The sequence below is a fragment of the Blastococcus sp. SYSU DS1024 genome (assembly GCF_054050795.1).
This window is the reverse complement of record NZ_JBJHAA010000019.1, coordinates 1-57,671: the sequence shown is the minus strand read 5'-3', so window position 1 is coordinate 57,671 and position 57,671 is coordinate 1. Positions and strand designations below refer to the sequence as shown.

42 protein-coding genes, 1 tRNA gene and 2 pseudogenes are annotated in these 57,671 nt (G+C 71.6%); 21 read left to right on the top strand and 24 right to left on the bottom strand.

The features are described from left to right. Positions 1-107: 107 nt before the first annotated feature. The 3 genes from ACI79S_RS16295 to ACI79S_RS16285 form a co-directional block, all read right to left on the bottom strand. Entirely contained in the window at positions 108-785 is a 678-nt protein-coding gene (locus tag ACI79S_RS16295; protein ID WP_456594485.1) for a DUF305 domain-containing protein, read from the bottom strand. Positions 786-875: 90 nt separating this feature from the next. Next, the gene (locus ACI79S_RS16290) at positions 876-1,313 is read right to left on the bottom strand and encodes a DUF6153 family protein (protein ID WP_456594484.1); all 438 of its coding nucleotides are present in this window, start codon (positions 1,311-1,313) and stop codon (positions 876-878) included. Positions 1,314-1,392: 79 nt separating this feature from the next. Continuing rightward, positions 1,393-3,396 carry a heavy metal translocating P-type ATPase gene (locus ACI79S_RS16285; protein WP_456594483.1) on the bottom strand — a complete coding sequence of 668 codons (2,004 nt, stop codon included), beginning with the start codon at positions 3,394-3,396 and terminating at the stop codon, positions 1,393-1,395. A 900-nt stretch (positions 3,397-4,296) separates the two neighbouring features. Between ACI79S_RS16285 and ACI79S_RS16280 the strand changes: the two genes are divergently transcribed. Then, positions 4,297-4,370: transfer RNA gene (locus ACI79S_RS16280), tRNA-Gly, on the top strand. Between the two features lie 467 nt (positions 4,371-4,837). Continuing rightward, the gene (locus ACI79S_RS16275) at positions 4,838-5,122 is read left to right on the top strand and encodes a hypothetical protein (RefSeq protein WP_456594482.1); all 285 of its coding nucleotides are present in this window, start codon (positions 4,838-4,840) and stop codon (positions 5,120-5,122) included. Here ACI79S_RS16275 and ACI79S_RS16270 read toward each other — a convergent pair. The 3 genes from ACI79S_RS16270 to ACI79S_RS16260 are packed head-to-tail and all read right to left on the bottom strand — an operon-like array spanning position 5,113 to position 7,844. After that, positions 5,113-5,532, bottom strand: a complete 420-nt coding sequence (locus ACI79S_RS16270; RefSeq protein WP_456594481.1) for a very short patch repair endonuclease — start codon at positions 5,530-5,532, stop codon at positions 5,113-5,115. The two genes, ACI79S_RS16275 and ACI79S_RS16270, sit on opposite strands and share 10 nt — an antisense overlap. Before the next feature lie 3 nt (positions 5,533-5,535). Further along, complete coding sequence (locus ACI79S_RS16265; RefSeq protein WP_456594480.1) at positions 5,536-6,696, bottom strand: DNA cytosine methyltransferase; 1,161 nt, start codon at positions 6,694-6,696, stop codon at positions 5,536-5,538. Further along, positions 6,663-7,844 carry a hypothetical protein gene (locus ACI79S_RS16260; protein ID WP_456594479.1) on the bottom strand — a complete coding sequence of 394 codons (1,182 nt, stop codon included), beginning with the start codon at positions 7,842-7,844 and terminating at the stop codon, positions 6,663-6,665. Before ACI79S_RS16260 ends, ACI79S_RS16265 begins: the two co-directional genes overlap by 34 nt. A gap of 120 nt (positions 7,845-7,964) precedes the next feature. Here ACI79S_RS16260 and ACI79S_RS16255 point away from each other — a divergent pair, with 120 nt between their 5' ends. From ACI79S_RS16255 to ACI79S_RS16235, 5 genes and pseudogenes are all read left to right on the top strand, one after another. Next, positions 7,965-8,927: a hypothetical protein gene (locus ACI79S_RS16255; protein ID WP_456594478.1), complete on the top strand. Its 963-nt coding sequence runs from the start codon at positions 7,965-7,967 to the stop codon at positions 8,925-8,927. A gap of 33 nt (positions 8,928-8,960) precedes the next feature. Continuing rightward, complete coding sequence (locus ACI79S_RS16250; RefSeq protein ID WP_104527249.1) at positions 8,961-9,206, top strand: hypothetical protein; 246 nt, start codon at positions 8,961-8,963, stop codon at positions 9,204-9,206. A 512-nt stretch (positions 9,207-9,718) separates the two neighbouring features. After that, entirely contained in the window at positions 9,719-11,347 is a 1,629-nt protein-coding gene (locus ACI79S_RS16245) for an SIR2 family protein (RefSeq protein WP_456594477.1), read from the top strand. Positions 11,348-11,932: 585 nt separating this feature from the next. Beyond that, positions 11,933-13,141 (top strand): annotated as a pseudogene (gene mobF / locus ACI79S_RS16240) (MobF family relaxase); the annotation flags it as partial. 572 nt (positions 13,142-13,713) lie between these two features. Beyond that, entirely contained in the window at positions 13,714-17,448 is a 3,735-nt protein-coding gene (locus ACI79S_RS16235; RefSeq protein ID WP_456594476.1) for an AAA family ATPase, read from the top strand. Positions 17,449-17,541: 93 nt separating this feature from the next. On the opposite strand, the gene ACI79S_RS16230 is transcribed toward ACI79S_RS16235, so the two are convergent. Next, positions 17,542-18,321, bottom strand: a complete 780-nt coding sequence (locus ACI79S_RS16230) for an abortive infection family protein (RefSeq protein WP_456594506.1) — start codon at positions 18,319-18,321, stop codon at positions 17,542-17,544. A 9-nt stretch (positions 18,322-18,330) separates the two neighbouring features. Between ACI79S_RS16230 and ACI79S_RS16225 the strand changes: the two genes are divergently transcribed. Beyond that, a protein-coding gene (locus tag ACI79S_RS16225; protein ID WP_456594475.1) for an IS3 family transposase occupies positions 18,331-19,568 on the top strand; the annotation gives its coding sequence in 2 pieces (ribosomal slippage) (positions 18,331-18,643 and positions 18,643-19,568; 1,239 coding nt in all). Between the two features lie 76 nt (positions 19,569-19,644). Here ACI79S_RS16225 and ACI79S_RS16220 read toward each other — a convergent pair. Next, complete coding sequence (locus ACI79S_RS16220; RefSeq protein ID WP_456594474.1) at positions 19,645-19,896, bottom strand: hypothetical protein; 252 nt, start codon at positions 19,894-19,896, stop codon at positions 19,645-19,647. A gap of 140 nt (positions 19,897-20,036) precedes the next feature. Between ACI79S_RS16220 and ACI79S_RS16215 the strand changes: the two genes are divergently transcribed. After that, the gene (locus ACI79S_RS16215) at positions 20,037-20,729 is read left to right on the top strand and encodes a hypothetical protein (RefSeq protein WP_456594473.1); all 693 of its coding nucleotides are present in this window, start codon (positions 20,037-20,039) and stop codon (positions 20,727-20,729) included. Between the two features lie 12 nt (positions 20,730-20,741). Here the strand turns inward: ACI79S_RS16215 and ACI79S_RS16210 are convergent, their stop codons facing one another. The 6 genes from ACI79S_RS16210 to ACI79S_RS16185 all read right to left on the bottom strand — a co-directional run bounded on the left by ACI79S_RS16210 (position 20,742) and on the right by ACI79S_RS16185 (position 28,930). After that, positions 20,742-21,611 carry an ABC transporter permease gene (locus tag ACI79S_RS16210; RefSeq protein ID WP_456594472.1) on the bottom strand — a complete coding sequence of 290 codons (870 nt, stop codon included), beginning with the start codon at positions 21,609-21,611 and terminating at the stop codon, positions 20,742-20,744. 46 nt (positions 21,612-21,657) lie between these two features. Continuing rightward, positions 21,658-22,608, bottom strand: a complete 951-nt coding sequence (locus tag ACI79S_RS16205; RefSeq protein ID WP_456594471.1) for an ABC transporter permease — start codon at positions 22,606-22,608, stop codon at positions 21,658-21,660. 82 nt (positions 22,609-22,690) lie between these two features. Beyond that, positions 22,691-24,109, bottom strand: a complete 1,419-nt coding sequence (locus ACI79S_RS16200) for an ABC transporter substrate-binding protein (protein WP_456594470.1) — start codon at positions 24,107-24,109, stop codon at positions 22,691-22,693. 188 nt (positions 24,110-24,297) lie between these two features. Further along, positions 24,298-25,368, bottom strand: coding sequence for an ABC transporter ATP-binding protein (locus ACI79S_RS16195; RefSeq protein ID WP_456594469.1), 1,071 nt, complete (start codon positions 25,366-25,368; stop codon positions 24,298-24,300). A gap of 85 nt (positions 25,369-25,453) precedes the next feature. Further along, positions 25,454-26,521, bottom strand: coding sequence for an ABC transporter ATP-binding protein (locus ACI79S_RS16190; protein WP_456594468.1), 1,068 nt, complete (start codon positions 26,519-26,521; stop codon positions 25,454-25,456). A 3-nt stretch (positions 26,522-26,524) separates the two neighbouring features. Continuing rightward, complete coding sequence (locus ACI79S_RS16185) at positions 26,525-28,930, bottom strand: CoA transferase (RefSeq protein ID WP_456594467.1); 2,406 nt, start codon at positions 28,928-28,930, stop codon at positions 26,525-26,527. 383 nt (positions 28,931-29,313) lie between these two features. Here ACI79S_RS16185 and ACI79S_RS16180 point away from each other — a divergent pair, with 383 nt between their 5' ends. Both ACI79S_RS16180 and ACI79S_RS16175 read left to right on the top strand, forming a co-directional pair. Further along, positions 29,314-29,592 (top strand): hypothetical protein, encoded by a 279-nt coding sequence (locus ACI79S_RS16180; RefSeq protein WP_456594466.1) that lies wholly within the window; start codon positions 29,314-29,316, stop codon positions 29,590-29,592. Positions 29,593-29,803: 211 nt separating this feature from the next. Then, positions 29,804-30,319, top strand: a pseudogene (locus ACI79S_RS16175) (helix-turn-helix domain-containing protein); the annotation flags it as partial. Between the two features lie 69 nt (positions 30,320-30,388). On the opposite strand, the gene ACI79S_RS16170 reads toward ACI79S_RS16175, so the two are convergent. Continuing rightward, a complete protein-coding gene (locus ACI79S_RS16170) occupies positions 30,389-31,192 on the bottom strand; it encodes a hypothetical protein (RefSeq protein WP_456594507.1) in 804 nt (267 codons plus the stop codon). Between the two features lie 281 nt (positions 31,193-31,473). On the opposite strand from ACI79S_RS16170, the gene ACI79S_RS16165 reads away from it, so the two are divergent. Beyond that, the gene (locus tag ACI79S_RS16165; protein WP_456594465.1) at positions 31,474-32,262 is read left to right on the top strand and encodes a hypothetical protein; all 789 of its coding nucleotides are present in this window, start codon (positions 31,474-31,476) and stop codon (positions 32,260-32,262) included. A 612-nt stretch (positions 32,263-32,874) separates the two neighbouring features. Here the strand turns inward: ACI79S_RS16165 and ACI79S_RS16160 are convergent. Then, positions 32,875-34,041: an MFS transporter gene (locus tag ACI79S_RS16160; protein ID WP_456594464.1), complete on the bottom strand. Its 1,167-nt coding sequence runs from the start codon at positions 34,039-34,041 to the stop codon at positions 32,875-32,877. Positions 34,042-34,286: 245 nt separating this feature from the next. On the opposite strand from ACI79S_RS16160, the gene ACI79S_RS16155 reads away from it, so the two are divergent. Next, on the top strand, positions 34,287-35,195 hold the full coding sequence (locus ACI79S_RS16155; RefSeq protein ID WP_456594463.1) for a LysR substrate-binding domain-containing protein: 909 nt from the start codon (positions 34,287-34,289) through the stop codon (positions 35,193-35,195). A gap of 13 nt (positions 35,196-35,208) precedes the next feature. Here the strand turns inward: ACI79S_RS16155 and ccrA are convergent, their stop codons facing one another. Both ccrA and ACI79S_RS16145 read right to left on the bottom strand, forming a co-directional pair. Beyond that, entirely contained in the window at positions 35,209-36,534 is a 1,326-nt protein-coding gene (gene ccrA / locus ACI79S_RS16150; protein ID WP_456594462.1) for a crotonyl-CoA carboxylase/reductase, read from the bottom strand. 23 nt (positions 36,535-36,557) lie between these two features. Further along, the gene (locus ACI79S_RS16145; RefSeq protein ID WP_456594461.1) at positions 36,558-36,839 is read right to left on the bottom strand and encodes an ArsR/SmtB family transcription factor; all 282 of its coding nucleotides are present in this window, start codon (positions 36,837-36,839) and stop codon (positions 36,558-36,560) included. Positions 36,840-37,286: 447 nt separating this feature from the next. Between ACI79S_RS16145 and ACI79S_RS16140 the strand changes: the two genes are divergently transcribed. The 3 genes from ACI79S_RS16140 to ACI79S_RS16130 all read left to right on the top strand — a co-directional run bounded on the left by ACI79S_RS16140 (position 37,287) and on the right by ACI79S_RS16130 (position 41,334). Continuing rightward, entirely contained in the window at positions 37,287-37,652 is a 366-nt protein-coding gene (locus tag ACI79S_RS16140; RefSeq protein ID WP_456594460.1) for a helix-turn-helix domain-containing protein, read from the top strand. A gap of 141 nt (positions 37,653-37,793) precedes the next feature. After that, positions 37,794-38,927, top strand: coding sequence for a tyrosine-type recombinase/integrase (locus ACI79S_RS16135; protein WP_456594459.1), 1,134 nt, complete (start codon positions 37,794-37,796; stop codon positions 38,925-38,927). Between the two features lie 1,240 nt (positions 38,928-40,167). Continuing rightward, entirely contained in the window at positions 40,168-41,334 is a 1,167-nt protein-coding gene (locus ACI79S_RS16130; protein WP_456594458.1) for a S1 family peptidase, read from the top strand. Positions 41,335-41,446: 112 nt separating this feature from the next. Here ACI79S_RS16130 and helR read toward each other — a convergent pair whose 3' ends face one another. Both helR and ACI79S_RS16120 read right to left on the bottom strand, forming a co-directional pair. Next, the gene (gene helR / locus ACI79S_RS16125; RefSeq protein WP_456594457.1) at positions 41,447-43,591 is read right to left on the bottom strand and encodes an RNA polymerase recycling motor ATPase HelR; all 2,145 of its coding nucleotides are present in this window, start codon (positions 43,589-43,591) and stop codon (positions 41,447-41,449) included. Between the two features lie 110 nt (positions 43,592-43,701). Beyond that, positions 43,702-45,750 carry a cation:proton antiporter domain-containing protein gene (locus ACI79S_RS16120; protein WP_456594456.1) on the bottom strand — a complete coding sequence of 683 codons (2,049 nt, stop codon included), beginning with the start codon at positions 45,748-45,750 and terminating at the stop codon, positions 43,702-43,704. 119 nt (positions 45,751-45,869) lie between these two features. Between ACI79S_RS16120 and ACI79S_RS16115 the strand changes: the two genes are divergently transcribed. The 4 genes from ACI79S_RS16115 to ACI79S_RS16100 all read left to right on the top strand — a co-directional run bounded on the left by ACI79S_RS16115 (position 45,870) and on the right by ACI79S_RS16100 (position 50,605). Next, the gene (locus ACI79S_RS16115) at positions 45,870-47,345 is read left to right on the top strand and encodes an MFS transporter (RefSeq protein WP_456594455.1); all 1,476 of its coding nucleotides are present in this window, start codon (positions 45,870-45,872) and stop codon (positions 47,343-47,345) included. Positions 47,346-47,436: 91 nt separating this feature from the next. Continuing rightward, positions 47,437-48,804, top strand: a complete 1,368-nt coding sequence (locus tag ACI79S_RS16110; protein WP_456594454.1) for a hypothetical protein — start codon at positions 47,437-47,439, stop codon at positions 48,802-48,804. Then, entirely contained in the window at positions 48,734-49,102 is a 369-nt protein-coding gene (locus ACI79S_RS16105) for a response regulator transcription factor (protein WP_456594453.1), read from the top strand. The genes ACI79S_RS16110 and ACI79S_RS16105 overlap by 71 nt, the downstream gene beginning before the upstream one ends. A gap of 120 nt (positions 49,103-49,222) precedes the next feature. After that, a complete protein-coding gene (locus tag ACI79S_RS16100; protein WP_456594452.1) occupies positions 49,223-50,605 on the top strand; it encodes an FAD-dependent oxidoreductase in 1,383 nt (460 codons plus the stop codon). Positions 50,606-50,723: 118 nt separating this feature from the next. On the opposite strand, the gene ACI79S_RS16095 is transcribed toward ACI79S_RS16100, so the two are convergent. The 4 genes from ACI79S_RS16095 to ACI79S_RS16080 form a co-directional block, all read right to left on the bottom strand. Continuing rightward, positions 50,724-51,086 (bottom strand): hypothetical protein, encoded by a 363-nt coding sequence (locus ACI79S_RS16095; protein ID WP_456594451.1) that lies wholly within the window; start codon positions 51,084-51,086, stop codon positions 50,724-50,726. A gap of 78 nt (positions 51,087-51,164) precedes the next feature. Continuing rightward, positions 51,165-52,148 carry a sigma-70 family RNA polymerase sigma factor gene (locus ACI79S_RS16090; RefSeq protein WP_456594450.1) on the bottom strand — a complete coding sequence of 328 codons (984 nt, stop codon included), beginning with the start codon at positions 52,146-52,148 and terminating at the stop codon, positions 51,165-51,167. 135 nt (positions 52,149-52,283) lie between these two features. After that, entirely contained in the window at positions 52,284-54,068 is a 1,785-nt protein-coding gene (locus tag ACI79S_RS16085) for a bifunctional metallophosphatase/5'-nucleotidase (protein WP_456594449.1), read from the bottom strand. A 101-nt stretch (positions 54,069-54,169) separates the two neighbouring features. Continuing rightward, positions 54,170-55,834, bottom strand: a complete 1,665-nt coding sequence (locus ACI79S_RS16080; protein WP_456594448.1) for a hypothetical protein — start codon at positions 55,832-55,834, stop codon at positions 54,170-54,172. A gap of 278 nt (positions 55,835-56,112) precedes the next feature. Between ACI79S_RS16080 and ACI79S_RS16075 the strand changes: the two genes are divergently transcribed. Beyond that, positions 56,113-57,354: a GNAT family N-acetyltransferase gene (locus ACI79S_RS16075; protein WP_456594447.1), complete on the top strand. Its 1,242-nt coding sequence runs from the start codon at positions 56,113-56,115 to the stop codon at positions 57,352-57,354. The last annotated feature ends 317 nt before the right edge of the window (positions 57,355-57,671 follow it).

Below are 57,671 nucleotides of genomic sequence, written 5' to 3'. Positions count from 1 at the left end.
GCGACGCTCACGAACCTCCCGCAGGTGCACGACGTGCACGCGGGCCGGCGGGCTCCGGGCCGCGGCGGGAGCGGGCGCACGGCTCCGCATCCCGCCGCGGCGCCGGGTCATCCGCCCAGGTCGGTGAGCAGCTGCTCCATCTCGGCGATCTCGGCGGCCTGGCTGTCGCGGATCGCCTCGGCCAGCGCCATCGCGTCGGCGTTCTCACCCTCGGCGAGCTGGGTCTCGGCCATGCGCACGGCGCCGGTGTGGTGGACGACCATCTGCTCGAGGAACAGCCGGTCGAACTCCGCACCGGTGGCCGCCATCAGCGCGTGCATGTCCTGCTCGCTCATCATGCCGCCCGCCCCGTGACCCATGCCGTCGTGACCCGTGCCGTCGTGACCCATGCCGCCGTGACCCGTGCCGTCGTGACCCATGCCGTCCATGGGCTCGACGCCCCACTGCTCGAGCCAGCCGCGCAGGATCTCGATCTCGGGCCCCTGTGCGGCTTCGATGCGCTCGGCCAGGTCCCGCACCCGCGGGTCGGCGGCCCGGTCGTCGGCCAGCTGCGCCATCGCGAGGGCCTGCTGGTGGTGCGGGATCATGCCGGCGGCGAACGAGACGTCGGCATCGTCGAAGGCGTCCTGCGTGCCGGCCGAGGGCCCCGCGGAGGGGGCGGTGCTGCCCGTCATCGAGCCGTGCCCGGCGACGTCCGTGTCGTTGCCGCAGCCGGCGAGGACGAGGGCGCCGGCGACCAGGGCTGCGGCCAGGCCGTTGCGGCGGGCGGTGGTGGTGGTGATCATGTCGTGCTCTCCTGACGAAGGTGGGATCGAAGGCGTGCGCGGACCGCCGCCGGGGCCACGTGGCCGGGGCGGGACGGTCGGGCGGTCGGCCTAGATCCGCAGCAGGCAGAGCGCGGACAGGTCCGGTGGTCGGAGTGGGAGCGACCCGGCGGCGGCGCGGGCCCGAGCCCGGGCCAGACCTCGGGGGACCACTCGCGCCGGCCGTGGGGCGAGCACCGCGAGCAGCAGGGCCAGGCCGGCGGCGAGCACCGCCAGGCAGACGGTCCACAGGTGCCCGGCCGTACCGTCCGGGGCGCCCTCGTGGCCGGCGCCGGCCAGGGCGGCGGCGGAGCTCGCGGCGGGATGGCCGGGCACGGAACCGCCTGAGGTGACGACGACGCCGCCGGGCTGGTCGGCGGGATGCGCCGCCATCCCCGCCGGGCCGGCGTGCCCGGCGTGGAGGTCGGTGCTACCGGCGAGGCACTGCACGCCGTGCAGCGCGAAGACCGCAGCCAGCAGGACCAGCGCTGTCCACCGTCGCGTCCTCACCGCACCCCCTTCCCCCGCGAGGCCAGGCGGACGCACCGGGCGCCGACCGGCGCCCGGCCGCCCGGAGCGGCCGGCATGGTCAACGGGGTCCGGCAGCGGCCGGTTCCCGATCGGCCACGGCACGCCCCGCGGACACCGCGGCGACGCTCGCCTCCGGGCGCAGGTCCAGCCGCCGCAGCAGCTGTGCGTTGGACGCCACCACGACGGTGGACAGCGACATCAGCAGCGCGCCGACCTCCATCGGCAGCACGAACCCCACCGGGGCCAGCACACCGGCGGCCAACGGCACCGCGAGCAGGTTGTAGCCCGCACCCGCCCAGAGGTTCTGCTTCATCTTGCGGTACCCGGCGCGGGAGAGACGGATCACCGAGAGCACGGCGCGGGGATCGGAGGAGGCGAGGATCACCCCGGCCGACGCGATGGCGACGTCGGTGCCCGCACCGATGGCGATGCCCACGTCGGCCTGGGCGAGGGCCGGTGCATCGTTCACGCCGTCCCCGGTGAAGGCGACGGCCCGTCCCTGTCGTTGCAGCGCGGCCACCCGCTCGGCCTTGTCCTCCGGGCGCACCCCCGCGATGACCTGGTCGACGCCCAGTTCGTCGCCGACCGCGCGGGCGACCGGCTCGGCGTCGCCGGTGATCATGACGACCTCGAGGCCGAGAGCGTGCAGCGCATCGACGGCTTCCCGCGATTCCGGACGGACCTCGTCGGCCAGTCCCAGCGCGCCGACGACCCGCCCGTCGACGAGGACGTGCAGCACCGTCATCCCCTCCTCGGCCCACGACCGGGCGGCCGGCAGCGGTGCCAGCCCGTGCTCGACCAACAGGTTCGGGCCGCCGACGGCGACGGTGCGTCCGTCGACGGTGGCGGTGACGCCGACGGCGGCGGACGCGCGGAAGTCGCCGGCCGACCGCCCGGGCAGGCCGCGCTGACGCGCCGCGGCGACGACGGCCCGGGCGAGCGGGTGCTCGCTGTCGGCCTCCGCGGCGGCTGCCAGCGCCAGCACCTCCTCCTCGGTTCCGCCGGTGGTGGCGATGCGGTTCACCGCCGGCTCACCCCTGGTCAGGGTCCCGGTCTTGTCGAACAGGACGGTGTCGATGGTCCGCATCCGCTCGAGCGCAGCGCGGTCCTTGACCAGCACGCCGCCGCGCGCGGCGCGCTCGGTGGAGATGGACACCACCAGCGGGATGGCCAGGCCCAGCGCGTGCGGGCAGGCGATCACCAGGACTGTCACCACGCGGGTCAACGCGGACTCGGGCGCGCCCAGCAGCGACCAGACGACCGCGGTGACGGCCGCCGAGGCGACGGCGAACCAGAACAGCCAGCCCGCGGCGCGGTCGGCCAGCAGCTGCGCGCGGGTGGTCGAGGACTGCGCCTCGGCGACCAGCCGCTGGATGCCGGCCAGCGCCGTGTCGTCGCCGACCGCGGTGACCCGCACCCGGATCGCGGTGTCGGTGGCGACGGTGCCGGCCACCACGTCGTCACCGGGGCCGCGGGGCACCGGCCGGGACTCCCCGGTGATCATCGACTCGTCCACGTCGGCGGTGCCGTCGACGACCCGGCCGTCGGCGGGCACCCGGCCCCCGGGCCGGACGACGACCACGTCGCCGACGCCCAGCTCGGCCGGAGGCACGGTGACCACGTGGTCGCCGACGACCTTCTCGGCCTCGTCGGGCAGCAACGCGGCGAGGGAGTCCAGCGCGGAGGAGGTCTGCGCCAGCGAGCGCATCTCCAGCCAGTGCCCGAGCAGCATGATGACGACGAGCAGCGCGAGCTCCCACCAGAAGTCCAGCTCGTGGGAGAGGACCCCCAGGGTGGCGCCCCAGGAGGCGAGGAAGGCCACGGTGATGGCCATGCTGATCAGCAGCATCATCCCGGGCTTCCGGACCCGGACCTCGCCGAGAGCCCCGGTGAGGAACGGCCGTCCGCCCCAGGCGTAGATCACCGTGCCGAGCGCCGGCGGCACCCAGGCCAGGCCGGGGACGTCGGGCAGCCGGTAGCCGACGAGGTCGGCGAACATCCCGCTGAGCAGCACCGTCGGCAGCGCGAGCGCCAGCGTGATCCAGAACAGCCGCCGGAACATCGCCACGTGGTCGGCGCCGCCGTGACCCGCGTGCCCGGCGTGCTGCCCGTGCCCGCCGGGGTGGCCGTGTGCAGCGTGGTCACCGGCCGCGGCTCCGCCGCGGTGGCCGGCGAGCACCTGGGCGTGACCGTCGGAACCGCCGTGGCTCGCGACCAGGGGGTCCTCGACCGCCGGGGCGGTGCCGGCCGGCCGGTCTGCGACGGGAATCCCCTGCCCGTGCGTCGGCCCGGATGCAGCCCCCTCCCGGGTGCGCGCGTGGTCGTGAGCGGAACGGCTCCACGGATCCGACATGACGTTCCCACCTCTCGCCTCGAGCTCCTGACGGCGACCCGGGCGCTCGCTCCTCGTTCGAGCGATGCGCTCGAGCTGCCGACGCACGAGGAAGCTATACCCCTAGGGGGTACTAGCGCCAGGGGTTGCTCGAACCCAATGCGCGCCGCATCGGCGGCCGACAGCAACTCCGAGAGCCGCGGTCACAGGGCCCAGCCGACCACCAGCCCTCGGGTGCCTCCCCTCGCGCGGGCCGGTGGGCGCTCTCCCGCCCGGCTCCGCCACGCCGACGGACCCGGCCGGGCAGGGCCGTGGTGCGCCGGCAGCTCCGTGTCGTCCGCCTCGAGGCCACCGGGCCGGCCGCGACCGGCCGGGTTCGGGCGGGCCAGAGCGCTACCGCCGGGTCGCGATCCCCGCGCCGCACCTCGGGACCCGCCCCCAGCAGCTCGTGCCGCAGCGCTGCCGACCGCGGGCCTGGAACTCCTGGGCGCGCCGGCGCTCACGAGCGCCGCCGCGCACCCCGGATCCAGCGCGCGATACCCTCGTTGCGGACCGGAACCACCGCCGACCTCGGTCGACTGGTTCTCACACGGCGAGGGATGGTCGTCAGACGTTCTCTCACGTGGTCCCGCGGGTGTAGCTCAATGGTAGAGCCCCAGCCTTCCAAGCTGGCCATGCCGGTTCGATCCCGGTCACCCGCTCCACGCACTGACCAGCTCGTATGCCCGTTTGTGCAGCTCAACCGGGCCGCACCACTCCTTCCGTGCCTTAACGATGCTGCCCCCTGTTGACCCCTGACCACCGCGTTTGGCCGCTGCTTAAGGCACGGATAAGGCACGCAGATGGCACGACCCCGACCGTCGGTAGGCCGGTCGGAAGGGTCGACCAGGCCTCCGCACTTGGGCTCCACGCCGCCCTCGTCTGCCGGGCAACGACCGCCGGGTGACTCTTCAGGCCCTCCACGATGGCCGCCGAGGTGACGACGAAGGCCCCCGCCCTCCCTACGTTCGGAGGACGGGGGCTTCATGCGTTCCGGGGTCGCTCAGCTCATCGCTCAGAGGCAGCCCGCAAGGCAGCGGACGTCAGCCGCCCGGCCGTCGCGTTGGGTTCGGCGAGGTTGTCGGAGTCTTGAGGGAAGATGCCACCAACGGCCGACTATTAGGAGACGCCCGTGGAGTACCCGGCCTACTTGCAGGAGATCGACAAGGCCGCCGATGCAACCGGCGGCAAGGTGGTCTCCCTTGCCGGTGGCTACTTCGGCGTCCAGCTCGTCGCCGACGGCCCGAACGTCGTGCTCGCCCTTGACCTCGACTCCGACCAAGGCTGGGTCGCCTGGCGCGAAGACCAGTGGGGCGAGCAATGCTGCGACTCGGCCGAGGAAGTCCTTGGTGACTGCCCGCTCGGTGAGCTGCGATCCCGTGCCCTGGAAGCCGTCGCGGCTCACGCTCATGCCTGACGGACCGCCCGCTCGATCTCGCAGGCGATGTCGTCGGGGTCCTCGTGCTCCCAGAACCGGAGGACCCGCCACCCAGCCTCGGTGAGCTTCTCGTCGGTCTCCCGGTCCCGAGCGACGTTCCGTGCGATCTTGGCCGGCCAGTAGCCGGGGTTCGCGGTCGGCATCCGAAGGTGCTCAGGGCAGCCGTGCCAGTAGCAGCCGTCCAGCAGGACAACGACGCGGACCCGGGGGAAGAGGAGGTCAGCTGTCCTCCGCAGGCCGGGCATCGGCCGACGACCGACGAAGTAGCGGAGCCCTCGGGCATGTACCCGCGAGCGGACCGCCAGCTCGAGCCGCGTGTCCCGTCCCCTGTTCGCAGCCGTCGCCCGGCCCGCTCTCGCCGAGGCGGACGGCTGCGGAGGCCGGTTCATGGGTCAGTTGCTAGCGACCTCTGCGACCCGCTCGACAACCTGCCGGGCCAGTAGCGGTGGCACGGAGTTGCCGAGCTGCGCCTGGATGCTGGATCGGGTGCCGACGAAGTCGAAGTCGTCGGGGAACGTGAACAGCCGCCGCATCTCGGGCACCCGAAGCCGCCGGTTCTCCCAGTGAAACGGCCCGACGTTGGGACCGGGCTGAGCTTGGATCGTCGGCGACGGCTTGTCCGGATCGAGCTTGAGCAGGAAGGACCAGTAGCGGCTCCGCCACTTGAACAGCGGGTCGGGGTGACCCTTCTCGGCCGTGTAGTGGAGGTAGTTGCCGCCCGGCGGGATGTCGGCGAGCAGGTGGGCGTACTGCCCCCGGAGTTGCTCCTCCGGCTCCGGCTCCGTCACCAGTCCGGCGAGGGCCTCCCCCGCCGTCACATGAGGTCGGTCAGACGACCCGGTGACTCGCCGCTCCCAGCTTCCACCGTGCTTAGCCTCGGGCAACTCCGGAAGCTTCTCGCCTTTGGGAACGCCCACGACGAAGAGCCTCGGCCGTGCCTGCGGAACCCCGAGGTCGGCTGCGTTGAGGACCTTGGCCGCGAAGTGGTAGCCAGCCTGGTCGATCTCCCTGAGCAGTCGTTCATAGGCGGGCCGCGACGCCTTGTTGTTGTAGGTCAGCGCGTAGACGTTCTCAAGAACGAACGCCCGAGGCCTCGCCTCATCGAGGATCCGCGTGTACGCCTGAAGCAAGGAGGCATCCGGGTCCAGGCCCGACCGCTTCCACTCAAGCCAGAAACCTGACTTGCTGAACGGAGTGCAAGGCGGGCCGCCGATCAGAAGGTCGGGACGCTGGCCGGCGCTCAAGCCCGCAGCATGAAGCAGCTCGCTCGTCGGCACCTTGAGGATGTCCCGGCGGATGACCTCTGACTGGAGGTGCGTGAAGTTCTTCTCCATGGTGGCCGCCGCGTCGGCGTTGTGCTCAACGGCCGCGGCGACCTCATAGCCCGCCTTCTCGGTCCCTAGATCGAGACCCCCTGCGCCAGAGAACAACGAGATAGCTACTCCACGACTCCCCACATGCCGGAGTGTGCCAGCCAGGTCCGACAAGTCCGGCTCTGGCGCACCGACGCCGACGGGCGTCACGATCCGGCAGCGGCCAGCGTCCGCGACCACGTGCCCGTCACCGGCTGCATAGGCGCAAGCCGATCGCCGAAGGCTGAATGACGGGTCAGACGCTCGGTGAGCTGGTACCGGAAGGCCCACTCGCGGGTAGGCGAGTAGAGACACGCCGCGATCACGTCGAACTGGTCGACGCGGTAGAAGCGGCTGGCCGGGTCGCCCTTCGAGGCCCGCGTCTTCTGGACCTCGACCTTGTAGTCACCGCTGGCGTACCGCTCAGGGCTGGCGTTCTTGCACTCAACCCGCAGCTCCCGGCCGTCCTTCAACGTCACGTCGAAGTCGTGGAGGGCGTCCAAGTCGAGCCGCTCGACCTTGCCGACGGCCGGGTCTGCCAGGAGCGTGCGCTCCAAGTGGTGCTCCGCCACGCCGCCACGGACGGCGACCTTCAGACGACCTCGCCCGGCGATGATGTCGATGATCTCGCGGCTGGAGAGGCTGAACTCCTGCTCCAGTTCGTGAAGGCCCGCCGCCGCCCCCTGGTTCGCCAGCCGTTGGCTCGCTACGTCCTGGGCCGTGCTGAACCGGAGCGGCTGGTCCAACGCGAGGTCGGTGGCTCGGCGCTCGAAGAGGGCATAGTCCAGAAGCCGCTCCGGAGTGAAGGCCACCATGGTCTCCAGGCCGGACGAGCGAGCCTCCGTCCGCCGCTTCCCCGGCTTGGTCTCGTGCTCCCACACTGCCCACGACTGTTCGCGGGCGACATCCAGGCTCTTCGCCTTGGCGTAAAAGCTGATCCCCAACGGCATGGGGTTGTAGATCGCAGGCTGAAGACCGACCAAGACATCGCCCTCAACGTGAACGCCGAGCATGAGCGTGATGTCGACTCCGGCGACGTCCTGCCCAACGAAGTGCTCCGCCGCGTGCCACGTCGCCTCGCCGCCGTAGCGCATCTGGCCTCGCACCTCGTCCGCCGGCCGGTTGTTGATCGTGTTGTGCGTCATGCGGAAGTGGTAGATCAGCAGGCCGAGCCGGTCCCCCGCCGCCGTCTGGACACCCAGGTAGAGCGGTGCCCGGTTAGCCGGACTAGAGAACAGGACTTGACCGCCGGACCGCTCGACCGCCCCGACGAGGAAGTCGTGGATGTCCTGCCGGTCGGAGACCCGGTAGATGCGGGCAACGTAGGAGCGCCCAGCAAGATCCTCCACGCTCATCTCCTCCCAGGGCGGCACTCGCCTCGGCTTGAGCCTTCCAGGCTCGGGACGGATCGTGTTGCAGGTGTCGCCATGCGGCCACGAAGTGTCACCCCCAGTGGTTAGCGTCACGCCATGGATCTCTCACGGGGCAGCAAGCTCCCTCCGGCTGTCCAGGCACGACTCCGGCTCCTCGACTGGATCGCCGACAACGGCGGGAAGTCGCCGGGCGCCATCGTGGACCTCGCGCCCCTCTTCGAAGGTCACGGCCAGGAGGGCGCCCAAGCCGTCGCAGGGAACCTTGAGGCCCTGGAGGCCGAGGGCCTGCTTCGAGTCCAGAAGACCCTTGGCTGGGCGGGCTGGTCAGCCGACGTACTGCCGCCCGGCCTGGACCTCATCGAGGACGTGGCGGCCCGGCGTGGTAACCGTCTCCGCCGCCGTCAGATATCCCGAGACGCCTTCCTCCGCTGGTTGTACGACCGCACGCTCGATGGAGACGAGTACCCCGACATCGACGACTTCTCATCCAGCGCGCACAACACCTACTACGGCGAGCCCTTCACCGAGCAGGAGATCAGCAGCGCCAGCCAGTGGCTCCGGGACGAGGGCTACCTCCAGGGCGTGACGATCGCCAGCGGCGAGGTCTACAACCCGATGATCACCACGAAGGGACAGAAGGCCGTGGAGTCCGAGCGATCCGTCAACGCCGATGCCCAGCAGCCAGCCCCGTACTCCGTGACCACCGTGAACGTGACGGGCTCCGGCAACAACGTGGCCGCCAACGCCTCCAACGTCTCCCAGACGACAACCGTTCAGATAACGGAGGACAACTCCCGGCAGCTCCTAGGGCTCGCGGAATCGCTCGCACAACTCACCAACGCCGGGCTCCTCGGCCTCAACGAGGACCAGGCCCGCGAGGCGGCTCTCGTGGTCGAGAGTCTTCGCGAGACGGCCGGGCAGGATGAGGCCTCCGGTGGCGATGTCCGGACCCTCCTCGACAAGGTCAAGGAGGTGGCGCTCACGGGGACCGGGACGGCTATCGGCCAGACCCTCGTTGCGGCTGTCGACAAGGTCATCGCGGCCTTGGGCCTCGGGTAGGCGCTCTGACCTGCGCCTGAGCAGGATGAGGGCATGACCAACTACGACGACGGCCTCAGCGAGGAGACCAAGGCGGTCTACCGAGCCGCTCGGCAGGCTCTGGCGAGCGGCGCATCCTGCTCCGACGAGGAGATCGCCGAGGCGACCGGGTACGACATTGGCCTCGTCCGAGACCGCCTCATGTTCTTGGCCTCCGACTACCTCGACACCAAGCCTCGGGACGACGGGAGCATCGACGTACTGAGCTTGAGCACAGACCCTCCCCAGGACATCGCCTAAGCGCTCCGCGACCAGGCCCCGCCGCGCTCGCACATCATGGACGAGACAAACCGGTGCAAATTCATGCCCATGGACAGCGTCGAGGACGCTGAGCCGGGTCGCCGGCCGCTGTTGTGCCCGTTCCACCCGGAGCGGCTGCTGTGCAACAGCCCCGAGTGCGTCTCTGGCCATCGCCAAGCGCACCACCGCGACGATGAGCTGTTCGGGACCACCTGCTTCGTCTGCTCGGTGCCCGTGGCGGGGCTTGAGTTCGCCGGGGTCACCGCCGAGGTGCAGTTGCACCGTCAGCTGCCCTTCTACGACGACCACCGACACGAAAGTCCTTCTGGACCTACTGTGGGGTCCTCGGCGTCCTGCCGGTCGCGTACCTGTGTCCGCGTCACGATCGCGACTGGTCGGCCTGCCGGTGCAGATGACCTGGCCGACTCTGGCGACCGACGACGTCCGGCCCGAGGACGTCCACCGGCTGGTGTGACGCCCGTGCTGTCGTACCCGTCTCCTACGGTGACCCCGTGGTCAAGAAGGAGCAGTCGACGTCGCCCGAGCTGGCAGCCCTGCGCGAGGTCATCGTGGCGGCCAACGCGCTGCCGGTCCTCTTCGTTGGGTCCGGCATGTCCCGGCGCTACATCGGGTCACCCGACTGGGACGGCCTTCTGGAGCAGTTCGCCAGCCTGACCAACCGCGCCATCTCCTTCTACCGCGGTCGCGCCGACGGTGACCGGCCGAAGATCGCCAGCCTCATCGCCGAGAAGTTTTACGACATCTGGTTCAACTCCGATGAGTACGCGGAGTCCAGGGAGTCCTACGAGGCTGAGGTCGAGAAGGAGGCCGACCCCCTGAAGTTCGAGATCGCCAAGTCGATCTCCGGGCTGCCGTACATCGACGACCCCGAGGTCAAGAGGGAACTCGAAGCGCTGTCCCGAGTGCGGGCCCACGCGATCGTCACCACCAACTACGACACCGTCTTCGACGACAACTTCCCGGACCTGGAGGTTTTCGTTGGCCAGCAGGACGTCCTCTTCGCCACCACCCAGACGATCGGTGAGATCTACAAGATCCACGGATCAGTCACCGACCCCAAGTCGATGGTGCTCACCAGCGAGGACTACGCGGAGTACTGGGAGCGCAACCCGTACCTCATCGCGAAGCTGCTGACCATGCTCGTCGAGCACCCGGTGATGTTTCTGGGCTACAGCCTCGGTGACGCCCACATCAACAGGATGCTCAGCAACCTGATCGCCTGCCTCACCCCGGAGCAGATCGACGTCCTCAACGACCGGCTGATATTCGTGCGCCGCCCGGAGCACGGTGAGACCGGCGCCCTGGCACGCAGCTCGATGACCGTCGGGCAGCACACGCTGAGCATCCGAGAGTTCGTCTGCACCGACTACCAGGCCCTCTACGGGACGCTCGGCGAGCTGCCGCAGCAGTTCCCGGTCAAGCTCCTGCGTCAGCTCCGCGAGAGCGTCTATGAGCTGACCTTCTCCGCCGAGCCGTCCGGGCGCGTCCACGTGCTGCCCATGGACGACGACGCGAACCCCGACGAGATCGAGGTCGTCGTCGGGATCGGCACACTGGAACGCCTCGGCGAGCGCGGGTACCGAGCGTTCACTCGGGCCGACCTCTGCCGGGACATGCTGGCGGGAGCGAAGGACCACAACCCCGACCGCCTTCTCCACGACCTCCTGCCCCGGCTATTCCGCTCGGCGAAGTTCGTCCCGATCTACTACCCGCTGCTTGCGACCGGTCGGATCGGCACCGACAACAACGTCACCGACACCGAAGGGTTGCCGGCCAACGCCCGCGCCCTCATCAGCGGCACCACCAAGCTCCGCCCCTACCGGATGCTGGGCCTGGCCGAGCGTCGCGCGCAGACGTTCCGCGAACTGCTCGCCGAGGACCGCATGGTCGCCCTGGACTTCGGACTCGTCTGCAGCTACGAAGTCGAGGACGTCGTCGCCCTGCGCGACTTCCTGACCACCGCGATCGGCGACGCAGAGTCCGTCGAGACGATGGCGGCCAAGCTGAGCTGCAAGTACGACCGGCTGGTGTACGGGCCGGACTTCGAGGGCGACCGGAAGGAGATGTACAAGGCGCTGGGCGTCGACAGCTCCTGGATCGCGAAGTGCCAGCGGCACTAGCCGCGGTCCGCCTCGGGAAGCTCACGCCGATTGGTCGACCGCTCGCTCCGCCGCGATTCGGCTCCCCTGCCGGCTCCTGAGCCACCGAGCACGTCGCTCACCACGGCGGCGCGCTCGAGCACAGCCGGGTCCTCCGACGCTAGGTAAGCCACCGGGTTCGCACCACGGATACAGCGCCTCGTTAGGAACCCAGGCACATTGTGGTGATCGGCCTGGGGTTGCTGTCCGCCCCAGGTCGCCTGTCAACCGCTACGGCGAGCAAGCGGAACCCTGACCTGACTTCCTCACGTGAAGGGACGCGAAGAGTCCTCCAGGCGGCCCAACATCGTGCTTTGTCAGCACTAAGCCCACTGAAGGATGATCAAGATCAAGAGGCACACACGTCTTGCATTTCGGGCAGCCCGTCCGTGGCGGTCTGCTGGCAGGTGACGGGCGTCCACGCCCAGGTGGGGCCTGAAGGTTCGCGAGCGAAGCCTTGGTTGTCGCGCGAGGGGATCTGCGTCATGTCCCCGTCTACGCGATCGTCGCGGGCCCCTGGCCGACTCCCTCCCGCCATCGAACTACTGGAGAAGTGCGGCAGCCCTAATGGAGTCCGCCTTCTTACGGTCCGCGGCCGTGATGACGCTGCACAAGCTGACCGCCGGGGACGGCTACACGTACCTGACGCGGCAGGTGGCAGCGTTCGACGCGACGGAGCGGGGTCACGCCGGGCTGGGCGACTACTACTCCCAGCGCGGAGAGTCCCCAGGGAGGTGGACCGGCAACGGCATCGCCGGGCTCAGCGGCGTGAGCGCCGGTCAGCCCGTCGCCGAAGAGCAGATGAAGTCGCTCTTCGGGGAGGGACGACATCCCGACGCCGATCGGCTGCAGCAGGAGGCCCTGGCCCGGGGACAGACGCCACAGGAAGCGCGGGCGGCAGGGGCCCTGGGGCGGGCCTTCTACGTCTTCGCTCCTCAAGCCGACGGCTTCCGAGCCCGCTGCGCGGATGAATTCGCCGCCTTCAACACTGCCCGCGGACAATCGGCCACAGCCCCGGTCCCGGACGGCGACCGGGCACGGATTCGCAGCAACCTCGCCCGGACCATGTTCGCCGAGGCGTACGGACGCGCGCCGCGCGACGCCCGCGAGCTGTCGGGGTTCCTCGCCCGGGTCTCACGGCCGGCGACGACGGCGGTGGCCGGCTACGACCTCACCTTCTCCCCCGTCAAGTCGGTGTCGGCGTTGTGGGCGCTAGTACCGCGGGAAGTGGCCGAGCAGATCGAGGCCGCTCACGCCGCCGCGGTCGCCGACGCACTGGCGTGGCTGGAGGAGAATGCGTGCTTCACCCGGCTGGGCACCGACGGGGTGCGACAGGTGGAGACCACCGGGTTGATCGCCGCGGTGTTCACCCACCGCGACTCCCGCGCCGGCGACCCTGATCTGCACAGCCACGTGGCGGTGAGCAACAAGGTGCAGACCCTCGATGGGCACTGGCGGGCGCTGGACGGGCGGGTGCTGCACAAGGCCGCCGTCGCCGCCTCCGAGCGCTACGATACCCGGCTGGAGGCACACCTGGTCACCCGTCTGGGGCTCCGGTTCGCCGACCGGCCTGGCCCCACCCCGGGACGGCGGACGGTGCGAGAGATCGCCGGCATGGACGAGGGACTCCTAACGGGGTGGTCGTCGCGGCGTCGGGACATCGACGCCCGCCGCGCGGTACTGGCCGGTGACTTCCAGCGCGACCACGGCCGGCCGCCGACGGCGGTGGAAGCGATCGCACTGGCGCAGCAGGCGACGTTGGAGACCCGCGGCCCCAAGCACGAACCTCGCTCCCTCGCCGAGCAGCGGGCCAACTGGCGCCAGGAGGCCGCCGCCGTCCTCGGCGGCCCCGACCGCATCACCCGGATGCTCGGCCGCGTACTGGGCGCTCAAGCGTCCCCGCGCCCGGGGGTCACCGAGGCCTGGGTCCGGTCGGCCGCGGTCCGGGTGCTGGACACCGTCTCGGAAGCGCGGGCCACCTGGCAGGTCTGGCACGTGCGCGCCGAGGCCGAGCGGGTGGTGCGGGCCGCCGCCCTGGCACCGGACGACGTGGACGCCGCGGTCACCCGGGTCACCGAGGGCGTGCTCTCCCCCGCCCTGTCCGTTCAGCTCGGCGAACCGGATTTGGTGGTCGGCCGGCGGAGCTGCGCCGCTCGGACGGGGCCAGCGTCTACACCGTCGCCGGTGCGCGGCTCTACACCAGCCAGGCGGTGCTGGACGCCGAAGCGCTGCTCCTGGGAGCCGCTGGCCGCAGCGACGGCCGACGTGCCGATCCCGCCACGGTGGAGCTGGCGCTGCTCGAAGCTACCGCCAATGGCGCAGAACTCAATCCCGGCCAAGCGCAGCTGGTGCGCGAGCTCTCGGGCAGCGGCGCCCGGGTGCAGCTGGCCCTCGCCCCGGCCGGCGCGGGCAAGACGACCGCCCTTGCGACCCTGGCCCGCGCCTGGACCGCCGGCGGCGGAACGGTGCTCGGCCTGGCGCCGTCGGCCGTGGCCACCGCCGGGCTGCGCGACTCTCTGAGAGGTCCGTGCGACACGCTGGCCAAGCTCATCTGGTGCCTCGACGCCGGGCAGGCACCCGACTGGATGGCCGGCATCGGGCCGACCACGCTGGTGGTCGTCGATGAGGCCGGCATGGCCGGCACCCGTGAGCTGGCCCGTGCGATCGAGTACGTCCTGGGGCGGGGCGGATCGGTACGGCTGGTCGGTGATCACCAGCAGCTGACCTCGGTCGCCGCCGGCGGCGTGCTCGCCGAGACCGCCGCCACCCACGGCGCGGTCACGCTGACCCAGCTGGTGCGCTTCACCGACCCGGCCGAGGCCGCGGCCACCGTCGCCGTCCGGGACGGCGACACCCTCGGGCTGGGCTTCTACCTCGACTCCGGCCGAGTGCACGTCGGGGACCTGGCCGCCTGCGCCGAGCAGGCCTGGGCCGCCGACTCCGCCCGTGGCATGGACGCACTGCTGCTGGCCGCCACCCGGGACCTGGTCACCCAGCTGAACGAGCGGGCGCGGGCCGACCGGCTGGCAGGCGCCGCATCTCCCACGGGTGCAGAGGTCGAGCTGGCCGACGGCACTTGCGCCGGGGCCGGGGATCCGGTCATCACCCGCGCCAACAACCGGCGGCTGCCTATCACAGGCACCGAGTGGGTGAAGAACGGTGACCCATTCACCGTCCAGGCCGTCCGCGGCGACGGCGCCCTCGACGTGGTCCACACCGGCACCGGACGGCGGATCACCCTGCCGGCGGGCTACGTCGCCGAGCACGTGCAGCTCGGCTACGCGACCACGGTGCACGGCGCCCAGGGCACCACCGCCGACGTCTGTCACACCGTGCTCACCGGCGGCGAGTCGCGACAGCTGCTCTACGTCGCGCTCTCCCGCGGGCGCGCCGCCAACCACCTGTACCTGGCCACCGTCGGCGACGGCGATCCGCACAGCATCGTCACCCCCGCCGCCGTGTCACCGCCCACCGCCACCGACCTGCTGGCCGGCATGCTGGCCCGCGACGGCGCCCAGATCTCCGCAGCCGGCGCGCGCCGGGCGCTGGCCGACCCGGCCGAGCAGCTGCACGCCGCCGCGACGCGGTGCGCCGACGCGCTACGCGTCGCCGCCGACCACCGCCTGGATGCCGCGACTGCAGAGAAACTGGAGAACGCCGCCGAGCGCCTCCACCCGGGGCTGGCCAGCGCGCCAGCGTGGCCGACGCTGCGCGGACACCTGGCGCTATTCGCACTCACCGGTGCCGACCCAGTCGCCGTCCTAAGGACGACGGTCGAAGCGCGGGAACTGGAGACGGCGAACGACCCCGCTGCCGTCCTCGACCACCGGCTGCCCGAGTTCGGCCCCGTCGGCCCGCTGCCGTGGCTGCCCGGCATCCCGGCCGCCCTGGCCGACGATCCGCAGTGGGGTCCCTACCTCGCCGCCCGCGCGGATCACGTCACTACCTGCGCGGCACGAGTCGCCTCCGCCGTCATCGAGATGACCGCGGCCACTGCACCGGTCTGGGCTCAGCGCCTGCTGGACCCGGACCACGAGGCACTGCGGACCGATCTCGCCGTCTGGCGCGCAGCACTCGCCGTTCCAGACAGCGACCGGCGCCCCACCGGACCGCCTCGGCGGCCGGCTCCGGAACGCCGATCCCAGACGCGACTCGACGAGGCGGTGACCGCCGCCGCTCCCGCCCGGGACAGCTCGGTGTGGGCAGCGCTGGCCGACGGCATCGACCCCCGCATCCGACGCGACGAGCACTGGCCGGTCCTCGCCGACCGGCTGGCCGCCGCCGACCGCGCCGGTCTCGATGCCGCCGGCATGCTCGCCGCCGTCGCCGCGCAGCGCCCCCTGCCCGACGACCTGCCCGCCGCGGCCCTGTGGTGGCGGCTGTCGCCCCACGTCGCTCCGGCCACCGTGCCCGCGGCGGGCTCGGCCGGACCGCGCCCGGACTGGTGCGCCACCCTGCTGGGCCGGCTGCCCGTCGAACAGGCCGAACGCGTGCTGGCCGACCCCGCGTGGCCAGCGCTGGTCGCCGCGGTCGCCAACGGCATCCGCACCGGCTGGTCCCCCGCCGACCTGCTCACCGCCGCATTCGCCGGGCTGCCACCCGCGGTGACCGGCGACGTGACCGGACTGGCCGAAGCGCTGGTCTTCCGGGTCGCCGCCCTCACCGACCCAACCCCCGCGCAGCACCCCGAACCGCTGCCACACGATTTGCAGCCACCCGACGACGCCCACCTGCTGCCGCCCGCGCCTGTCCCCAGGACCGCCACCGACCCGGCGCACGTGCCGCCCGGCAACGAGGACGCACCGTTCGACCCCGACTACGACACCCCTCCCCCGGCGTCGCCGCCGCGGTACCTCACGCCGGACCCGTTCACCCTCACCGGCGCGGTCGAGGCCGCCGACGACGCGGACTACCTGCTCGAGCAGCACTTCTGGGCCACCGCCGTGGTCGGCCGCGATCGGCTCATCGAGCTCAACACTCAGGCGGCCGCCTTCTTCACCGATCACTACCCCGACTCCTGGGCGCCGGGCTACCTGCACGACCGGCTGGGGACCGACCTCACCACCGATCCTCGCTTCACCCCCGGCTACGCCCCCGCGGGCTGGACCGCCCTCGTCGACCACCTGCGCGAGCTCGGCGCCACCGAGACCGAACTGGTCGCCGCGGGCCTCGCCCAGCGCGCCCGCACCGGCGCGCTGATCGACCGGTTTCGTGACCGGCTCACCTTTCCCATTTGCGACCACGACGGCGCCGTCGTCGGCTTCATCGCCCGCCGCAACCCCACCGCGCACGACGACGAACGCGCCGGACCCAAGTACCTCAACACTCCAGGCACCGACCTGTACCGCAAGGGCGAGCACCTGTTCGGACTCCACGAGAACCGATCCACGCTCGCCGCTGGAGCCACCCCGGCTCTCGTCGAGGGACCGCTGGACGCCATCGCCCTCACCCTGGCCGGTGCCGGGCAGACCGTCGGCGTTGCCACCCTCGGCACCGCCCTCACCGACCCGCAAGCCGACCTCCTCGGCAACTACATCCGCACCGACGGTCCCGGCATCCTCGTGGCCACCGACCACGACCCCGCCGGGCAGCGCGCCGCCGAGCGCATCTACTGGCAGCTCACCAGCCGTGGCGACGCCCCACGCCGTCTCGCCCTCCCGGAAGGACTCGATCCTGCCGACCTCGTCCATCGCGACGGCGCCACCGGGCTGCGGACGGCGATCGGCTCCTCACGCAGCCTCGCCAACGTCCTGCTCGACGCCCGCGTCAACCCGGCCTTGCGCGAGAGGAGCGACTCGGACATCGATGCAGCACTGCGCGAGGCCGGCGCGATCATTGTCGCCCTGCCACCCAACCGGTGGCTGGCGCACATCGATCGGGTCACTGAGGTACTTGGTGTGCCGCCCGGCACCGTCCACCAGGCCGTGCTCGACGCCGACTCGAATACCTCTGCGCCTCGCAAGAGCACGGCTGGTCCTCAACGGTCGTCCCGTTCTTCTCTCCCAAACGAAGATGCTCCGCGGACCGCCCATATGGGGCGGGTGCTGCGACGAGACCCGCCCGACGTGCATCTCCTCCGGTGAAGGTCTGTCATCCGTGACATCCGCTGGTGCCGACATGAGGGCCGTTCGAGGGACGTTCGCCCGGCGAGTGGTGAACAGCGAGGAACCCGCCTGTCAGGATTCGCGATCTTGGAGGGTGTCATACAGGAACTCGGTCAGGGCGACAGCGGCGTTGAACGCCAGTCGGCCGTGCCGTTCGAGCGCCGGACTGGCGGTGGAACGCCCATGCCCGCGACCAATTTGGTTTCGCAGTTCCGCGAGGCCGAACACGGTCGTGTTCAGTGCGCTGAGAACTTTGTGGGCGGCCTCGCTGCCCTTGGCGCTGTCGGGTACCGACTCTCTGGCTAGGCCAAGTTCTGCGGCGACCTTCTTGTACAACTTGGGGAGATCCTCAGTCCCGTGGGCGATGCCGCGCTTGTCGAGGATGAGCTTGTACATCGATTCGACGAGCTCCTTCGCGCTCGCGATAGCGCCAGCGGGGTCGGATGCGAGGTCGCGCTCGATCGCGTCGAGGTGGTCCATCAGCGCGGAGTGGTCGTCAAGCAGGGTGCGGGTCGGGAGCCGGAGCGCGGTTGCCGGGCTGTGGCTGGCGGTGACCCGCGTGCCGGCGTAGATGGGCTTGCCACTCAGATAGGTCGCGGGCTTCAGCTGGTAGCCGTCCGGGCGCAACTGGCGGTTGAACTCGGCGACGAGCTTCGTAACCTCGTCCTCGTCTGATCGGACGACCGGGTGGACCATCTCGCACAAGAAGGCCACGAACTGCTCGTCGGACCCACCGGCGAGGTTGAACCGGGCGTCGCCGAACACCCAATCGTCGTCCCAGTCGTAGTTGTTGGGGCCTGACCCCGGCTGGTGGACACGCTGAACCCAGGCTGAGCCTGGAGGAAGCGAGATGATCGGCTCGTGGTGCGGAAGGTGTACTCGGAGGAGTTCCGTCGAGACGCAGTGGAGCTCTACCGGACGACGGAGGGCTCGACGGTGGCGTCGATCGCCGCCGATCTCGGGATCATGGACACGACCCTGTCCGGCTGGTTGAAGGCCGCCGGGGTGCCGATCCGGGGCCGCTACTCGCGACCCGACGGCGCTCCACCGTCGGGCGGGGAATCGCCCGATGAGGAGCTGGCCCGGCTCCGCGCCCGGGTCGCCGAGTTTGAGGCGAACGAGCGGAAGCTGGGCGCCGAACGGGACATCCTGCGGGCGGCGGCCAAGTATTTCGCCGGGGAGACGCGCTGGTGACCCGCTTACAGTTCGTCGCCGACCACCGAGACGCCTTCGAGGTGAAGCGGATGTGCCAGTTGGTGGAGATCAACCGGGGATCGTTCTACGCGTGGGAGGCCAGCGCCGACGCCCGCGCGGCCCGCCAGGCCGCCGACGAGGAGCTGGCCGCCCGGATCCAGGCGGTGCACGCCGCCGAGCCGGGGAACCGGGCCTACGGGGCGCCGCGGGTGACCGCCGAACTCAACGACGGCGCCGAACCCGCCGACCGGGTGAACCACAAGCGGGTCGCCCGGGTGATGGCCGAGCACGGGATCACCGGAATCCGGCTCCGGCGCCGGGTCCGCACCACGGTGCCGGAGCTGGCCGACGAGCAGGTCCTTGACCTGCTGGAGCGCGACTTCACCGCCGACGCCCCGAACGTCAAGTACGTCGGGGACATCACGTATCTGCCCTGCGCCGACGGCACCAACCTGTATCTGGCGACAGTGATCGACTGCTTCTCCCGCCGGCTGGTCGGCTGGTCGATCGCCGACCACATGCGCACCGAGCTCGTGGCTGATGCCCTGCTCGCGGCCGCCGCGACCCGCGGCAGCCTGGCCGGGGCGATCTTCCACGGCGACCACGGAGCGCAGTACACGTCCCGGGCCTACGCCGAGCTCTGCTCTCAGCTGGGCGTGACGCGGTCGATGGGCGCGGTCGGCTCCAGCGCGGACAACGCCCTGGCCGAGTCGTTCAACGCGGCCCTCAAGCGCGAGACGCTGGCCGGCGCCGCCGGCTGGGACAGCCCTGCGGAAGCCCGGCGGGCGGTGTTCGCCTGGATCACCCGCTACAACACCCGCCGCCGGCACTCCGCCTGCGGCCAGATCAGCCCGAACGACTACGAGGCCCGCCAGGCCCCGGCTACGCTGCCAACCGCCGCGTAGAACCCCACGCGTGTTCAAGATCAAGGGTCAAGGCCCGCGTACTGGCTGTGGCGATGCTCGACCCGGCCGCGGAACGTCACCTCGGGCAGGAAGGTTCGCGCAGCCCTTCGTACTCCAACGGCTCGGCGCCGGTCGGGCAGGCGAGGTCGAGCGCCGTGACGGCGACCTCAAGCAGGGCGACGTCCGGGGTGGACCATCCGCGCACATGGCTGGGAGCCGTAGCCGCCACGACTTCGTAGACGTCGTCGCCCCGAGCCAGGCCGGACAACACCACAACCCGAGCACGACGATGTAGAACGTCCGGGTCGATGCGCTTCCGCTTCGGCACCGCAACAGTGTCGCCGCCAACGGGTACGCGCCTCGAACAGAGCCACCACACTGCCAAGTCGTCATGATCGCGTTCGCGGACGTCCGCCCCTGCGAGTCCTGGACATCGACGCTCTGGGTGAGGGCCGGTTCCGCGGTTCGATGACCCGGCCCGCTTGCCGGCTGTTGGGGGCCAGGTGCTCGCCCAGTGCGCCGTGGCCGCGACCCGAACCGTCGCCGACGACAACGCCCTGCACTCGTGCACGCCAATTCAAGACCGGGGTCGCCCGGGAAGCCGGTGACGTTCAGGGTCGACCGCGTCGAAACAGGGCGATCCCGCAACGCCTGCCGGGTGGAGGACGGCATCGCCCACCAGGCCCGTCCCCGTCCGGCCCCGGGCCGGAGGGCCTGACTCCGCGGTTCGCCTTCGCGGGTCCGACCGGCCACGACGGACCGGACGCCGCTGGTCCGGTGGAACTGCGGCACGGTCTCCCGTCGGCCGACCACCTGCACGGCGACGGCCCACGCACCTGGCTCCGCGAGCCGGCGCCACTTCCCCGACGACCCCGCACTCGACGTCGCTCTGCTGGTCCACGTGTCGGACCTCAGCACCGTCCGCGGCGCGATTTTCGTCCACGGCCTCCGGCATTCGGACGCCATGACGGCGACGTCGACCAAGCCGTGTGTATCCAACGCCCGGCGCGACTCGATGACTGGGTGCGGTACCAGAACTGCATCCCCTCGGCCTCACACGGCTGCGCCGTGGGCACCGGCCAGTTCTTCGCTGCCGACGGGACGCTGCTCGCGCTCGTCGGACAGGAGATGATCTTCCGCCCTCGGACCGCGAGCAGCTGAGGCATCGTCGTGTCAGCTCCTGCGGCTGCTGATCATGCGGGGATCCAACCGGTCGCGTAGCCAGTCACCGAGGATCGCAACCACGAGCAGCGTGATCGCGATGGCCAGACCGGGCGCCAAGATCTGGATGTCCAGTCCCGTGCTGACCCGGGACGCTTCCCGCAGCATGCCACCCCAGCTCGGCTGCGGCGGCGGGATTCCCAGCCCGAGGAAGCTCAGGGACGCCTCCACCAGCAGGGCGACACCGAGCATGTGGGCCGTCATCACGATGATGGGCTGGCTGGCGTTCGGAATGATGTGCCGCAGGAGAAGCCACGGCGTCCGGGCGCCGAAGGTGCGTGACGCGTCGACGTACAGCCGACCACGGATCTGCATCACCTGCGCTCTCATCAACCGCCCGAATGAGGGCGCCAGGACGATGCCGACCGCGACCATGGCGTTCACGATCCCGGTACCGAGCGTCGCGGTGATTGCGATCGCCAGCACCACCGTGGGGAACGCCAGCAGCGTGTCGAGGATCCGCATCATGACGGAGTCGACCCAGCCGCCGAGGAATCCCGACACCAGTCCCGCGGGTATGCCGATCAGCAGGGCGATGCTGATGGCGATCACTGCCGCCATGATGGACGCCTGGGTCCCGTGGATGAGACGGGTCAGCACGTCGCGACCGAGGTCGTCGGTGCCCAGCCAGTGGCTTTCCGAGATCCCCTGGAGGATCATGGTGTAGTCCTGCTCGTTGTAGCCGTACGGCGCGATGAAGGGGGCCGTGGCGGCCACGACCGCGAGCAGGATCAGGTAGGCGGCGGCCACGGGGCCGCCCGAGACCTTTTCGGCGCGTCGCGGGCGTCTGACCCGCGCCTCGATGAGTGGGGCTTCGTTCATGGTCGCCGATCTCCTGACCTTTCGGGCCGCGTCTGACGTCGACGGCTCACGCCGGCACCTCCTTCATGCGCGGGTCGAGCATCGTGTAGATGACGTCGACGATGAAGTTGGTGATGACGATGAGCAGCACCACGGTGAGGATGACTCCTTGCACCACGGGGAAGTCGCGACTTGTCACACCCTGGACCACCAACGTGCCGAGCCCGGCCACCCCGAAGACCGCCTCGATCACCACCGCTGCTCCCACCGCCCGGTTGATGTCGAGTCCCACGATGGTGACCACGGGGATCGACGCGTTGCGCAAGGCGTGCTGTCCGAGCACCACGCGCTCCTTGAGTCCCATGGCCCGCAGCGTCCGCACGTAGTCGGTGCTCATCGTCTCGAGCATCGCGCTCCGGGTCTGCCGCATGATGGCGGACATGCCCGACAACCCGATGGCCAGCGCTGGAAGGGCGAGGTGCTGCAGCGCCAGCAGCGGGTCCTCCGTGACGCTGACGAATCCCGTGGCGGGGAGCCAGCCGAGTCCCAGCGCAAAGATCGCCACGAGCACGATGCCAAGCCAGAAGTTGGGCACGGCCAGACCCAGGGTTGCGATCAACCGGGCGCCGTCGTCGATCCTCGACCGAGCCTTGACCGCAGCCAGGATGCCCATCGGGACGCCGAGTGCCACAGCCACCAGCAGTCCGGCCGCGACCAGCTCCATCGTGCGGGGAAGCGTGCGCAGGATGCTGTCCATCACCGGCTCGCGCGTGAGGATCGACGTGCCGAGGTCCCCCTGCAGAACCCCGCCTGCCCAGTCGAGGTAGCGGACGGGCAACGGCTCGTTGAGGCCGAGCTCCTCACGCAACTCCTCGATGCGTTCGACCGACGCGTCCTCGCCGGCCAGCACGGCCGCGGCGTCGCCGGGCACCAGCGCCATCAGCATGAAGACGGCGATCGAGGCCAGCACCACGGTCGCGAGGACGGCGCCCGTGCGTCGTGCCAGTACTGCGATCATCTGCGACTTTCCTGTCCGAAGAGGGGTGGAGCAGGTCGCCGGGTCGGTCCGGCGGCCGGGTCGGCCGCCGGACCGACGTCGGCTACTGCTCCATCCAGACGTCCTGGTTGAGGATGGGCTTGCCGTACAGGTTGCCCTCGTAGCCGTGGACCTTGGTCGAGTACGCCTGGATCCCCGGGCGGAACGCCACGAAGTAGTGCAGGTGGTACTCACCCTGGGCGAGCGCGGAAGCCGACTGGAACGCCTCCGTGCGAGCCTCGGTGTCCTGGTCCACGATCGTGGCGGCGATTGCCGCGTCCACGTCGTCCGGCGAGTCGTATCCCACGGAGTACGGCGACTCGCCGGCGTACGTCGCATGGAACGTCTGGTACGGATCAGGACGGCCGCTCCAACCGACACAGAACATGTCGTACTCGCCCCGCTCGCGGAACGCCTCCGACGCCTGTGCGTAGTCCTGAACCTGCCCCTCGAGCGTCACGCCGACCTCGGCGAACTGGGCCTGCATGATCTCGACCATCTTCGGCGACTGGCTGCTCGCCGAGATGACTGCGGTCAGCGTCAGGTCGTCCTCGTAGCCGGCATCGGCCAGCAGCTGTCGAGCGGCATCCGGGTCGTAGTCGTAGTCGTGGCCGGTCGGATGGGCCCAGTGGCTCGAGGGGAGCGCGACGGAGGTCGGCTCACCGTAGCCGCGGTTGAGCACCTCGTTCATGGCCTCGCGGTCCGTGGCCAGGTTGAGGGCCTCGCGAACCTTCGGGTCCGTGAGCGGGCCCTCGGCGAGGTTGAACTTGCACTGGTTCACCGCCAGGGTCTGCCCGATGGCGACCTCCACCGAGTCACTCGCCTCGAGCCGGTCGAGGTCGGGGATCTGGACCTCGTTGAGGAAGTCCGACTGTCCGGACAGCAGCGTCGTCGACGACGTTCCGGCGTCCTTGTAGATCCTGAACCGGATGCCGTCGAGATGCGCCGACTCGCCCCAGTAGTCGTCGAAGCGCTCGACCTCCAGGGACTCCGCCGGCACGAGCGACACGAACTTGAACGGGCCGGCGCCGACCGGGTTGTCACTCAGGTCGTCGCCATTCGCCCTGGCAGCCTCCTCGGACACGATCATGCCGGCGCGGTCGCTGAGGATCAGCGGCAGAGCAGTGTCCGGCCGGTTGAGCGTCAGCTTGACCGTCGTGTCGTCCACGGCCTCGACGGTGTCGACGCTGGCGAGGTCACCCGTCACCGAGGAGTTGGGGTTGTTGATGCCGCGGTCGATCGTGTACTTGACCGCCGAGGCGTTGACCGGGGTCCCGTCGTGGAACGTGGCACCCTCTCGAAGCGTGAACACCAGCTCAGTCGGACTTGTGTACTCCCACGACTCCGCCAGCCCCGGCATCGGTTCGAGGGTGTCGTAGTCGAAGTTCACCAGGCGGTCGTACATCGGGTAGAGCAGGTAGTGGTCGAAGCCGCTCGTGCCCAGCTGAGGGTCGTACGAGGTCGGGTTGCTGTTGTGAGCCACCCGCAGCACCCCTCCGTCGACCGGCTCGCCATCGCCACCGGAGGCGGAGCCGGAGCCGGAGCCGGAGCCGGAGCCGCACGCCGTCGCGACCAATGCGACGCCGACGAGCGAGGCCAGGGCAGCCGTCCGGCGACGGCGCCGACCGGAGGCGACTGGCGCCCGTCCGGCAGTGTGAATTGCACTCATCCTCATACTCCTTCTTGTGGGTGGTTGATGGGTCCCCCGGCCGGGACCAGGCGCCCATCACGTGGTTCGAGCTCGCCCCGGGCGATCTCCTCGGAGAAGTGGCAGGCGACGAAGTGTCTTGCCCGCTCCTCCCGATATGGGGGGATCTCCACGGCGCACCGCTCGACCGCGAAAGGGCAGCGGGTGCGGAACCGGCATCCCGACGGAGGGTCCGCCGGGCTAGGGATGTCCCCCTGCAACGGCGCCGGGCGCGGACCGCGCTTGGCCCTGGTCATGGCCCTCGGCTGGGCCGCGATGAGCGCCCGCGTGTAGGGGTGCCGCGGTGCGTCGATCACTGCCTCGACCGGTCCGGACTCGACGACGACCCCGAGGTACATCACCGCCACCTCGTCGGCGATGTGCGCCACGACGCTGAGGTCGTGCGAGATGAACAGGTAGGCCAACCCGCGTTCGCGCCTGAACTGCGCGAAGAGGTTGAGGATGTCGGCCTGGATCGACACGTCGAGCGCTGAGACCACCTCGTCGCAGACGATCAGGTCGGGATCCAGCACGAGGGCGCGGCCGATGTTGACCCGCTGCTTCTGACCGCCGGACAGCTCGTGCGGCCGACGGTCGCGGTGCTCGGGACCGAGGCCGACGAGCTCGAGCACCTCGTCGACCCGGCGGTCGTGCGCCGGCTGCTTCCTGCCGTCCCGGATCCGCAGGGGCTCGCGGATGCTCGCCGCCACGGTCATGGTCGGGTCGAGCGCCTCACTGGGGTCCTGGAAGACCACCTGGATCTTGGTTCGGGCGGCCCGCTGCTGACGTCGCGGTTGCGACCAGACGTTCTGGCCTTCGAGGAGGACACGGCCGGAGTGGGGCTTGACGAGCCCCAGCACGGCACGTCCGAGCGTCGTCTTTCCGGAGCCGGACTCGCCGATCAGACCCACGGTGCGACCGCGGTCGATCCTGAGGTCGACCCCGTCCACCGCACGGACCGCTGCCTGTCCCCATCGGCCACCGAACTGGACCTTCAGTCCCTCGGTTGTCAGGAGTGGCTCCGCGAAGTTCTCGCCGATCGCTTCCCCGGTCACTGGTGCACCACCCTCTTCTGGCCTTCCGGGCCCGCTTCGACTCCCGAGAACGCGCCGATTGGCTCTCGATCAAGCGGCTGGCCGCTCATCGGGCCACCGCCTTGTCGGCACCCTGGACGGGAGACGGGTCGTCGATCCCGGGGAGCTCGAGCTCGTCGGCGCGTTCGCACCGCGCGAGGTGCGCCGCACCGTCGAACGACACTCGCGTCAGGACCTGAGCACGCTCGACGCATGACGCGCGCACGTGCGAACAGCGGGGGCTGAACCGGCACCCGCGCGGCATCTCGCCAGGACGCGGCACCCGGCCCGGGATGGAGTAGAGCTCCTGGCCTCGCGTCTCGATACGCGGCACGGCCCACATCAGACCGGACGTGTACGGGTGTGCCGGACGCTCGAGGAGGTTGTCGGTGGAACGGGACTCGACCACCTGGCCGGCATACATGACGTCGACCCAGCTGCAGACCTCCGACACCACCCCGATGTCGTGGCTGATCAGGACGATCGCGGTCGAGGTGTCGTCACTCAGCTGCTGGAGCAGGTCGAGTATCTGCGCCTGGATGGTGATGTCGAGTGCCGTGGTCGGCTCGTCGGCGATCAGCAGTCGGGGCCGGCAGATGAGCGCCATGGCGATCATGGCCCGCTGCCGCATGCCACCGGAGAGCTGGTGCGGATACTCCCCGAAACGTCGTCGCGGGTCGGGGATGCCGACGGCATCCAGCATGGCGATGGTCTCTTCCTTGGCCTCTTCGCGACTGGCCTCGAAGTGCTCTCGATACACCTGGCTGATCTGGTAGCCGATCGTGAAGACCGCGTCCAGCGACGTCATGGGCTCCTGGAAGATCATGCTGATCTGCTTGCCGCGGACCGGCCTCAGGTCGTGCGGCGCCAGCTTCAGCAGATCGACGCCGTCGAAGAGGATCTGACCCTCGACCCGCGCGTGCTTCGGCAGCAGGCCGAGGACAGCGAGTGCCGTCATGGACTTCCCGCTTCCGCTCTCCCCGATGATGCCCGAGGTCGTGCGGGCCGCGAATCGCATGTTGACCTTGTCCAGGATCTGGTTCTCGGTCCCGTGCGGGCCGGGCAGGTGGACGGTCAGGTCGCGGATGTCCAGCAGCGACGACGCCGCGTCCATCGGCTGATCGGTGTCGGTCATGGTTCACACTTCCAAGGGGTGCTGGGTGGTCACACCGCTGTCATACAGCTGTCGGATCACGTCATCGGGCAAGCACAGCAGCTCGCGGAGCACCTCATCGGTGTGTTGCCCGAACGTGGGCGAGCAGGACGTGGGCTGCAGCCGTTCTCCATCGAGCACCAGAGCCAGGCCCGGGTAGTCGTGCTCACCGGCCTCGGGGTGCCGCAGGCGCGCGAACCATCGCGTGGCACGAAGCTGCTCGTCGGCGTGGAGGTCGGCACCGGTGTGGACGGGGGCCGACGGGACGCCCGCACCCTGAAGGCGGGTGGCCAAGGTCGCGCGCTGGTGCGTCCGCGTGAACTCGTGCAGCCGGGTCTCCAACTGCTCGCGATTCTCGATGCGCCGGCTCGCCGTGGCGAACGCGGGGTCGTTTGCCAGTTCCTCGGAGTCCAGGACCCGGCACAGCTGGTGCCACTGCTCGTCGGTCTCCACCCCGATGGCGATCCAGGAGTCCTCGCCCCGGGCACGGAAGGCACCGTGCGGTGACGCGAAGGGAACGGCGTTGCCGACGAGCCGTTGCGATGTCTCGTTCTCGATGGAGTCGAGGATGTGCTCGCCGATCCAGTGCATGGCCGCCTCACGCTGCGCCACCTCGACGTGCTGGCCGCCACGGTGCCGATCACGATGCAGCAGCGCGGTGAGCACGGCAGCCGCCCCGTGCAGAGCCCCAACCGGGTCCAGGTAGGCGGTGCCCGACCCGAGAGGGGCGCCGCCCGGGTACCCGATGAGTCCGGCGATGCCGGCCATGGCCTCCATCGTCGGTCCGAGGCCACGCTGGTCGGCCAAGGGCCCGGTGCTGCCGAGGGCCGGCATCTCGACGACGACGATGTTCGGGTTGACCTTGCGCAACGTCTCGTAGCCGAGCCCCGCTCGGTCGAGCGCACCCGGGCTCCAGTTCGCCACGACGACATCGCACTCACGCGCGATGTCCTGAGCGATCTGCAGGCCCTGCGGCTGCTTGATGTCCAAGACGACGGATCGCTTGCCGTGATTCTGCGTGTTGAACCACGCATGACGGTTGTACGGATGGGCGCCACCGTCGAGGTCGGGGTAGTTGCGGACGGTCGGGGAGTCCTTGAGTTCACCGCGCCAGCCGTCAACGCGATTCGGCCCCTCGAGCTTGATGACGTCGGCGCCGAGCAGAGCCAGGAACCGGGACGCCATCGGACCGGCCCATGCCGTACCGAGATCGAGCACACGCACGCCCTCCAACGGTCGGGAGGACGGACGAGCGCCGATCGGGCGCGGCACGGCCGGCCTGGCTGGCGTGGTCCCGGCTTCACCGCCACCCGCGCTGGGGGCCGGCCGGTCACGGTCGGCGATTGAGCGTGTGCCGGAGAAGACCGGTCCCAGCGCGACCCGGTCGCCGCTCGCCCCGGAGACGGTGCGCCAGAAGTCACGGCTTCTCAGGTGCTTCTCGGTGTAGAGCGCCGCGAGGTCCCGCACAGGCGCCAGCACGAGCTTCGCCCGGTAGGCGGCGTCGGCAACCTCCTCGACCGTCAGGGAACGCGTCTGCTGATCGATCAGTGCCGAGGCGATCGGCCAGTTGCTGACGAGGGCGCCCCACGTACTGAACCGCGGATCGTCCGCGAGCTCCGGCACCTGGAACACCTCGCAGAACTGGGCCCACTGTCCGGGACCCTGACGCACGAAGTAGACGACCCACCCGTCAGAGCACTGCGCTCGGCCCTTCGGCCGCGTGCCCTCGTCCCGGACGGGCACCGTCCCGTTGTAGGCCCACTGCGTCGAGAAGTTCTGCTCCATGGCCGCAGCGGCCTCGTGGATGCTGATGTCGATGCGCCGACACGACTCACCACGATCGATCCGCTGGTGCAGCGCGGCGGTGATCGCGATGTATGCGTCGAGCCCGGCGGCGTAGGAGGCCCGCTCACCGACGCCGTACAACGGCTCGCGATCCTTGAGCCCCGTCATGTACATGGAACCGGACAGCGCCTGGTGGATCAGTTCCGAGCCCTGCCAGTCGGCGTAAGGTCCGGTGGCGGCGAAATCGGTGATCACGACCACGACCGGAGCACCGGTATCGGCGCCGACGGCCTCGGCCAGCTCCGGCCGAGAGACGACCATGACGTCGGCCGTCGCCGCCAGGCGCACGAGCTCGGCGTCGATCGATGACCCGTCGGGCACGAGGCTGGAGGCTTTGCCACCGTTGAGGTGCTCGAAGAGCAGGGAATGCATCTCACCGTCGTCACCACGGACGAACGGGCCGCGCTGGCGCAGTGGGGACCCCCCCGCCGGTTCGACGAGCACGACATCCGCCCCGTAGTCCGCGAGGAGACGGGTGGCGAACTGACCGGCGACGGTGTCAGAGCAGTCGACGACGCGTACGCCAGCCAAGGTGGCCTCAGGCATGGTGGGTTCCGATCGTGATGGCGGCACGACCCGCGGCTACGGCCTCGGGTGGCTCACCGTCGCTGGTCGCTGCGGGCCGCAGGAACTTGTCGATCATCGACCCGACCTTTCCGACTGCCGCCCGGAAGCGGCAGGGGTGGAGCTTCGCGATCCGCGCACGTCGGGATTCCCATCTCGTGAAGATCTGGGGTGATCTGGAGTGATCTGGGACACTACTTCCAGTGCTCATATGAAACCAATATGGAATCCCGCCCGTATTGATACCGTCACATGGAAGAGTGGGGACTCGTGACGGAGCTGGAGGAACTCCGGGTCTTCGTCGTCATAGCGGACGAGCTGCACCTCCCACGGGCCGCCGAGCGACATCACATGACGCAGCAACCGTGAGCAACGTCGATCAAGCGACTCGAGGCCGAGCTCGGCGCAGTGCGCACGGCAAGATCACCATCGGGCTCAGCGGAGCCACGTCGGCCCGCCCGCCGTCACGGACCGCCGTGCCGTTCAGGCACGCGTACCCCGACATCCGAATCGAGCTGGCCCGAGAGCGGCTCAGCGGCGAGCAGGAGGAAGCGCTCCACGACGGCGCGACGGATGCCGCCATCATGATGTTCGCCCTGATCAGCACGCGCGTCGGCGTCAGCATCGTGCCGGCCTCCGCCTGATGCTTCCGCCCTGCCACGTTCGATCTCGCGACATGGCAGCGACCGTTAGGCGACGGTGTGGGCCGGGCTTCTCGGGCACTCCGACGCCATCGCTGGCCGGATCAGCTCACGGCTGCTGCGCGAGCGAGGTGAGGACTACACGCGCCGGCCCTGAGCTGCGCGCCGAGGCCCGGCCAGTACGCGGCAGCACGGAGAGCGCGGCATCCTCACCATGGCCGGACTCGCGGACCTGCGGCGCCGCGCCGTGCGGCTGTCGCGTGAGACTGGGCGCCGGCGAGCACAACAGGACTACCTGGCGGGGCTGCGGGAGGGCCGAGGGAGCGACCCCGCCTTCGCCCAGTGCGCCTTCGAGGCGCTCGGCATCCCCCTGCCGTGCGTCGTGGCCGAGTCCGCCCCCCGGGCGCCGAGCCACTCCCAGCCGTCGAGAAGACCCCGGAGCGGACGGGAGCCGTCTCCTGCTGGTCGCACGGAGCGACGCCGACGTTCGACCTCGGCTCGCTCGAGGGGTCGAAGGAGGAACAGGTGGTGGCACTCATGCGAAGACTCACCGCCGGACGCATCGGCGTCCCGCACTCGGCGTCACCGGTTGCTCGAGACCCTCAGGGCCCTCCTGCAGAACGACTGCTCGCCCACCCGTGCCGCCGAGCAGCTCTACTGCCGCCGAAACACCGTGACCTACCGCATCCGCCAACTCGAGGCGCTGACCGGGTGTAGCACGCACACGCGATCGACTGCTGCTCGAGCTGGCGTTGACGCCCCTGTCGCAGATTCCTTCCTGACACTCGTGACGCCTGGATCAGGCGCTGCCGAGATGGAAGATGGACTCGCTGTCGATCTGCATGACCGGCACGTCGCGTTCATCGACGATGAGCATGTCCTTGCGCAGGTAGGAGCTGCCACGACGCTCCCACACCTTCGTGATCACGTCGCGGGCTGTGAGTGTCGACGTCGTGCTGGGAGCGACCAGAAAACGTGTCTGCACGGAGGTGTGGACACGGGCGCCTGGCCACGCGAACCGCGTCTTGCCGCTGAAGGCCGACGACCGTGCGACGAGCGCCGGGTGGATGACCCGCTCGTAGACCGGATCTGTCTCCTCGATCAGACCGAGGTAGTGCGCAACCTCCTCCTGCGACGTGTCTAGGCGGTAGTCGGGCAGACGTCCTCCGGACTCGACGAAGGCCGCCAGGGCGGCCGGTGTGCCCACCTCGGGCTCCTGGTCGTACTCCGGCATCGACGGATAGCTCGCCAGGTCCGGCTCGAGCTCGTCGCGGCGGCGTCGAGCCGTACCGGTGACGCAGACGTCGTCATCCTCGTTGACGATCGATAGCTCGAGTGCGTCCGACGAGTCCTGCGACGGAGTCCCGCGCATGAGCAGCTTGTCGCCGTCGTAGACCGGGCGGCGGAAGGCGGTCACGATCTGCCCCTGACCGAGCCAGTCGTGCCCCCACTGCTCTATGCCCACCCTGACCAGGTAGGCGTAGAGCGTCACGCCCGGGACGATGCCTCCCCGGAAGCCGTGCTCCCGGGCGGCTTCGGTGTGGATGGGATTGGCGGACTCAGGATTGGTGTTGCGAGCGACGACAGGAATCTCGACCGTCATGATGGCCTCCGAGTAGGCGACGCCGGCCGCAGGCCTGCCGCCGGCCCGCCCAGTCAAGGACCGGCCGCCGCAAGGTGTCAACGGCCACTGTTGTGCCGGCCGCACCAGACGGTGGCCCGTCGGTTGAGCGCACCGCCGGAAGTCATCGCGAACTGGCCTGACCGATCACGAGTTGTACTGCGTGCACGATCCGCCGCGGCCGTCCGGGCGACGCGCCACAGGCGCGAGCGATACTTCGATGAATGCTTGCGCGTCGAATGGTGCGCTGCTTGACTCGCCGCATGATCAGCCGCCAGCTCGTCGCCTACAACAGTGCGACCGCTTCACCCAACAAAATGCATGACGACACCGTGGCCAAGACCTACGGGTTTGCAGGAGGGCTCGTCCCGGGAGTCAGCGTGCACGCATACCTCACATGGGGCCCGGCCCAGACCTGGGGTCTCGACTGGCTTGAGCGGGGCGCGATCACGGCGCGCTACCGGCTGCCCACCTACGACGGGGACACGGTCACGGTCGACTTCGACGAGCAGACCGGTGAGTGCCGAGTTCTCGACCAGTCCGGCGAACTGGTGGCCTCGGCCACGGCGAGCCTGCCCGCGGAGGCACCGCCGGCACCGGACCTCGCGCGGTATCCGGTGGTCCAGGTGCCCGCGAATCCGCTGCCGGCCTCACCGGAGAGCCTGCCCGAGGGCCGCGCGATGGGCGAGTTCACGACCGAGTTCCCCGATGACCTCGCTGCGGACTACCTCGAGAACGTCCGAGAGGTCGTGCCGATCTACGCCGAGAAGCAGATCGCCCACCCGGGCTGGGTGCTCCGCCTGGCCAACCGAGTGCTCGCCACCAACGTCGTGCTGGGTCCGTGGATCCATGCGTCGAGCACGGTGCAGAACTACGGTCTCATCCACCACGGGGCACGGCTCAGCTGCCGTGGCGTCGTCTCGAAGCAGTACGAACGCTCCGGACACAAGTTCGTCGAGCTCGACCTCGTCCTGACCGCCGACGACGAGCTCGTCGCGACCATCACGCACACCGCCATCTACGAGCCCCGGCCGAAGACCGCGAAGGCGTGAGAGCCCCGCCGGGCGGCCTGCGCGCCGACCTGGTGGCGCGCAGCCAGACGATGGCCGCGATGATCAGCGAGGTTCGCAGGCCCGCAATCGCCACGCTGCTGCGGAGCTGACCGAGCTGACCACGTACCGCCGCGCGGCAATCGGGGCGTCGCCCTCCGCCGCGCCCACAGCAGCTATGCCCCCCGACGATCCCACCAGCTACAGCGCGCCCAGGACGGCGGCGTCGCCCTGACGGTCCAGATCGAGCGCGTGAGGCCCTGAGCAACGCGGCGCGATCGCAGAGGTCGACGGCGTGAACGTCTTCCTGCTCGGACCATGGGCCTGTCAGTGTCGCGGAGAGTCCCCGGGGACGTCTGGAGCCTGAGGCTCAAGCGCATACGCCCAAGTCCTGGCTGCGGCGACGGCGGGGTGGCATCGCCGGCAGCCGTACACCTCACGTCGCCCGAGCAGGCGACCACCCTCACACATGAAGGGTCCACCTACGTGTCCCTCGGCGGCGAGGCGACCGTGCTCGTGGACGCCTAGGCTCGTGGACGTCGTGCACCGCGGACTCGCCGAGGATCGCCGCCACCAGGACGACGCCGGGCACGACGACATCGACGCGGCCGCCCCCTAGGAGCCCCGCACGCGCGAGGGCCGGCAGCCGTACGCCGCGGCGACCAGCACCGCGGCCACCAGCAGGAGGTTGGTCGCCAGGCTCGTGGACTCGGCGATGACGCCGTTTGTCAAAGAGGCCACCGGTCGTGCCCCGAGGAACGCTACCAGCCAGAAGGCCATCACCCGGCCGCGCAGCACATCCGGGACGCGGACCTGGAGCCCGGTGGTGAAGCTGGTCATCCCCCAGGAGAAGCCCAGCCCGGCCACCGCGAATGCCGCCAGGGCTGGAGCCCAGTGAGGTGCGACGGCCAGAGCGCAGATGCCCGCGGACATCAAGGACAGGCCGATGGTCCCGGCCCGGGCCAACCCGAGCCAGCGGCGCGCCAACCCGATCGTCAGCACTCCGGCGCCGGCACCGAGACCGAAGGTCGACGCGAACCAGCCGACGAGCTGGGTACCGCCCCCGATGCGTTCAGCGAGCGCCGGCGCCAAGGTGATCGCCGGGTCGGACCCGTATCCGACGGCCGCCACACCGACCAGGAGAGCGACGAGGGCCGGGTCGCGCCGCAGGTAGCGGAAGGCCGCCCGCACCCGTCGATCCGACGCCGCGGCGTCGAACCCCGCTCTCGTGTCACGGATCTTCAACGACGCGACCGTCAGCGCGAAGACAAGGTTGAAGGTTGCCGACAACGCGAACGCCGCCGCCGGACTGGCCAGCGTCGCGGTGAGCACCCCGATCACCGGGCCGCCAGTGCGGCCGACGACCATCGGGATGCTGTCGAGGGCCACGGCGCCGGCCAGCTCGTTGGGACGGACCAAGGCAGGCACGATCGCCTTGAGCGCCGGGCCGCCGATCGTGAACCCGACCCCCACGATGAGCGCCGAGGTCAGGAGGACGCCCATCGTCGGCGTCCCCACGACCGCGTACCACGCGACGAGTCCGCCGGCCCCTGCCGCGCTGACCAGGCGACCAACGACTATCTGCACCTTGCGATTCCCGCGGTCGGCCAGCGCACCACTCAGTGGCGACAGCACCAACTGCGGCGCGAACTGCGCCGTGGTGACGAGACCCACCTGCAGGACCGACCCGGACACCTCGTAGGCCACCACGACGGCCACCACGTTGTGGATCCAGATGCCGCTCATCGAGAGCAGCTTGACGAACAGGAAGGTGCCGAACACAGGGTCGATCAGCAGCCGCCCCGCGGACCGGGGGGCCGGCTCGGATGCGGCGGCCCTCACCCGGCCGGGTGCGGCAGCGCACCGTCCCCCGCGCGCGGTGGGCTGGGCTGCCATGGTCACCTGTCTCAACGGTGGGGCTCGCGGCGACGTCCCGCCGTGATCGCGACCAAAGATTATCTCCGTCGCTGATATGAATTGATACCTTCTACCTTGCCCATCAATTCATGACTCGATATGAATACTCGATGGCCATCGACGTGAAGCACCTCAAGACGTTCATCGTGGTCGCCGAGGAGCTGCACTTCGGCCGAGCAGCGGCTCGGCTGCACATGGCGCAGCCTCCCGTCAGCAACCTGATCAAGCAGCTCGAAACCGAGCTGGGCGTCGAGCTGCTCGAACGAACCACCCGTACCGTTCACCTGACGAACCCTGGCGAGGTGTACCTGGAGCACGCACGCCGGGTGGTCGCCGACCTGAATCGGGGTCGCGACCTGGCACTCGAGGCCCTCGCCGGTGATCGCGGGCGTCTCCGCGTCGGACTCACCGGCGTCACGGCGGTGCGCCTCCTGTCGCGACACGCACGCGAGTTCGCCGTCCGGTATCCGCTGGTCCAGATCGACCTGGCCGGGGAGCGGTTCAGCGGTGTGAACCAGACCGCGCTTCACCATCGCTCCATCGACATCGCGTTCGTCCTCCAGCGGGTCGCCCCAGGAGGGCTGTCATGGCGCAAGATCCACGACGAGCCGCTCGTGGTGGTACTACCGGACGACCACGTGCTCGCCGACCAGGATCAAGTGGAGGCGGCCCAGCTCGCCACGGAGAAGTTCATCGCCTTTCCTCCGGGGCGCGGATCGCACCTGCGGGACATCCTGGTGGACCTGTGCCACGAGGCCGGCTTCCGGCCGAAGATCGTTCGCGAGGCCAGTCCGACGCACATGGTCCTGGCTCTGGTGAGCACCCAGGCCGGCATCACCGTCATGCCGGCATCGGTTCAGCAGATGGAGGTCGAAGGCATCGTCTTCCGACCGATCGCCGGTCAGGAGAACGGCGTGCATTCCATCATGGCGTGGCGGACGGACAACAGCTCTCCGGTGCTCCGGAGGTTCCTGGACGTGTCCGAAGAACTGTTCCCCGCCGTGACCGTGACGACCTAACGCCGGCCGTCCATCACCGGACGCCGGACCCCGGCTCGGCCGCGCCGAGAAGGACAGCCACGTTGCCGAACACGTCCTCGCCGCGCCCCATCGCGGCATGGACGGCGCCGAGCTCGGCGAACGCAACGACCTTGCCGAGGACGGGATCGATCGTCCCGGACCTCACCAGGTCGTTGTACGCGTACGCCTGCTCGTCGTTCGTGCCGTGCGAGCCCTGCAATCGCTTCTGCCGGGTCCAGTGGTAGCGCAGGTCGACCATCGCGTCGTAACCTGTCGTGCCCGCACAGATGACGACCATCCCGCCGGTGCGGCACACGAATATGCTCGTCGGGATCGTGGCGGCCCCCGGGTGCTCGAACACGAGCGCCGGGTCCTCCCGGGAGCCAGCAACGTTCCAGAGCTCCTTGCCGAAGGCTCGCGCCCCGGCGGTCCACTGCTTCTGCCCCGCCGTGTCGTCGACCAACGGCGGGACGCCCCAGTGATCGAACTTGCGGCGGTCGATGTAGCCGGTGGCGCCGTGCTTCATGGCGTACTCGCCGCGTTCGTCGTCCGACACGACCGCCACCGCCCGCCCGCCGGCCGCCGCGACCAGCTGCGACGCCTGGGTGCCCAGACCACCCGACCCGCCCCAGACGAGCACCAAGTCACCGTCGGCGACCGTGTTGCCCTCCCACCCCAGAAGCATGCGGTACGCCGTGGCGCCGACGAGCGTCGGCGCGGCCGCCGCCTCCCAACTCAGGTGTTCCGCCTTGGGCATCACCTGATGTGCCTGGGCTCGTGCGAACTGACCGAAGGCGCCGTAGTTGGTGTCGTATCCCCAGATCTTCGCCGACGGTGCCATCATCGCGTCTCGACCCGCCTGGATCCACGGGTCATCCGCATCCCAGACCCCGGGATGGACGACGACCTCGTCGCCGATCGCGACCTGGGAGACCTGCTCGCCGACAGCGTAGACCACGCCGGACGCGTCCGACCCGCCCACGTGGAAGTCCTCCGTCTCGCCACGACGCTGCCGGGTTGCCACCTGGTCCACCGGGTAGCCGCGCGCCGCCCACACGTTGTTGTAGTTGACTCCCGCGGCCATCACGGCGATCAGCACCTCGTCTGGACCGATCTCCGGGGTCGGCACGACCTCGGCCTGGAAGGCGGTGGCGGGGTCACCGTAGCGATCGGGACGGACGACCTGGGCGTACATCCGATCGGGCACGACCCCCACCGGGGGCAGCGCGCCGATCGGAGCGATCTCCGCACCGGGAGTGACGACGCTGCGACGACTATTCTGCGCGGACATGGCGCCTCCCTGATGATTCGATAGTTGTAGAAGGATCGAACCATCCACCGAAGGCCAGGGCAATTCCCCCGTCAGTCGACCATCGCCCCCAGGTAGTCGCTCAGGGACCGCAGCGCCTGCGGCCGCAGCGTGTAGAAGTAGTTGCGCCCCGACTTGCGGACGTCAACGAAACCCGCCGAGCGCAAGCTCTTGATGTGGTAGGAAACGGTCGACGGCGCGACGCCGATGTCGCGGACCAGCGCCGTGCACGCCAGCTCGTCGGCGTCGGCAATGCGATTGAGGATGTCCAGCCGCACAGGATCGGCGAGTGCCTTCAGGGCCTCGATGCGGTCGTCGGCGCGAGTTGTCGTCATGGGAGCAGCCTCTCAGTCCATGCCGGTGCTTCCGCCATCGTAGCCGCGGCCCAGTAGCCGTCAGCGGGGCCGGAAAGGTCGCTCCTATGACGTGTCAAGCGGCTGAGGGTTGCGTTTCGAGGCTTCGGTAGAGCTCGCGGCGCCTGGCCGCTCAGCACGGCCGGATCGGTGTTGACCAAGGCCGGGGGGATCGGGACTCTTGCGCCAAGGGTGCCCGCGCCCACGATCCGGAGGGAAACCGGAGACGGGCCGGAACAGGCCAGTGGACCGAGCAACTCGACGGACGTCGGACCCAGGTGATCAGGAACTCGGACAGCAGGGACTGGAGAAGATCAGAAACTTCGCCAGGCACTGTCACCAACGGGCCGGGAATGGCGCCTTCTCCAGGTGGGCGTGCGGCGCCGGCCGCCGCCGGCGCACGAGGCTCTACGCAACGAGGAGGGCGAGATGAGCGACGAACAGCGACCTCGGGAGCCGGTCTCCAGCGACCCGCTGCTGCTCACACCTGAGGAGACCGCCACGGTGCTCCGCCTCGGGCGCACGACGGTCTACGCGCTGATGAAGGCCGGCGACCTGCACCCCGTCCACATCGGCCGGAGCTGCCGCCTCTCCCGCAGCGAGCTCGAACGTTACGTTCGCGGCCTGGAAGCTGCCCGCACCGCTCCTCGTGCACTACGCCGCGCCCGGACCACGGACCAGCGCGGACTGTTCGAATTGGTCCGACGTCACCCGATGCCGCGTGAGTCCACAACCGCTCCGCTGGTGTCGGACCGCTCGGCCAGACTGACACTCCAGCCCACGACCCAGGGGTGACCGATGGCGGGACGCGCGTCGAACGGCGAGTCGACGATCTAAAAGGGCGCCGACGGCCGCTGGCACGGCTACGTCTCCGTCGGGTTCACGCTCGACGGCAAGCTCGACCGCCGGCACGTCAGCAGCAAGAGCCGCGACGTCGTGGTCACGAAGGTCCGTGAGCTTGAGCGCAGACGCGACTCCGGGACAATCGTCGAGACGTCCACCCCAACGGTCGCCTGGTGGCTCGAGCACTGGCTGACCACCATCGCCCCGCGCCGGGTGCGACAATGGACGCTGGAGAGCTACGAGTCGGCCGTCCGCAGGCACCTGATCCCCGGCATCGGCCGGCACCGCCTCGACCGGCTGTGTCCGGAGCACCTCGACCAGCTCTACACGGCCCTGCTCGACGACGGCTACCCCCCTGCTTCCGTGCTCCGGCATCACCGCATCCTGTCCCGGGCCCTTACGGTCGCGGTCCAGCGCAGCCATGTTCCCCGCAACGTCGCCGCCCTCGTCGACCCACCCGCCCAGCGCCCCAGCGACATCGCCACCGCCCTCGACCTCGGCGAGGCCCGCGCCGTGCTGCACGCTGCGGCCGGCGTCCGCAACTCCGCCCGCTGGACCGTCGCGCTCGCCCTGGGCCTGCGCCAGTCCCAGGCGCTGGCGCTGGCGCTGGCGTTGCAGTGGAAGGAAATCGACCCGCTGGCCGGCACCCTCACCGTGCGGCGCAGCATCCACCGTGTCCGCGGCGGAGGGCTGGTCTACGAGGAACCCAAGACCCGCCGCAGCCACCGCACCCTGCCACTGCCGCTGCCCCTGCTCGACGCGCTGCGGGAGCACAAGGCCGCCCAGAACGGCGAGCGGATGCTGGCCGGCTCCGAGTGGCACGACGAGGACCTCGTCTTCGCCCAGCCCAACGGCCGCCCGATCGACAAGAAGACCGACTACGACGACTGGACCCGGCTGCTGCAGAAGGCCGGCGTCCGCCACGTCCGGCTGCACGATGGCCGGCACACCGCCGCGACGCTGCTGCTGAGCGAGAACGTGCATCCACGAGTGGTCATGGAGCTGCTCGGCCACAGCCAGATGCGCACGACGATGGACATCTACAGCCACGTCATGCCCGCCCTGGACCGGGAGGCCGCCGACCGGATGGGAAGCGCATCGGCATCACGGGCCGCGGCGTCCGACCCATGCCAGTTGCCGCTCCGCAACGAACGCTCCCTGCTTGAGGCGGCCCTTGAGGATCCCGACACGAGTCCGACCCTCGACGACCTGGAGGCCAGCACCTGACGCCTCGAGCAACCTGCGGTCGATCGACACCGGCCACCGCTTCCAGGTGCGGTGGATTTCCACACCTGGGCGACACCGAGGTGGACGCCCGAGTTACGCACGCTGATCCAGTCGTCAGGATCCGCCGCCAATTCGTCGATGATGTCGCGCTCCGAAGGGCCCGTCGGCATGGCGGCGATGTCTGCGGCTTGCAGCGCCTGGACGGCCGGTGGACCAGCCGGGCAGCCAGCTGTGGGGCCGCTGCGAGAAGCGGCCGTGGGCGGGCAGGCTCCTGCTGCGCCCGGCAGAGTCCGGAAGGACGCACGGTCCGGTCGGGCCCGATGACGGAGGGCTTCCCGAATGGACGTGCAGGAGTCGGGCTCCGCGCTCGGCGACGCTATGTGCCTGGGGCTGACTCAGCGGGAGGCCGAGGTCCGGCACCGGTGGCGAGGGCAACGCCGCCATCAGTGCGTCGTCCCGTGGCTACGCCCACCACGGCAGCGCGAAGCTTCCTCAGCAGGACCGCTCGCCGAGAACCGGGATGAGGCGATTTGCCCGACGCCTGTCGGGACCTCTCCACGAGCCTGCGCCGTGGAGCTGATGCGCTGACGGGGCGAGCCGTCCTGGACGGTAACGACAACAGGGCCCCCACTCCTCCCGGCCAGCGGGGGCACGGGATTGCGCCGCCGATCGCAGCACGCGGGCGGCCGCTGATCGAGTGACTGCGAGGAGCAGCTCCTGCGGCCGGCATTACGCGAAGGCACGCGGAAGGCACGGCGTCCGCTCAGGTTGCCGCTGACCAGCGCAAACACTATTCAAGCGACCTAGCCTTCCAAGCTGGCCATGCCGGTTCGATCCCGGTCACCCGCTCCACGTAAGACCTCAGTCCACGGCGGGCCGTTGGTGAGGAAGTCCTGAGGCCCGGAACCTGGCGCTCCACGATGACCTTGCTCTGACGTCCAGGTCAGGAAGCGGTCACGCCGCTCCCCTGTGTGACGTCGGACCAGGTCTGCTGATCCGCACACCGGGGCCCCTTGTCACGTAGGAACGCCGGGCGGATCCTGCACCCGTGAACCGCTGCGGAGGCCATGTGCGGGTGGGCCGGCGCTGGCGCGCACGTTTCCGTAGTCCCCGCGTGGTGACCGCTACGGGGCTGCTCGGCGCCGTCGTGGTGATGGCCGGGTGCTTGCCTGGTGGCGCCCCTGCAGCGACCCCGGGTGCAGGCTCGGCACAGCCGCCCAGCGAGTCCCCTGCCTCCTCGGTGGCGACGACGTCCCCCACGGTGTCCGAACCAGGGAGCTCCGACCCGACGACGCCCGGGAGCACGACGCAGGCCGAGCCGAGCCCGGTCCCGTTCGAGGAGATCATCCGAGAGGCGACCTCCGGAGTGGTCCGCTTGGAGGTGTCCACGTGCGACACGGGCGGGATCGGTTCCGGCTTCATGCTCGCTCCCACCCTCGTCCTGACGGTCGCGCACGTGGTGGACGACGGGGAGGTCCTGCGAGTGGTGCAGGGGACGACGTCCACCTCGGCACGCATCCTGGGAATCGACCATTCCGCGGATGTGGCACTTCTCGAGACCGCCGCACCCCTGCAGGGCCACTTCTTCACCCTCGCCGCTGAACCGCCGGAGATCACCGACCGCTTGGCCGTGCTCGGGTTCCCGGACGGCGCTCCGCTCACCGTCACGCAGGGAACCGTGAACGGCCTGGACCGCAAGGCAGTGATCGATGGGCTCGCTCGGCACAGCCTCATCGAGCACGACGCCGCCAGCACCAGCGGGAGCAGCGGCGGGCCGGTCCTCAACACCGACGGCGAGGTGATCGGGCTCCACGACGCAGGTCCGACGAATGGCAGGGAGGGCGGCAACTGGGCGGTGTCGGGCCGCCTCGCGCAGGAGCGGGTCGGGTCGTGGATGGAAACACCCCAGGACGTCCCGCTCGTCGAATGCCCAGATGCGAAGGGTCCGGAGGGCGTGACCGTGCCGGAGGCGCAGATCGATGCGGCCACTGCCCGGCATGTGGCATCGACCCTCAACGTCTACTTCCGCGCCATCAACAACGGGGACTTCGCAACCGCCTTCGCGCAGCGAACTCCGCAGGACATGGACTTCGAGCGGTTCCGCGATGCCGTGCGTACGAGCCAGGACTACGGCTTCGCGGTGCACGAGGCACGGCGCGCGGGAGACGAGGTCATCGTCTGGCTCACCTTCACCAGCCAGCAGGAGGCCGGCGCAGGACCTCAGGACCGTCCTGACGAGACCTGCACGGACTGGTCCCTGGACTACAGGTTCCAGCAGGTCAACGGCTTGTGGCTGATCGCGGGTTCGTCGCCTCACGGAGGCGGCCCGGGCAGCACGCCGTGCGGGGTGGACGGCGGAACCCAGCAGTCGACAGGCGCGCCGGCCGAGGACCCCAGCGGGGACTGACGGGACGACCGGGTCGGGTCCGTCCGATCGTGGTCGGCGGTGCCGGAGCCGCGCCCGTTTCACGGTGGCCATGCCGGTTCCGTCCCGCTCAGCGCCGGCCGACCGCAACCCCTCACGCACTCGTGAGGACGACGAGCTCCTGGGTCGCCCGGGTCATCGCGACGTAGCGGTCCACCGCTCCCCCGACGCCCCTCCCGAACCGCTCGGGGTCGACGAGGACGACGAGGTCGAACTCCAGCCCCTTCGCCAGCGACGGGCTCAGCGACCGCACCCGGGGCATCTCCGGGAACGCCGGGTCGCCGATCACGCAGGCGATCCCCTCCGCCTGCGCGCCCAGCCACTCGTCGACGATCCGGCGCAGCGACGACACGGACCCGTGCACGACCGGGACCCCGGTGCTGCGGACCGATGTCGGCACGTTGGCGTCCGGCAGCACGGCGCGGATCACCGGCTCCGCCTCCGCCATCACCTCCGCCGGCGTCCGGTAGTTCACGGTCAGCGACATCCGGCGCACCTCCGCGAGCCCGACCCGACGCAGCCGCTCCCCCCACGACTCCGGGAACCCGCGCCGCGCCTGCGCCCGGTCTCCCACCACGGTGAAGCTCCGGGACGGGCAGCGGCGCAGCAGCATCGACCACTCCGCGTCGGTCAACTCCTGCGCCTCGTCGACCACGACGTGCGCGAACGTGCCGGCCAGCGGGTCGGCGGCCGCCGCCGGCAGCGCGGCCTGGTCGACCAGCGCATCCCGCAGATCACCGTGCCGCAGGCTGGTCATCAGCAGCAGCTCGGAGTCGTCGGCCGCGATCAGCTCGTCGATCACCGCGGACATGCGCTCGCGCTCCGACGCCACGACGGCGGCCTCCCGCCGCGCCCGCCGGGCCGCCCCCGCATCGCCCAGCCGGGTGCGCGCCGCGTCGAGCAGCGGCAGGTCCGCCACCGTCCACGCGCGCGGGTCCGGGCGCTGCAGCCGGCGCACGTCCGCAGCCCCCAGCCACGGGGCGCACCGCCGCAGGTAGGCCGGCACCGACCACAGGTCACCGACGAGGTCCGCCGGGTCGATCAGCGGCCACGCCCGGTCGAACACCGCCCGCAGATCCCGGTCCTCCTCCAGCGCGGCGCGGACCAGGGAGGGGTCGACGTCGGCGTCGTGCGCGTCCACCACGATCTCCAGCAGCGCCGCCCACACCTGCTCGCGCGCCTCGTTGTGCGGGGTGCCGGGCTCGGGCGCCTCGAACGCCTCGGCCCAGTCCTCGGCGGTCAGCCGGACGTCGTCCCACGGCGTCGTCACCGTCGTCCCCCGGGCCGGCGGCTCCTCGTAGAACCGGACGGCGGCCTCGATCGCCGCGACCATCTCCACGGAGGACTTGAGCCGGGCCACCTCCGGGTCGGCCTCGGCCACCGCGCCCGCTCCCTCGGGCACCAGGTCGCGCAGGGTGCACGTGCGCACGCCCTCCTCCCCCAGCCCGGGCAGAATGTCGGCGACGTAAGCCAGGTACGGCTCGTGCGGGCCGACGAACAGCACGCCGCCACCGCGGTGCCCGCGGCGCGGGTCGGCGTAGAGCAGGTAGGCGGCGCGGTGCAGGGCGACGACGGTCTTGCCGGTGCCCGGCCCACCGTCGACGACGAGGGCACCGCGGGAGCCGGCGCGGATGATCGCGTCCTGATCGGCCTGGATGGTGGCGAGCACGTCGCGCATCCGGGCCGACCGGGTGCCGCCCAGGCCGGCGAGGAAGGCGGACTGGTCGTCGAGCGCGGCGTGGCCCACGAGCCCCTCGGGGGTGAAGACCTCGTCCCAGTAGTCGGTGATCCGGCCTCGGGTCCAGCGGTAGCGGCGGCGGCTGGCCAGCCCCATCGGGTCGGCGTGGGTGGCGGCGAAGAACGGCTCCGCCGCCGACGACCGCCAGTCGACGAGCAGCCGGCGACCGGCGCCGTCGGTGAGCCCGAGCCGGCCCACGTACACCGGCTCGCCGCCGTCCGCGGGGACCACGCGCCCCAGGCAGAGATCCAGCCCGAACCGGCGCAGGGTGCGCAGGCGGGCGACGAGCCGGTGCACCTCCAGGTCGCGCTCCAGCGCCGCCTGGCCGGCGCCGCCGGGGGCCGCGCGCTCGGCGGCCAGTCGCTGGGAGAGCTCGGCGATCGATCGTTCGAGGCTCTCGGCGACGGCGGCGAAGTGCCGCTCGTCGGCGGCGATCAGCGCCGGGTCGGCCTTGGCGGCCAGGCGCTCGGGGAGGTCGAAGGCACGGGTGGACACGGTCACGGCAGCGGCTCCGATCCGGGGCCGCCGCCGGGTGCGATCGCGCGCGGTCAGCGGCCTCGGCGGGCGAGTGTGCGGCCCTCCCGGGGTCTTGCCGCAAGCCCCGGGGTGCGCTATACGTTCGAGTGGGACGAGGACTCCGCCTCCGGCGCGGCGCCGTCCGGGGCCGGCACGGTCACCCCGTCGACGAAGCAGTAGCCCCAGCTCTCCCCTGGTTCGGCCGAGGCGACCAGCGGGTGCTCCTCCGCCGTGGCGTGCGCCCGCGCGTGCCGGCCCGGCGAGGAGTCGCAGCACCCGACGTACCCGCAGGTCAGGCAGGTGCGCAGGTGCACCCACTCGGTGCCCTCCCGCAGGCACCCCACGCAGCCGGAAGCCTGCGGAAGCACCGGCCGGGACGCCGCGCCGTGCTCGCAGCCGCTGCTCGCGGGCCACGCGTAGCGGACCACCCGGGCGGTGTCGACGACGGTCCGGCGGCGGTCGGAGTGCCCGTCGGGGTGCCCCAACTCGGCGAGCACCGAGCGCACCAGCGCCCGGGCGGAGAGCCGGTCCCGGTCGAGGATGTGGTCGGCGCCGGCGTCGGCCAGCTCGGCGACGTCGACGGCACCCAGCGGGCGCGCCACGATCGGCGCGGTGGTGGCCGCGCGGGCGGAAGCGACCACCCGCACCGCCTGCTCGGGGTCGTCCTCGGCGACGACGGCGAGGCGGGCGGCGGGCACCCCGGCCACCCGCAATACCTCCCCCTTCGTCGGGTCGCCGCGCACCACGGCGTGCCCGGCCGCCTCCGCCTCCGCGGCCCCGTCGGGGTTGAGCGTCGTCATCACCACGCCCACCCCCCGGTCGCGCAGCGTGGCCGCGAGCTCCAGCGCCGTGGGGCCCCACCCGATGATCGCCACGTGGTCCCGCGGGCCGTCGCCGTCGGGCGCCGCCTGCTCCGTCGCGGCCGGGGCGGCGCCGCGGGAACGGTCCAGCCGCGCCGCCGCCGCGGCCAGCTGCGGGGTGATCAGCATGAGCAGCACCGTGGCGGCGACGGCGACCTGGGCGCCGTCGTCGGCCAGCCCGAGCGGCGCCAGCCCCGCCGCGGTGCCCACGGTGAGCAGGACGAAGGAGAACTCCCCGACCTGCGCCAGCAGCAGCCCGGTCGCGCCCGCGGTGCGCAGCCGGATGCCGACGGCGGTGGCGGCGACGGCGGTGGTCAGCGTCTTCAGCACCAGCACCGCGGCGGCCACCCCCAGCACCAGCGGCAGGTTGGCCAGCATGAATCCCAGGTCGAGCAGCATGCCCACCGAGACGAAGAAGACCGCGCTGAACACGATCTGCAGCGGCAGCACCTCGGCGAGGGCCTGGGTGCTGGCCCGGCTCTCGCTGACCACCAGACCGGCCAGGAAGGCCCCGAGGGACACGCTCACCCCGGCGAGCGCGGTCAGGTAGGCGGTCCCGAAGCAGACGGCGACGATCGCGAGCAGGAACACCTCCGGGGAGCAGGTGCGCGCCACCACGTCCAGCAGCGCCGGCATCACCCGCCGGGCCAGCACCAGCACCGCGACGATGACCCCCACCGCGGTGAGCACCGCCCCCAGCAGCGAGCCGCCGGCGGAGCCGCCGCCGTCCGCGGTCGGGTCGAGCAGCGGCACGACCAGCACCATCGCCACCACCGCGAGGTCCTGGGCGATGAGCACCGCCAGCGCCAGGCGGCCGCGGACGGCGGAGCTCTCCCGCCGCTCCCCCAGCAGCTTGAGCACGATCGCCGTGGACGACAGCGCCAGCAGGAACCCGGTGAACAGCCCGTCGCGCCACCCGCCGCCCAGCGCCAGCGTCAGCCCCAGCCCGGCGCCGGTGGCGAGCACCAGCTGCAGCCCGCCGGCGACGGCGATCCACGTCCACACCCGGGCCAGGCGCTCCAGCGAGAACTCGATCCCGATGGTGAACAGCAGGAGGATGACGCCGATGTCCGCGGCGGCCTCCACCGCCTCGCTGCTGTCCACCACACCCAGCTGGGCCGGGCCGATCAACACGCCGGCCACCAGGAACCCGACGATCGGGACGACGCGGGCGCGGGCCGACAGGTACCCGATCACCGCGGCGGCGACCACCAGCGCCGCCGTGGGACCCAGGTAGCCGGGCACCGAGCCCGCCGCGATGAACTCCTCCGCCTCGGGCGCCATGCCCGACATCATGCGCGCCGCCGCGGCATCTCCCCAGGCCGGCCGGCGGGCGGGAATCCGTGGTCGGTGGCGGCGTTGCACAACGGCGGACAGCACGCAGCCGGCGGAGGGAGTCGCCCGTGACGTCACCTGCCGCGGCGGCGACCGGACTGCGCATGGGCACGGCCCAGGGGCGGTGGGTGCTGCTCGCGACGGTTCTCGGCTCGGGCGTGGCGATGCTGGACGCGACGGTCGTCAACGTGGCCCTGGAGCGGATCGGCGCCGACCTGGGCGCGGACTTCGCCGGGCTGCAGTGGACGGTCAACGCCTACACGCTCACCCTCGCCACGCTGATCCTGCTGGGCGGATCGCTCAGCGACCGGTACGGGCGGCGCCGGATCTTCGTCGTCGGCGTCTGCTGGTTCGCCCTCGCCTCGCTGCTGTGCGGCCTGGCCCCGGACGTCGGCACGCTCGTCGCCGCCCGGGCCCTGCAGGGAGTCGGCGGGGCCCTGCTGACGCCGGGCAGCCTGGCGATCATCTCGGCGTCCTTCGCCGGGCCCGACCGTGCCGCCGCCGTCGGCGCCTGGTCGGGGTTCTCCGGCATCGCCGCCGCGATCGGGCCGTTCGTCGGCGGCTGGCTGGTCGAGTGGAGCTGGCGAGCCGTCTTCCTCGTCAACCTGCCGGTGGGGGCCGTGGTCATCGCCGTCGTCGTGCGGCACGTCCCCGAGTCCCGCGACCCGGCGGCCGCCCCGCGGCTGGACTGGGCCGGGACGGCGCTGGTCGTCACGGGGCTCGGCGCCCTGACCTACGCCCTCACCGCTGCCGGGGACGCGGGGGCGGGCGCGGGCGCCTGGCTGTGGGCCGCGGTCGGGGCCCTCGCCCTGGCGGCGTTCGTCGTGGTCGAGCGCCGGTCGCGGCACCCGCTGGTCCCCCCGGCGCTCTTCGCCGACCGGCAGTTCACGGCCGCCAACGCGGTGACCTTCTTCGTCTACGCCGCGCTCGGTGCGCTGTTCGTGCTGCTCGTCCTGCAGCTGCAGGTGGTCTCCGGTTTCAGCCCGCTGCTGGCCGGCACCGCGCTGCTGCCCGTCACCGTCCTCATGCTGCTGTTCTCCGCCCGCGTCGGGGCGCTGGCCCAGCGGATCGGGCCGCGCGCCCTGCTCACCGGCGGACCGGCCGTGGCGGCGGCCGGAGTCCTGCTGATGCTCCGGATCGGTGAGGACGCCTCCTACCTGCGCGACGTGTTCCCGGCCGTGGCGCTCTTCGGCGCGGGCCTCACGCTGCTGGTGGCCCCGCTGACCGCCACCGTGCTCGCCTCCGCCGCCGACCGCCACGCCGGCGTGGCGTCGGGGGTCAACAACGCGGTGGCCCGCGCCGCCGGCCTGCTCGCGGTGGCGGTCGTCCCGGTCGCGGCCGGGCTCGGCGGCGCCGACTACACCGAGCCCTCGACCTTCGCCGACGGCTTCCGCACCGCGATGCTGATCCTGGCCGGGCTGCTGGCTGTCGGTGCGCTCGTCGCGGCCGCGTACGTCCGGCGACCACTGAGCGCTCCAGGGGCGGTCCGTGGACCGGAGGGGTCCCACCCGCCGGCACCGGCCGGAGGTGCCGCCCCGTCCTGATTTCCGCGGCTCGGCCGCCGCCGAGCATCCGCCCGCACGGCCGCGCGGACGACTCTGTCCCGAACCACCGGCCGGGGTGTAGCCAGGAGTCATGGACGACGCAGCCGACCGGCTCGTGCTGGGGCGCGCGGCCGTCGATCGCCGCTCCTGGGAGGAGGCCTGCACCCTCCTGCTCGCCGCGGAGGCGCAGGGCGGGCTCCAGGACGCGGAGGATCTCCAGCGGCTGGCGCTCAGCGCCCAGCTGACCCGCCGCGACCAGGTCGCCGAAGCCGCGTGGGAGCGGGCGTACCAGGCGTTCGCCGACCGCGGCGACGTGCAGCCTGCCGCCCGGTGCGCGTTCTGGCTCGGCCTGGTGCTGATCTCGGCCCGCGGCGCGGAGGCGCGCGGCAGCGGCTGGCTCGCCCGGGCCCACCGGGTGCTCGAGGAGGGCGCGCCACGCGACTGCGCCGAGCGGGGTTACATGCTGCTCCCCGAGGGGCTGCGCGAGCTGGACGACGGGCATCCGGCGGCGGCGCACCGCGCCTTCGCACGGGCCACCTCGATCGGCCGGCGGTTCGGGGACGTCGACCTGGCGACCCTCGGTTGCCTCGGACAGGGCCAGGCGCTGATCCGGGACGGCGAGGCTGCCCGCGGGCTGACACAGCTCGACGAGGCGATGGTGGCCGTCCAGGCCGGACGCGTCTCGCCGGTCGCAGCCGGGCTCGTCTACTGCGCCGTGATCCTGGCCTGCCAGCAGCTCCTCGACCTGCGGCGGGCCCAGCAGTGGACGGCCGCGCTGAACGGGTGGTGCGAGGCGCAGGGAGGTCTCGTCCCCTTCCGGGGGCAGTGCCTCCTGCACCGGTCCGAGCTGGCCCAGTGGCGGGGCGACTGGGGCGAGGCCGTCGTGGAGGCCGACCGGGCCTGCCGCTGGCTGTCGGACCCACCGGACCCCGCGGCCGGGATGGCGCACTACCAGCGCGCCGAACTGCACCGGTTGCGCGGCGACCACGCCGCCGCCGAGGCCGACTTCCTGCAGGCGGTCGCCCTGGGCTCCGACCCGCACCCGGGGCTGGCGCTGCTGCGGCTGGCCCAGGGACGCACGCGGACGGCGGTGGCCGCCATCCGCTGTGCCGTCGACCGGGCGCCTCCCGGCCCTCGGGGCGTCGCCGAGGAGGTGCGCGCCGCGGCCGCGGGCGGAGCTGCTGGCTGCCGCCGTCGAGATCATGCTGGCGGCGGGGGACGTCGAGGCGGCGCGGACCGCCTGCGTCGAGCTGGACGGCATCGCGGACGCCGTCGGCACGAGCGTCCTCCTGGCGACCGCCGCGCGCGCCCGGGGAGCGGTGTCGCTCGCCGAGGGCGGGTACCGGCCGGCGCTGGACGACCTGTCGGACGCCCTGTCGACCTGGACGGTGCTCCCCGCCCCCTACGAGGCCGCCCGGACCCGCATCCTGATCGCCCGGGCCCTGCGGGCGCTCGGTGACGAGGACACGGCCGCCGTGGAGGTGGCCGCGGCGCTGCGCGTCTTCGCGGCGGTCGGCGCCACGCCCGACCTCGGGCGCCCGGAACCCGCTCCGCCGGACGCGGCGGCAGGGCTGACACCCCGCGAGCTCGACGTGATCCGCCTCGTGGCAGCGGGGCGCACCAACCGGGAGATCGCCGAGCAGCTGGTCATCAGCGACAAGACCGTGGCACGGCACCTGCACAACGTCTTCACCAAGCTGGCGCTCCCCAACCGGTCCGCGGCGACGGCGTACGCGTACGAGCACGACCTGGTGTAGGCGCCTGCACCGAACGGTGCAGGCGCCCCCCGCCCAGTTGCACCATCTGGTCGATGCCGGGCCGGTCCCGCCGTTCCTAGCGTGAGCAGACGCCACCGCAGCTGCCGCTAGGAGGAGTCCGTGACCCACCTCGGAGAACACGCCGTCGTGCTCGGTGCCGGCATGGCCGGGCTGGTGCACGCAGTGCCGCTGGCCCGGCGCTTCGACCACGTCACGCTGGTCGACCGGGACGTGCTGCCCGAAGGTCCCGCGGACCGCCGCGGGGTCCCCCAGGGGCAGCACATCCACCTGCTCGTCCCGGGCGGGCTGACCCGGCTGGAGCAACTGCTGCCCGGGATCGTCGACGACCTCACCGCCGGCGGAGCGCACGTCATCCCGGCGCCGGAGTGGCGGTTCCACATGGGCGGCGGCCGCCTGGACCTCACCGGGTCGGAGCTCCAGATCACCGGAGCGACCCGGCCGCTGATCGCGGGCGTTGTCCGCGACCGGGTCCGGGCGCTCGACGGGGTCGAGGTGCTCGACGGCTGGGCCGCCCGCGGCCTGCGGACGACCGCGGACCGGACCCGCGCCACGGGGGTGCGGCTGCGGTCGGAGGCGGATTCCGGGGAGGAGCGGACGCTGGACGCCGACCTGGTGGTCGACACCACGGGCCGCGGCTCGCGGTCGCCGCACTGGCTCGCCGAGCTGGGCTACGAGGCCCCCGCCGAGGAGCGGCTGAAGGTCGACGTGCACTACACCACGCGACTGTTCCGCCGGGATCCCGCTGCCCTGGGCGGCGGCCGCAACGTGCTGATCGACGTCCCCCCGGGCGGTCGCAGGGGCGCGGCCGCGCTCGCCGTCGAGGAGGGCCGGTGGCTGGTCACCCTCATCGGGATGCTCGGCGAACGTCCCCCGGCGGACCTGGCCGGCTTCACCGACTACGCGGCCAGCCTGTGGAACTCCGACCTGCACGGCGTCGTCGCCGGCGCCGAGCCGGTGGGGGACGCCGTGCGCACCGCCTTCCCCGCCTTCTCCCGGCGGCGGTACGACCGGCTGCGCCACCTGCCCGAGCGCTACCTCGTCGCCGGCGACGCGGTCTGCTCCTTCGACCCCCGCTTCGGACAGGGCATGACCGTGGCGATCATCGAGGCCCTGGAACTGGCGCGCGTCCTGGACGGGCACGGCCTGGACCACGTCGGCCTCCGGACGCTGTCGGCCGCACGGTGGGCGGTTCAGGACGCGTGGGACCTCGCCACCGGCTCCGACCTGGCGCACCCGGACGTCGACGGACCACGGCCGGTGTCCTGGCGGCTCACCACCGCCTACCTGCAGCGTCTGCTCCCGGCGGCTCATCACGACCCGCAGGTGGCCGAGGCGTTCATCCGGGTCGTCGGGATGCTCTCCCGACCGCAGGCGCTCACGCACCCGCGGCTGCTCGGGCGGGTCCTGCTCGACTCCCGGCGCACCCGGCGGGGAACTGACCGGCGGCGCCGGCGCAGGATGCCCGCTTCGGTCGATGCCTGACGTCCGCTCCGGACAGTGGTGCTGCCGGCGCCTGACCGTCTCGGCGGCGGCCAACCCGTTGCCGGGAGGGCCGTGACCGGTAGTTCACGCGGCCTCCCCCGCAGCGCGCCCCGGAGGGTCAGCGCGGCCGGCGCGCGGCCTGCCGCACCGCCCAGCCGCCGGCCGCGTCGGCGGCCCGGCGCCACAGCGGTGCCCGCTGCTGCTCCAGGCGTTCCAGCCGGGACTCCAACTCGACGACGCGGGTCGCGTCCGGGCCGACGACCCGGGGCCGCGCGGCCAGCGTGGTCAGCCCCTCGACCAGCCCGGTGACCAGCTGGTTCACGTCCTCCGGCGCCAGCCGGGCCGTTCCGACGCAGGTCTCGCCGCGCCAGAGGCTCAGGTTGACCAGGCCGTTCTCGGTGTGCGTCGAGACCCGGACCGCTCGGCCCTCACCGCGCGCGTCCCACGCCCATCGCCCGTTCACGGGCGGTACCGCCGTCATCGCCCCAGGGTCGGCGCTGGTCGGGGCCGGGTCAAGCGGATGCGGAACGCGTCGGCGCCGGTGCGGCGGCGCCGCCGGCTACAGCTGCCTCGGCAACCCGAGCGCGGCGAACAGCTCGCAGTCGAGGTTCAGGAAGCTGGAGATGTGGGCGATCCGGCCGTCCTCGATCTCCAGCACGTGCAGGCCCCAGGGCAGGTGACCACCACCCTCGGCCGGTCGGTACTGGGCGAAGGCCGGCGTCCCGTTGGCCGAGGTCTGGATCAGCCGGGACCCTCGGCACGCGCTGGCCGGCTCGGTCACCATCCACGCACCGATGTCGTCGCGGCCTCGCAACCACATCTCGAACGGCGGCATGTGCTGGGTGGCGTCCTCGTGCAGCAGCTGCACGAACGCGTCGATGTCGTAGCGCTCGAAGGCGTCGAGGTAGCGGGCCAGCAGCGCGCGGTCCTCGTCGTCGAGGGTGCGGGGCGCCGGGCGGCCGCCCACGTCGGCGAGCGTCGCCCGGGCGCGCTGCAGCGCACTGTTCACCGAGGCCACGGTGGTGTCGAGCAGCTCGGCCACCTCGTCGGCCTTCCAGCGCAGCACCTCGCGCAGGATCAGGACCGCCCGCTGCTTGGGCGGCAGGTGCTGCAGGGCGGCGACGAAGGCCAGCCGCACCGACTCGCGGGCCACCGCCTGCTCGGCCGGGTCGCCGTCCTCCGGCAGGACCTGGCGGTCGAGCACCGGCTCGATCCACGTCGACGCCGGCTTGCGCCCGGCCAGCGACGCCGGGACCGGCGGGGAGGGCGACCCCGCCAGGTCCATCGGCAGGGCGCGCCGTGACCGGCCGTTGAGCGCGTCCAGGCAGACGTTCGTCGCGATCCGGTACAGCCACGAGCGGACCGCCGAGCGGCCCTCGAAGTCCCCGAGCCCGCGCCACGCGCGGACCAGCGTCTCCTGCACCGCGTCCTCGGCGTCGAACACCGAGCCGAGCATGCGATAGCAGTAACCGGTGAGCTCACGGCGGTGCTCGAGCAGCCTGGGGTCGAGCTGGTCGGCGGGGCCGATGACGGCACTGGTCACAGGAGTTCACTCCTCGCGGGTCGATGTGTGCGTCAGCACACCACAGGCCCCCGACAGAACGGGAGCCCCGGCGCGACGAGCGCTCCGGGGCTCCCGCCCGCTCCCACCCGGGTCGGGCGGGTCGGTGTCAGGGCGTCACGGGATCAGCGGCTCACCGTCGCGGACGAGCTGCCAGTTCTCGACGAAGAACTCCGCCGGGTCGATCACGCCCTCCTGCTGGGCCCGCTCGATGAGCAGCTGCCGGATCTCCAGCTGCTCGTTGTAGACCACCGGCGCGGTGCTGATCGCCGGGAACCCACCGCCCCCGCTGCGGCGGTAGTTGTTCACCGCCACGACGAACCGGTCACCGTCGGTTACCGGCGTCCCCTCGTAGGAGAGCCCGACGATGCGCGAGCCGGCCGGCCGGGACACGTCGATGCCGTAGTCGACGCCGGAGAGGATGTCGTAGTTGTAGTCCGGGATCCCGTTCGGGAAGCCGTCCACGACCGCGTTGGTGATCGTCTCCGGGTCGACGTCCCCGGTGACCGGCACCTGCTCGAAGTACCGGGCCGAGAACTCCAGGTACTCCTTCAGCTGGGCCCCGGTGAGCTCCACGGCCTCGAGGGTGTTGTCGTAGATGTAGAGCCCGGCGATGTCGCGGACGGTGACGTCACCGGCCGGGAACACGGCCTCCCGGCTGAACGGCGCCGCGATCGACAGCACCGGCAGGTCGGCCCGGTCGGTGCCCTCGAGGGCGGCGGCCACGGTGTCGGTCTGCACGTCCTGGATGAAGTCCAGGATGGCGGTGTCCTCGTACCGGCTGGTACGCGCGGAGAACTCCTCCGCCGAGGTGGCCACCACCTGGTTGACGTACTCCACCGTCTTCCGGTGCGCCTCCGCCGTGGCGGCCAGCACCTCGGGCGACTCCTCGACCCCCGCGGTGCTCAGCGCCTGCGCGGAGGTGCCGACGACGTCCCACTTCCCGCGCTCCTGGTGCAGCTCGATGTCGACCTGCGAGACGGTCGCGCCCCAGCGGTAGGGCTGGGTGAGCAGCACGTCCTCGCCGGTGACCTCGTTCGTCACCACCTGGGAGGGGGCGTTGCGGTGCGTGTGGCCGACCACCATCGCGTCGATGCCGGGCACGGTGCGGGCGATGACGTCCGAGGGGTTCTCGGTGGGCACCTCGGGGCCGTAGGACGACGTCCCCCCGACGCCTGCGTGCGAGAGGACGACGACGACGTCGGCCTTCCGGTCGACGACCGGCACCCACCGCTGCGCCGCCTCGACCATGTCCTGGAACGTGACGCGGCCCTCGACGTTGCCCTTGTCCCAGATGGCCGAACCGGGGGTGGTCAGGCCGATGATGCCGACCTTGACCGGCTTGTGGCCGGGCACGCGCATCTGCTTGATCGTGTACGGCGGCAGGTAGGGCTGGCGCGACGGCTCGTGGAGCACGTTGGCGCCGAGCACGGGGTGGTCGACGTCGTGGACGTAGCGCCGCAGCAGGTCCAGGCCGTAGTTGAACTCGTGGTTGCCCACGACCTGGGCGTCGTAGCCGATCACGTCGAACGCGGCCGCCATCGGGTGCTCGACGCGGGTCCGGGTGACCGGCTCCTGCTTGGCGTAGTAGTAGGTCAGCGGCGTGCCCTGCAGGAAGTCGCCGTTGTCGACCACGAAGACGCTCTCCTCGCCGCGCTCGGCGCGGACCGAGTCGACGACCGTGGCCACCTTCGCCAGCCCGGTCTCGAAGCCGGCCCGCTCCGAGTAGGGCCGGTCGGCGAAGTAGTCCCAGTTCTGCACGCGCCCGTGCAGGTCGGTGGTGGCCAGCATGGTCAGCGTCAGGTCGTCCGCCGTGCCGGGCGCCGCCGCGGCGGGGCTCAGGGGCGCCATGGTCAGCGCCGCCACCGCGGCCGCCACGGACAGCGTGGTCCGCCGTCTCATCCGGTCGTTCCTCTCCATCGGTGGTCCCCGTGACGGTGCGCAGGGGATCCGGGAGAGGACGGTAGGGACCGGCGCTGACGGCCGCGCGAACGGCCCGGGGCCTACTGGTAACTGATCAGCTGCGGATCGGGCTCCACCTGCTCGATCGTCTGCTCCGGCGTGAGCATCGGGATGTCCTCGTCGTAGAAGTTCTTCCAGCCCCACCACAGGCCTTCGGGGGCGTCCCGCCGCAGCACCGCCCACGTGCCCTGCTTGGCGCCCTGCCCGCCCTGGCCGTCGGCGTGCACCATCACGGCCAGCTCGTCGCGGCTGAGGTCCACCCGCTCGCGGCCCGGGATCATGTCGAGCCGGAACTGGTGCAGCACCAGCAGCTTCTGCGGCAGCTGGTTGTCGCGGGTGAGGTCGGCCAGCCAGTGCACCACCCGGTTGACCTCCTCGATGTCCACCGACCCGATCTGCCGCAGGTGCACCTCGTTCGGGCCCAGCCGCCACTCCGGGTCCAGCGCCAGCCCGACGTGCGGCTCCTCCAGCAGCGACCGGTACAGCTCGGCCTGGGTGACGAAGTCGGTGCGCCCGGGCTGGAGGTCGAGGACGACGTACAGCCCGGCCTCGCCGGCCGCGTCCACCCACGGCCGCAGGAACTCCGGATCGGCCTCCGCGGAGTAATCGCCGTCGGCCCCGGCCGAGGCCGACGCGATGGTCGCGATGATCTCGAAGGCCGGCACCACCGTCTCCTCGACCAGCGGCTCGTAGGGCGCCGCGTGTGCTCGCGCCCGCTCGACGGCAGCGTCGACCGGCTGCTCGCCCATGAGCCCCAGGGCGGCGGTGCCGGGGTGCCCGTAGAGGGCCACGAGCAGCTTGCCCGGGAAGAGCGTCTGGCCGCCGCCGGGGAGCTCGACCCCGGTGGCGGCGGTCTCGACCTTCCAGTCCAGACCGTCCTCGGCGGCGAAGCCCGCGCCGAGGGCGACGACCGACTCGGGCTGCGCCTCGCCGAGGGCGCGCACGAGGTCGGCGGACGCCCGGGGGTCGGTCGTCCCCCCGGTCAGCAGCACCCGGGCGCCTGCCGCGCGGGCCGTCGCGATGCCGGCCACCGACCCGGGCTCGCCCGAGGCCAGCACCACGGTCTCCTCGAGCGGTTCGGGGCGGGTGGTCTCGGGGAGCTCCGCGTCGGAGCCCTCCTCTCCGGTCTCCCCGGCGGTCTGCCCCGCCGTCCCGCCGCCGCCCTCCGGCCGCAGCGCGGCGGGCTGTTCGGGGTCCAGGCCCGCCACGGCCGCGGCCTCTCCGTCGGCCGGGACGGGGTCGCCCTCGGCGAGGTCGACGCCGGTCGCCTCGGCGACCGCCTCGGCGTCCGCCTGGACCGTCACCACCTCCGGCTCCGCTCCCTCCGGCAGCGCGACGTCCCCGACGGCCAGCACGGTGCCCGTCCCCAGCCGCTCCAGCTCCCCCGTCACCGGCTCCGGCGCCTCCGCGCCGCCGGTGACCAGCAGCGGGACGCCCAGCGCGACCGCCGCGGACGCACCCAGCAGCAAGCCGGCCGAGTCGTCCTCGTCCGCGAGCACCGCGACGTCGGAGGAGTCGAACAGCGCGCGGCTCGCGCTCACCGCCGTCCCCACCGGATCGGCGTCCGCGACGACCGTCAGCCGTTCGTCGGGTGCCGAGGTGACGGCCTCGGCCACCTGGGCCTCCTCGGCCTCCTCGTCGCCGGACGAGGTGCAGCCGGCCAGCAGGGCCGCGCTGAGTGCGAGCGGAACGGCGCGAGAGCGCACGAGGAGCCTCCGTCGGTCGGGGCGCCGGCGAACGGAGCACGTCGACGCCGGCGTGACGCCATCGACCCTAGCGGGGGATCCGCCCGGGCCACGGCGCCGGACACCCCGGCGGCGGGCGGTGGGCAGCGCGCGCCGAGCCGACCGCGGCACCGCGGTCGGGCTACGCGGGCTCCCCGACGAGGACCAGCACCGCCACGTGCTCGCCGCCCTGGCCCAGCTGCGCGGGCTGGGCCGAACTCGCTGGCGGCCCGTCGGACCCGCCCGGTAGACACATCGGCGTGACCGACCTCGACGCCCGGTTCCGGCCGGTGACCCTCGACGAGTGGCCCGCCTTCAGCCGGGCCATGCACGACGTCTTCGCCGACGAGCCGCCGGCCGACCTCGCCGAACGGCCGTCGTCGGTCGCCGAGCTGGACCGGTCGCTGGCGCTCTGGGAGGGCGACCGCGTCGTCGCCACCGCCGGCATCTACAGCCGGACGCTCGCCGTCCCCGGTGCGCTGGTGCCCTGCGCCGGCATCACCTGGGTGACCGTCGCGGCGACCCACCGCCGGCGCGGCGTGCTCACCGCGATCATGCGCCGCCAGCTCACCGAGCTGCACGAGCAGCAGCGCGAGCCGGTGGCCGCGCTCTGGGCGGCCGAGTACCCCATCTACGGCCGGTTCGGCTACGCGCCGGCGACGGTGGAGGCGCGGTTCTCCGGCCGCACCGAGCGCTTGCGGCTGCGCCCGGACGCCGACCTCGGCACCGGCCGGGTGGAGCAGGTGCCGGTCGAGCAGTACCGCCCGGCCGCCGTGGACGTGCACCGGGCGGCGCACCGCTGGGTGCCCGGGAACATGGTGCGCGACGACCGCTGGTGGGACCGGCGGCTGCGGGACGACCCGTCCCAGCGGCACGGGGCCACCGAACGCCGCTACCTGCTGCACCGCGAGGCCGACGGCACGGTCACCGGGTACGCCGCCTACCGGGTGAAGGGTGCCTGGAGCGACACCGGCGAGCCCGACGGCACCCTGACCGTCGAGGAGGTGCGGGCGACCAGCACCCCGGCCTACGCCGCGCTGTGGCGGGTGCTGTTGTCGGTCGACCTGGTGCGCACGGTGAAGTACCCGGCGGCCTCGCCGGACGACCCGCTGCGCTGGCTGGTCACCGATGCCCGCGCGCTGCACAGCACGCCGGTCGACGGGCTGTGGGTGCGGCTGGTCGACGTCGACCGGGCTCTGGCGGCCCGCCGCTACCCCGCCCCCATCGACCTCGTGCTGGAGGTGCGGGACGCGTTCTGCCCGTGGAACGAGGGGCGCTGGCGGCTCTCCGGGCACCCGGCCGGTGGCTACTGCGGCCGTACCGACCGCGACCCCGACATCGTGCTCGGCATCGAGGAGCTCTCGGCTGCCTACCTGGGCGGCGTCTCGCTCGCGTCCCTGCAGGGCGCGGGCCGGGTGACCGAGATCAGCCCCGGCGCGGTCACGCTCGCGTCGACGGCGTTCGGCTGGCCCGTCACGCCCTGGTGCCCCGACTCGTTCTGAGCGCGGCCGTCCTCCCCGCCGCGTGCGCCGGGCGGGGAGGACGACGTCCTTCCTCACTGGAGGACCCTCGACGGGCCGGTGACTGACTGAGAAGGTCACTGGCGCACCCCGGGTCCCCACCGGATCACTGCCAGCCTGCCTTGCTGGAGGTCACAGCCAGACTGAGTTCTGCAGGATCCGGTGGCCCGGGACGTGCCGACTGGCGACAGGGCTGAGCGCCTCGAGCGCCGATCAGTGAGCGACCGGCGTGCACGTCCCGAGACCACCGGGTGCTTCCCCGCTGCTGCAACAGCCAGGAGGCACAGATGAACGATCCC

What these genes read in the sequence shown, in the direction of transcription:
- ACI79S_RS16145 (WP_456594461.1), bottom strand. Translation starts at nt 36,839, where the DNA reads ATGACGACAACTCGCGCCGACGACCGCATCGAGGCCCTGAAGGCACTC.
- ACI79S_RS16255 (WP_456594478.1), top strand. Translation starts at nt 7,965, where the DNA reads ATGGATCTCTCACGGGGCAGCAAGCTCCCTCCGGCTGTCCAGGCACGA.
- ACI79S_RS16155 (WP_456594463.1), top strand. Translation starts at nt 34,287, where the DNA reads ATGGCCATCGACGTGAAGCACCTCAAGACGTTCATCGTGGTCGCCGAG.
- ACI79S_RS16085 (WP_456594449.1), bottom strand. Translation starts at nt 54,068, where the DNA reads ATGAGACGGCGGACCACGCTGTCCGTGGCGGCCGCGGTGGCGGCGCTG.
- ACI79S_RS16270 (WP_456594481.1), bottom strand. Translation starts at nt 5,532, where the DNA reads ATGAACCGGCCTCCGCAGCCGTCCGCCTCGGCGAGAGCGGGCCGGGCG.
- ACI79S_RS16285 (WP_456594483.1), bottom strand. Translation starts at nt 3,396, where the DNA reads ATGTTCCGGCGGCTGTTCTGGATCACGCTGGCGCTCGCGCTGCCGACG.
- ACI79S_RS16190 (WP_456594468.1), bottom strand. Translation starts at nt 26,521, where the DNA reads ATGACCGACACCGATCAGCCGATGGACGCGGCGTCGTCGCTGCTGGAC.
- ACI79S_RS16110 (WP_456594454.1), top strand. Translation starts at nt 47,437, where the DNA reads ATGGACGACGCAGCCGACCGGCTCGTGCTGGGGCGCGCGGCCGTCGAT.
- ACI79S_RS16215 (WP_456594473.1), top strand. Translation starts at nt 20,037, where the DNA reads ATGACCCGGCCCGCTTGCCGGCTGTTGGGGGCCAGGTGCTCGCCCAGT.
- ACI79S_RS16205 (WP_456594471.1), bottom strand. Translation starts at nt 22,608, where the DNA reads ATGATCGCAGTACTGGCACGACGCACGGGCGCCGTCCTCGCGACCGTG.
- ACI79S_RS16095 (WP_456594451.1), bottom strand. Translation starts at nt 51,086, where the DNA reads ATGACGGCGGTACCGCCCGTGAACGGGCGATGGGCGTGGGACGCGCGC.
- ACI79S_RS16210 (WP_456594472.1), bottom strand. Translation starts at nt 21,611, where the DNA reads ATGAACGAAGCCCCACTCATCGAGGCGCGGGTCAGACGCCCGCGACGC.
- ACI79S_RS16140 (WP_456594460.1), top strand. Translation starts at nt 37,287, where the DNA reads ATGAGCGACGAACAGCGACCTCGGGAGCCGGTCTCCAGCGACCCGCTG.
- ACI79S_RS16250 (WP_104527249.1), top strand. Translation starts at nt 8,961, where the DNA reads ATGACCAACTACGACGACGGCCTCAGCGAGGAGACCAAGGCGGTCTAC.
- ACI79S_RS16165 (WP_456594465.1), top strand. Translation starts at nt 31,474, where the DNA reads ATGATCAGCCGCCAGCTCGTCGCCTACAACAGTGCGACCGCTTCACCC.
- ACI79S_RS16185 (WP_456594467.1), bottom strand. Translation starts at nt 28,930, where the DNA reads ATGCCTGAGGCCACCTTGGCTGGCGTACGCGTCGTCGACTGCTCTGAC.
- ACI79S_RS16120 (WP_456594456.1), bottom strand. Translation starts at nt 45,750, where the DNA reads ATGGCGCCCGAGGCGGAGGAGTTCATCGCGGCGGGCTCGGTGCCCGGC.
- ACI79S_RS16170 (WP_456594507.1), bottom strand. Translation starts at nt 31,192, where the DNA reads ATGACGGTCGAGATTCCTGTCGTCGCTCGCAACACCAATCCTGAGTCC.
- ACI79S_RS16295 (WP_456594485.1), bottom strand. Translation starts at nt 785, where the DNA reads ATGATCACCACCACCACCGCCCGCCGCAACGGCCTGGCCGCAGCCCTG.